Genomic DNA, 57,671 nt, shown 5'->3' on the forward strand with positions numbered 1-57,671 from the left:
CCCCCCGGACGGGCGGCCCGGCGTAGATAGGGAATGGCCGCAGGGGTAATCTCAGACGATGGGCACTTCCCCGGATTCCCGCCAGGAACACCCGGCCGTCGTCGGCGTTGCTCCCGGCCAGGCGCCGCGTGTGGTTTTGCAGGCTGCCCGCTTCGCCGAACGGTTTCAAACCGAGCTGATTTGCGCGCACGTAAACCCTGGTCGCCTCGGCACGGGCGAATCTCCAGACGGCTCCATGGACAGCCCTCCGCTGGATCCTGATTTCGCCGACGAGCGCGAAGTCAAATTCGACTCCGGTCTGGCCTCCGATCCTGCTGGGATTCTCGCTGATTCGAGCGTTCCGTGGCGCAGGCCGGCCATCCCCGGAGACGTCGTTCGGAGAGCACAATGAGCGGCACCCGCGCGGCGTACCTGCGCTGGGGACCGATCGGACTGGTTGCCCTTGGCGGCGCCGCCGGCGCAGCAAGCCGCGAGGGCCTGTCGCTCGTCATCCCGAACCTCGGCGAAGTCCCGATTGCGATCCCGATCATCAACGTGATCGGTGCCTTCCTGCTCGGCTACCTTTACGAGGCCGTCACCCGCCTGGACAAGGCCCGTCCGACCGGCGCGAACCTCAAGCTCCTGCTGGGCACCGGGTTCTGCGGCGGCTTCACCACCTACAGCTCACTGGCTACCGACACCGCCGTGCTTTTCCGCGACGGGCTCCCAGGATCCGCAGTGATTTACGCGCTGGCCACGGTGATTGTGGGCGCCTGCGCCACCTGGGCGGGCATCGCGATCGCGACCGCCGTCAACAACCGTGCCCCTGGCCCGCGCAGGGATGAACAGGAGGATGCGACATGACCCCCGGAATCTTCCTGTTGCTGGCCCTGGCCGGCGGCGTGGGCGCCACTGTTCGGTTTATGCTGGACGGGTTTATCCGTGCCCACTCCAAGACGCAGTTCGCCTGGGCGACGACGATCATCAACGTCTCCGGTTCCCTCGTGCTTGGTTTCCTTACCGGCCTCACCGTCGAGCACTTTGTATCCACCGACGTCAGCATCGTCATCGGTACCGGATTCCTTGGCGGCTATACGACCTTCAGCACGGCGAGCTACGAGACCGTGCAGCTCATTAAAAAGGGCCGCTACGGCGCGTCTTTCATCAGCGGAATCGTCATGCTTCTGCTCTCCGTCGCCGCTGCCGTGGCCGGCCTTTGGATCGGTGTTTCGCTCTAGCTGATTTCCATCTGCGTGGATGCAGCCGGACGACCCGCCGCTAGGGACGCTTAGCCGCGGGAATGTAGTGGGCGATTATCAGGAACACCCAGGTGGTGAGGATGTAAGGCCAGGTGTAGGTGGGCGCGGCTATGTCGTGCATCAGCAGGGTGACCAACGCTGTCACGGCGGTTCCAATGATCGCGAGCACCCATGAGATAGCGCTGCTGCGCAGGAACACGACGGCCAGTGCGATTGCAGTCAGCACGCCGGAGTAGCCGGCCAGGCCGTTGGCCGTTTCGGTAAGGGCTTCACCGAGAGCCAGGGCGCACAGGCTCCCCACCACGCTGCCGAGCAGGCCGGCCAGGCCAACCTTCCAGCTCGCCACGAACAGGCCCAGCAGAATGAGCGCTCCGGACCATTCGTTGTTGATGAGTACTACCTCGGACACGTTCGTCAGCAGCGAGCGGACGAAGGCCAGCGGCGCCGAATCGATGGTGTCCGATGATGCCGCGCTCACATGCAGCGGCTCCGTGCTGAACAGGATGATCGTTGCCACGATGCAGAACGGAGCCGTGGTCGAGGGCAGCCCGTAGATCCTCAGCGGCGTCTTTGTGAACAGTGCGTTCACCAGCCAGATGACCGGGGCACAGAGTATGCCGCCGGCCAGTGCGATTGGATACGCCTCCCATGGGGCGCCGATAGTCGCATAGGTCGCTGCTCCGACCAGGGCGCCGCAGAAACCCTGCATGCCCGCCGTGACTGAGGAGGAATCAGCTCCGATCAGACGGCCGGTCACTGTGTTCCCTGCGGCACCGATGAGGACCAGCAAGGCCATGCGCCAGTCTGCGACGGCAAAAGCGGCCAGTATCAGCAGCGCTGTGAGGACGTTGCTCTGGAAAAAGATCTGCGAGAGCCCCTGGCACCAGCCAGTCAGCCAGCCGGAGCCTGAGATGGCGGGACTTTGCGCCGCCGCACCGGTGTTGCTCATGCTCTTTCCTCCTCTGCCGAGTTCCCCTGGGGCCTGTCAGCCGAGGCTGGACCGGGACTGCCCCGTCCGTTCGGCATGGCCCACCGCTCCTCCACCTTGCCGAACCTCCAGTAGGCAGTGGAGATGAGCCAGACCAGAATGAGCGTGCCCACGATGATGTAGCCCAGGTTCTCCAGGTCAAGGCTCGCTACCCAACCGGTGAGCGGGTCGCGCAGCCCGAGCTTCTCATTCAGCAGGCCGACTAACTCGATTCCCCCGATCATGACGGCGATCATCACCGAGAGTCCGGTGATGGTGAGGTTGTAGTAGACCTTCCTGATGGCATTGATGCTCGCCCAGCCGTAGGCACGTACCATGGCCGCGGAGTCGAGTGTGTCGAAGAGGCTCATGCCGGCGGCGAAAATCAGCGGCAGGCAGAGAATGGCGTACCACGGCAGCCCGGTTGCCGCTCCTGTTCCGGCCAGCACCAGCAGCGCGATTTCGCTGGCGGTGTCGAATCCCAGCCCGAACAGGAACCCGACAAGGTACATCTTTGCCGGCCGGTCGATGGTGCGCATCAGCGGCCGCAGGACTCGGGTAATCATGCCGCGGCCCTGCAGATGGCGCTCCAATTCCAGCTCGTCGAGTTCCCCGTTGCGCGATGCCCGCCAGACCTTGAGGATCCCCATGAACGCGACGGCGTTGATGAGCCCGATCACCAGGAGGAAGACGCCGGAGACAACTGTGCCGAACACGCCGAGGGCGCTGCGTACACCGTTGCCGTCATCGCTCAGTCCCACTGCCCAGCTCACGCCCAGCGCCAGCAGGGCGGCCATCAGGAAGACGATGGTGGAGTGCCCCAGGGAGAAGAACAGGCCGACGCCGGCGGCCGGGCGGCGCAGGTCGACCAGCTTGCGGGTGGTGTTGTCGATGGCCGCGATGTGGTCGGCGTCGAAGGCATGCCGTACGCCGAGCACGTAGGCCACCAGGGCAAGGCCCACCCCAAAGACGGATGAACCCAGCTGCAGGTGCAGCGGCTCCACCAGGAAGAAGAAGAGACCGAAGCCCGCGACGTGAAGTGCGATGACCGGAAGGAAGGCCAGAGTCACCTGCGCCCGGTACGAGCGCTGCTGCGGTGCGGCTTCCGCCAGCACGTTCGAGTGTTTGCGCACGGTCGCAACTTTCCTAGATTTTCCGAATCACAGGTGCCCGGTTCCCGGTCAGCAGCTCATGCACGGCAGCTGCCGCGGCCGTGTTCGCTGCCGCCACAGCCACGGTGTCGTTGCCCACCAGCCGCATCCAGACGCCTGCGTCACCAGGCAGCGTACTGACTCCGAAGATCAGGTCACCGCCGCTTTCACTGACCGCCTGGCCCACAGTCTCGGCCAGCTGCGCCGCCGGAACCAGGGGAGTGAAGACGTAGAGCATTGCCAGCACGTCGTGGCCGGCGAGTACGCCGAGCCCATTGACCCCTCCCGCTTCGCCCGCGCCCGTACCGTCCTTGGGGCAGAGCCGTACCCGGTCCAGGGCCACCAGCCTGCCGTCCGGGCGCCGCACCTCGAGATCGGAGGCGTACACGTCGTAGGCATGACGCTCACCGCGGGCGAGCCGGCCGGCGTACACGGTTTCACCCAGCAGCAGTGTCGCCGACTCATCGAGCACCACCGAAGTCTGCTGGTAGAAGCGTGAATCGGCAAAGGGCACAACGGGGTCGGGCAGATACTCCACATAGGCGTCTTCACCGGCGTCGACGTTCATGAGCGCAGTGGCATAGCCGTGGTCCATGCGGTACACGCGGGTATGCGCCTGGGTGGTGACGTGCGCTGATGTTCCGGGACCGAAACGCAGGTCGGTGCGCTGGCGGTCGCCCTGGAGGATGCCTCCGCCTGACGACATGAGGTAGGTGTAGGGCAGGTCGGGGCGCAGCAGGTTGAAGTACAGCGGCTTCATGATCTGCAGCGGTGACTTCTGGTAATGCTGCACCAGCTCGGTGCGGCCGCGGTTGCGGTCGAAGCCAAGCTGCAGGACGCCCACTTTTCCCGGACTGCCGACGGGCAGGCCGGTCGGCGCGCCGGCATGCCGCAGGACTTCCTCCGGAACCCGGAGCGGCTCGTAGTACGACGGTTCGAGCCGGTAGCCGCCGGTGCTCGGCGACCGCCCTCCGGTCCGTGGTTCGGGCGGCGGGGGATCGGAACTCAGCGGAACCGGTGAAGCGCTTCGCGGATCCGCAGCATTGACCGTCATCCGATGAGCTCGGTCTTGGCGCCGTTCCACTGCGACATGATCTGCTGATGGAGTTCGTCCACCCCATGTCCTGTGAGGGAGTTCGTCAGCACTACCGGTCTGCCTTCACGCACCCGGTGGGCATCGCTTTCCATCACCTCAAGGTTCGTGCGCACGTACTGTGCAATGTCGATCTTGTTGATCACCAGAATGTCACTGTCGGTGATTCCCGGACCCCGCTTGCGGGGCATCTTCTCACCTTCCGCAGTGTCCAGCACAAACACGAAGACGTCCGCCAGGGCCGGTGAAAAGGTGAGGGTCAGATTGTCTCCGCCCGACTCGTAGATGAGGGTGTCGATCTCGGGAAACCGGTCCAGCATCTCCGCACCGGCAGCCAGATTCATGGTCGGGTCATCACGTACTGCCGTATGCGGGCAGGAACCGGTCTCCACCCCGACTACCCGCTCGGGGTCAAGGATGCCGTCCAGTTCCCGGCGGACGTGGTGGGCATCCTCTTGCGTATAGATGTCGTTGGTGATGACGCCGGGGGTCCGTCCGGCCGCGATGAGCCGGGGAACGAGGGCCTCCGTCAGTGCAGTTTTGCCGCTGCCTACGGGTCCGCCGATTCCGATCCTCAGCACGTTCTCGCTCATATCTTCCTCTTTCCAAAAAGTACGTTCCGTCTCTGGTGGCCGCGCATCCGCCCGGTGCGCGCTTCGTGTTGCCGTCCTAGCTGGCGAAGAGCCGTGCCTCCGCTTTCTCATGCCGCGCGGACATAACATCTGCCATCGGTGCGCAGCCGCCGAGGTCGGCCAGGTCCCGTTCCAGGGCGGCGTCGGTCGCCTGCTCGATCACGCCGGCCGTTTCCAGGAGGACAGCCTGGGCATGACGGTGGTCCGTCAGCCGCAGCCGGAGCGCGGCACCGACGAAGCTGGCCGAAAAGGCGAACAGGTCCGATGCCACGGCCTGCCGGGTCTGGACCCCGGCAGCCGCATACATCACTGCCGTCACGACCGGCTGGCAGCCCGGCGTGGCCCGGCTGCGCACCCGTTCGCCGTAGCGGGCCAGCAGCGGCCAGTCCATCAGCTCGGCACCCAGGTCGATCAGCTGGTGCCCGCTGCGCACGGATGCCTTGCGCATTTCCGCGTTCAGCTTGGAAGCGAAGAGGAGCTGGTCGATTTCCTGCACCAGTTCCACGTCGCCGTCGGACGCTGCGCGGTGAGCTGCGGCGAGAGCAGTTGCGTCCCCCGGTCCGACCGAGTGCAGCAGCAGCCCGGCCAGCAGCGGCTGCACGTCGCTGCGCGAGACGAGCCGTGCCTGGCTGTAGCCTTCCAGTCCGTGCGACATCGTGTAGAAGCCGCTGGGGAAGGCAGAATCTGCGAACTGCAGGCTGGTGAGCAGTTGGGGGATATCCGACATGCGCCGCCCCTAAGCCAGGAAGAACAGCTGGGTCAGCGGCAGGGACTGTGCCGGAGATATGGAGGCCAGTGTGCCGTTGTACGTCACGTCGTAGGTCTCCGGGTCCACCGTGATGTCAGGCGTGGCATTGTTGCGGACCATGTGTTCCTTGCCGATGCCGCGGCAGCGGTGTACCGGGAAGACCTGGCTCTCCAGCCCGAGTTGTTCCGGCACCCCCTTGTCGATGGCTGCCTGGGACATGAAGGTGGCCCGGGTGCTCTGCAGAGCCCGGCCCTGCGCGCCGAACATGGGACGGTAGAACACCGGCTGCGGGGTGGGCAGGGATGCGTTCGGATCTCCCATCAGCGCCCAGTTGATCAGCCCGCCCTTGACGATCAGCCGCGGCTTGGCCGCAAAGGACTGGATCGGCCAGAGGACGATGTCCGCCATCTTCCCGGCTTCCAGCGAACCGATGTAGTCAGACACACCCTGGGTAATGGCTGGGTTGATGGTGATCTTCGCCAGGTAGCGCAGCACCCGGAAGTTGTCGTTGTCCGGGCTGTCCTCCGGCAGCTTGCCGCGCTGGTCCTTGCAGTGATGGGCGATCTGGAAGGTCCGCATAAAGGACTCACCGATCCGCCCCATGGCCTGGGAATCGGAGGACACCATCGAGATGATGCCTTCGTCGTGGAAAACGGTCTCGGCCGAGATCGTCTCGGCCCGTACACGGGAGTCGGCGAAGGCCACGTCTTCGGGGATGTCGTGGGAGAGGTGGTGGCAGACCATCACCATGTCGAGGAGCTCGTCCACCGAGTTGGCGGTGTAGGGCAGGGTCGGGTTGGTGGATGAGGGGAGCACGTTGGGGTGGCCTGCCACCTTGATGATGTCCGGTGCGTGCCCGCCGCCGGCGCCCTCGGTGTGGAAGGTGTGGATGGTACGGCCGTCGATCGCGTCGAGCGTGTTTTCCACGTAACCGGCCTCGTTGAGGCTGTCGGTGTGCACCGAGATCTGGATATCGTAATCGTCCGCCACGGTGAGCGCCATGCTCAGGGCAGCGGGCGTTGCACCGAAGTCTTCGTGGACCTTGAGGCCCGCGGCGCCGCCCTCGATCTGCTCGATCAGGGCTTCCGGCAGCGATCCGTTCCCCTTGCCGAGTACGCCCATATTGACCGGCATGCCCTCGATTGACTGGAGCATCCTGCCGAGGTTCCATACACCGGGAGTAGTGGTGACGCCGTTGGTGCCGTCGGTCGGCCCCGTTCCGCCTCCAAAAAGGGTGGTGATGCCGTTGGACAGGGCAGCCAGGGCCTGCTCGGGGGAGATGTAGTGCACGTGGGAGTCGATGCCGCCGGCAGTGGCAATGAAGTGTTCGCCGGCCAGCAGTTCGGTGCCCGGTCCAACGACAAGACGGGGATCGACGCCGCTTTGGGTGTGCGGGTTCCCGGACTTGCCGACCCCGGCGATCTTGCCGTCGCGAATGCCGATGTCGCCTTTAACGACGCCGAGAATGGGGTCCAGGATGATGGCGTTGGTGATGACCAGATCCAGGACTCCTTCAGCGGAAGTCGCCTGGGGGTCGGCGGCCATGCCGTCGCGGGCGGTCTTGCCGCCGCCGTAGACAACTTCGTCACCGTAGTGGCCCTCGTTGAAGTCCTTCTCGATCTCGATCACCAGATTGGTGTCGGCCAGGCGGACCCGGTCGCCGGTGGTTGGACCGAAGAGGTCTGTGTACTGTTTACGCGAAATTTTCGCCATCACTTCTTCCCCTCGTTTGCGGAGCCGGCCTTCGCCGTGCCGCCCTGGTTGTTCGCAGTGGGTTTGGCGCTCGGCTTGCCGTCCTGGAACCCGAGTTCCCTCATCCGTGCCATGGCACGGATCTTGGTGTCAGCGGCGTCGAGCCCTCCGTCGACGAGGTTGTTGAAACCGATTACTCGCCGGCCGCCGGCATAGGCGGTGAGGGTCACCTCCCGGGTGTCGCCGGCCTCAATACGCACTCCGGTGCCTGCAGGCAGGTCCAGGTGCATGCCGTATGCGAGTTCGCGTTCGAACAGCAGGGCCTTGTTGGTTTCGAAAAAGTGGAAGTGGGAGCCGATCTGCACGGCACGGTCTCCCGTATTGCTGACCAGCAGGGTGACGCTTGGCCGGCCTGCGTTGATCTCAATGTCCTCTTGCTTGTGGTCGTAGGTGGGGCTGCCCATCATGATGTGTCCTTCCCTAGCGCGCAGGGCGCTGCAAGTGGTTGTGCGGCGGGGGCCCGGTCAATTCCAACCGACCGGGGCGGGATGGCTGTGCGGATGGCCGGCAGCCATCCCGGAGCCATGCGGATGGGAGTGCCCGCCCGACTCCTCAAAGGCGTGCGAGTGGGCGTAACCGTGGCCGTGGTCGGCCTGGAGGCCCGCTTCCACTCCGGTCCGGCCGTGGCTCAGGGCGTGCAGGGTGTCGCGGACACGCTCACCAATGATTCTGAGCACCGCCTTTTCGCTCATGAGCGGGCCGTAAAACTCGACGCCGGAAAAATCTCCGGTGCCGTAAGGCACCGGATCCGAGTACACGGTTGGCGCCCGGCGGAAACCGGCCGGAACCACGTAGGTGTGGGTGCTGCCGAGCAGCCGGAGCCGCTGAACAGCCTCCTGAAGCGCTTCGACGCTGCCGACCGCCGCCGCCTCAACGGGAATGCCTGCTCCATGCGTGCGGACCAGGTGGGAGATGCGGTAGAGGTCGGCGTCGTCGAAGGGATTGGCGGCATCGGCGGTGATCAGCACTGCGGCGCCCGGGTCCCGCCGCCGCACTTCGGTGGCGGCAGTTCGCAGCCAGGCCGTGAGATGGTCGGGGGTTCCGAACGGATCGGACAGTGCCAGCTGCGGCGCAGGGCCTCCGGTGCCGGCTGCCGCTGCGAGCCAGCGAAGTGTCTTCGCCGTGTCGGCAATGAGAGTGGGGTTGCGGCCAAACGTCATCGGAAGCACTGCTACGGGCTGGGGGCCGGAAGCGGAAACGTCCCTGTCCGGGGCGAGGAGCTGCGTGAGCAGATTGTGGAGGGGCCGGCCGGCCGGGCTGACGAAGACACCTGGCATCAGGTCCGGCACGAAGGAAAGATCCACGCCGTTCCCGCTCTCGTGTCCTCCGACCAGCACCACCGCCGCGCCCGGCTCCGGGCGCTGCGTCAACTCACACCCCGATGGGATCGTGGCAGGAGACGAGCTTGCTGCCGTCGACGAAGGTCGCTTCGATCTGCAGCAGGGGCAGCCGCTCACGGACGCCGTCCATGCATTGGCTCTCAGAGACGATGGTTTTGCCGAGTTCCATCACCTCTGCCACGGTCCGGCCGTCCCGGGCACCTTCAAGGATGGCCTCGCAGATCAGGGCTGTGGCCTCGCTGACGTTGAGTTTGGTTCCCCGGTCGCGTCGTTTGCGGGCCAGATCGGCCACTTGGTACACATAGAGTTTGTCGATTTCTTTGGGCGTGAGGTTCATGTCTTCACCTTCAGAACACAGTTGCGGCTGTCTCGAAACCGCTCCCTTGGCTCGCCGCCAAGCTCGCTTGCTAGCGAGACTACGCGCGCCCGGTGGCCACCAAAACCCTCAAGGACCTCTCCCGGGCGGAAGAGGTCCTTTTCGTCTTGGGCTGCGGCCGGGAGAGTGTTGGACTAGGCCTCCAGCGACGCGTCCATGGTGATGCTGATGCCGGCCAGGGCCTGCGAGACGGGGCACCCGGTCTTGGCAGATTCTGCGATGTCCGTGAATTCCTCCGCTGTCAGGCCGGGGACAGCGGCGGAAACCGTAAGGTGGCTGCCCGTGATCCCGGTTCCGGGAACGAAGGTGACCTCGGCGGAAGCATGGATGCGTTCAGCGGTCTTGCCGGCCTCGGCCAGTGCGTTGCTGAAGGCCATGGAGAAGCAGGCGGAATGGGCCGCGGCAATCAGTTCTTCCGGACTGGTGCGCCCGTCGGCGTCCTCAGCGCGCGCCTTCCAGGTGACATCGAACGTACCGAGATGGGAGGAGTCGAGCGTGACTTCCCCTCTTCCATGGAAGAGGTCCCCGTTCCAGACGGTATGGGCTGAGCGGACAGTAGCCATGAGTGCTCCTTCGAGGGGGTGGGCCGGTGCCGGTGTCCCCGGCTGCGGCCCATCCTTGCAGGTCGGTCGGGCCAGGACCAGACCCCTGGACTGGTCCTGGGCGGGCCTGGAGAGCAGACAAAAAAGTACCTCCCCTCGACAGGTCGAGGAGAGGTACCGGAAAACTGCGGGTTCAAGCAGGGAAACCTGTTGTTACCACATGGTGGCGAGGGCGACGTTCACAACGGTCAGGATGCCGACGCCGTTGGCCAGGCCGCCCGGGACGGGCTGGTCCTTCTTGTACTTGCGCTGGCCAATGAACGCCATGACGGCAATAGCCAGGGTAATGGCAAGCTTGATGCCGACCTTCAGGTGGTTAACGTCGCCGTCGCCCATCTCATTCATGCCGACCAGCAGGAGGCCGGTGACCAGCTGCAGCAGTGCCGCGTGGAACTGGCCGGGCATGACGGTCGGGTTCTTGATCCTGGCGGCCCAGATGCCGACGATCAGGCCTGCGCCAAGGATGTGGAGGAAAACGAGGAAGCTATGAAGGAAGTCCATGCCTTCGATGTTACCGACACTATGTCAGTGGATAACAATTAAACGGTAACTATTCTACAACGAGTAGAAAATCGCAGGCCAGATGGCTTAAACGACGGTGGGCGCCCCCGCGGGGGCGCCCCCCCCGAATCTGGAGCTAGAGGCCCAGATCGGCCTCGAAGTTGCCTTCTTCCAACCGTGCCCGCAGCGTCTGCAGGAATCGGCCGGCGTCGGCGCCGTCCACCAGTCGGTGATCGTAGGTGAGGGAGAGGTACATCATCGAACGGATGGCGATGGTGTCATTGCCGTCCTCATCGGTGCGTACCACTGCGCGCTTCACGATGGCGCCCGTGCCCAGGATTCCGACCTGGGGCTGGTTGATGATCGGCGTGTCGAAGAGCGCTCCGACGCTGCCGATGTTGGTGATCGTGAAGGTACCGCCGGACAGTTCGTCCGGGCCGATCTTCCCGCTGCGGGTCCGGGCACCGACGTCGGCAATGCGCTTGGCCAGGCCGGCGATGTTCAGGTCGCCGGCGTCATTGATGACGGGAACCAGCAGGCCCTTTTCGGTGTCCACCGCGATCGCCAGGTGCTCGGCGTCGTGGTACGTGATTTCCTGGCTCTCGGAGTCGTACGACGCGTTGAGCTTCGGGTGCTGCTTCAACGCCTCGACGACAGCCTTGGCGATGAACGGCAGGAACGTGAGGTTCGCACCGTTCTGCTCCTTGAAGCCTGCCTTGGCCTGCTGGCGGAGGGCTGCGATGCGCGTCATGTCGACTTCGTGGACCTGAGTCAGCTGGGCCGACGATTCCAGGGACTCCACCATGCGGCGTGCAATCGTCTGGCGGATCCGCGGTGCCTTGACCGTGGTGCCCCGCAGCTTGGCGCTTTCCTCGCTGATCTTGGCCGGTGCGGCCTTCTCGGAGGAAGCAGCCGGGGCTGCAGGAGTCTCGGCTTTCTTGGACTCAGCCGCGGCGAGCACATCCTGCTTGCGGATGCGGCCTGCTACGCCGGTGCCCTTCACCGTGGAGAGGTCAACGCCGTGTTCGTTAGCCAGCTTGCGGACCAGCGGCGTGACGTAGGTTCCCTCGGAGGCAGGCTCCTCAGCCTTGGGAGCTTCCTGCTTGGGAGCTTCCTGCTTCGGAGCTTCCTGCTTCGGAGCCTCCTGCTTGGGAGCTTCTTCCTTCTTCGGTTCGGCGACGGGCGCGTCGCGCTCAGTCGAAGGAGCAGCTGCAACCGGTTCCGCTTCCTTGGGCTCGGCCTTGGCCGGAGCGGCGGACCCCGAGCCGATGACGGCCAGGACGGAGCCGACCTCGGCCGTCTCGTCCTCGTTGACCTTGATCTCGAGCAGCTTGCCTGCAACCGGGGACGGGATCTCAGTGTCGACCTTGTCGGTGGAGACCTCCAGCAGGGGTTCGTCCACGGCAACCTCGTCGCCTACCGACTTCAGCCAGCGGGTCACGGTGCCTTCCGTGACGCTTTCGCCCAGGGCGGGCAGCGTGACGTCGGTGCTGTCACCGGAGCCGGAATCAGCCGAGCCGGAATCCTGTGCAGGTGCAGCTTCCTCGGCAGGTGCCTCTTCAGCCGGGGCTTCCTGCGCAGGTTCTTCTTCCTGAGCAGGGGCTTCCTCCGCGGCAGCCGGTGCGTCGGAAGAGCCGGAAGATGCGCCGGAGCCGTCACCGATGCGGACGAGGGCTTCCCCGACCTCCGCGGTCTCGTCTTCGGCGACGAGGATTTCCTCGATCACGCCGGCCACGGGAGACGGGATTTCAGTGTCGACCTTGTCGGTGGACACCTCCAGCAGGGGTTCGTCGACGGCGACGGTATCGCCCACCTGCTTCAGCCAGCGGGTAACGGTGCCTTCGGTGACGCTCTCACCAAGGGCCGGTAAGTTCACGGTTTCAGACATATTGTCCCCGTTTCTCCTTGTTAGTTCTTTGACCAGCCGTACCGCTGGTGCTGGTTGGTTTGAAGCCTAGTGCACCCGGCGGCCAGGCTGCCGGGTGCACCAGGAAAATTCACCGGGATGTGCCTTAGCCGTGCAGCGGCTTGCCGGCGAGGGCCATAGCGGCCTCACCGATGGCTTCGTTCTGTGTGGGGTGTGCGTGGAGCAGGCCCGCGAGGTCCTCCGGGTAGGCTTCCCAGTTCACGATCAGCTGTGCTTCGCCGATCTGCTCGCCGATGCGGCCGCCGATCATGTGGACACCGATGATGGGGCCGTCCTTCTCGCGCACCATCTTGATCAGCCCGGAGCTGCCCAGGATGGAGGTCTTGCCGTTGCCGGCCAGGTTGTATTCCTGGACCTGGACATTCTCGGCACCGAGCTTTTCCTTGGCCTTGGCTTCGGTCAGGCCCACAGAGGCGATTTCCGGTTCGCAGTAGGTGACCTTCGGGATGTTGACGTCCTCGACGACTACCGGCTTCAGGCCGGCGATTTCCTCGGCGACGAAGATGCCCTGCTGGAAGCCCCGGTGGGCCAGCTGCAGGCCGGGGACGATGTCGCCCACGGCGTAGACGTTGCCAACACCGGTGTGCAGGCGCTCGTTGGTGATAACGAAGCCGCGGTCCATGGTCAGGCCCGCTTCTTCGTAGCCGAGGTTGGCCGTGACCGGACCGCGGCCGACGGCGACGAGCAGCAGCTCGGCCTCGAAGGTCTTGCCGTCCGCCAGGGTGACGACGACGCCGTCGTCATTCTGCTCTACCTTCTCGAAGAAGATGCCGGTGCTGAACTTGATGCCGCGCTTCTTGTAAGCGCGCTCAAGGTTCTTGATGATGGCCGCATCTTCGTTGGGAACCAGCGAAGGCAGGCCCTCAACGATCGTGACGTCCACGCCGAAGGAGTTCCAGACCGAAGCGAACTCGACGCCGATGACGCCGCCGCCGAGGATGACCGCGCTCTTGGGAACGTAGTCCAGGGTCAGCGCCTGGTCCGAGGTGATGACGCGTCCGCCGATTTCCAGTCCGGGAAGGGAGCGGGAGTAGGAGCCGGTAGCCAGGATGATGTTGGAACCGGTGTAGGTCTCGCCGTTGACCTCGATGGTCTTCTCACTGGTGAGACGGCCCTCACCCTCGATGACGGTGATGCCCTTGGACTTGATCAGGCCCTGCAGGCCGCGGAACTTGCCCGCAATGATGTTGTCCTTGTAGGAGTTGACGGCGTCCATGTCGACCGAGTCGAACGTGGCGTTGATGCCGTACTTCGCTGCCGTCTTGGCGTTTTCTGCGATTTCGGCCGAGTGCAGGAGCGCTTTGGTGGGGATGCAGCCGTTGTGCAGGCAGGTGCCGCCCAGCTTCGCCTTCTCAATCAGGCCAACGGAAAAACCCAGTTCCACGGAACGAAGGGCGGCGGCGTACCCGCCGCTGCCTCCGCCGAGAATCAGGATGTCGAACTCTTGCGCAGTTGCCGTATCGGCCACGTGGACGCTCCCTCGCGTAATCGGTGTATGACGCGCAGGACGCGTCGGTTGAGTGATTTGGGCGGTAGTGATCAGGTCTCACACTATCGTCAGCGTTTGCCTGCATCCACTCGGAGCAGGATGGCGCCGGACGAATGTAATGAGAAACACGTGCAAAAACTGCCCCCGAAGTTGCACGCAGAATATGGGGCAGTGCTATGCCGTGCGGGCAAGTACGTCCTCGGCGTAGGAAACGAGGGTGCGTACTGCCACGCCCGTTCCTTCCTTTGGCGTGTAACCGTACGGCTTGCCCTCGTTGAACGCGGGGCCGGCAATGTCCAGGTGTGCCCACGGAATCTTGACGCCGTCGACTTCCCCGACGAATTCGCGAAGAAAGACTGCCGCCGTCATCATGCCGCCGAAGCGTTCGCCGATGTTTGCGATGTCGGCGGTAGCCGAGTCCAGGCTGGCCCGCAGTTCCTCAGGCAGCGGCATGGGCCAGAAGAGTTCGCCGGCGCGGTCTGCGGCAGCCTTGACGGCATCGCGGACGCCGTCCTCTCCCATCACCGCGGAAACCCTGTTGCCCAGGGCGACCATCTGGGCCCCGGTCAGCGTGGCGACGTCGATGAGCACGTCCGGGGACTCCTCGCTGGCCACGGCCAGGCCGTCCGCCATGACGAGCCGGCCTTCAGCATCGGTGTTCAGGACTTCAACCGTGCGGCCGCCGTAGGTGGTCATCACGTCGGACGGGCGCTGGGCAGTGCCGGAGGGCATGTTTTCGGCGAGGCAGAGCCATGAGGTCACCTTCACCGGAAGGCCGAGTTCGGCAATGGCCAGGAGGGCGTTAAGCACGACGGCGGCACCGCCCATGTCCGATTTCATGGCCTGCATGCCAGCAGCGGGCTTCAGTGACAGTCCACCGGAATCAAAGGTGATGCCCTTGCCGACCAGGGCCAGCTTCGCCTTGGCCCGGGCGGGGGAGTATTCGAGCTTGACCAGGCGGGGCGGGCGGGAAGAGCCCTTTCCGACGCCGAGGATGCCGCCGAAACCTTCGCGTTCAAGCTTCTTTTCGTCCCATACCGTGACCTTGACCGGAAGGGTGCGCGCGGCCTCACGGGCGGCGGCGGCGAAGGTTTCCGGGTACAGGTGGCTGGGTGGCTGGTTGACCAGTGAACGCGTGCTGTTGACGGCGCGGCCCAGGACACGGGCGCGTTCCAGGGCCGGCTTCAGTGCGGGCTCAGCCGCAGCGGCGGTTACGACAGTAATCGAGGAGACCGGCGCGGGCGTTTTGGATGCGTGGGAGCTGCGGTGTTCCGTGAAGCTGTAGGCGCCCAGCAGGGCGCCTTCCGCAACGGCCGCTGCGTCGGCCACGGTGGCCGCGGGCAGTGCCAGGGCAACAGTGGCCGTGCCGGCGAGCTGGCGCACAGCGGAACCTGCCGTTCGCCGCAGAGCCTCGGTGCTCAGCGGTTCACCGGCGGACACCTGTCCCAGTCCTGCCAGGACCAGCATCTCGGCGTCGAGTTCAGGCAGGCCGGGCAGCCGCACCACCTGGTCGGCGGCGCCGGTCACGCCCAGCAGCCCGAAGGAGCCGGCAACCGCCGAGGAAGTCTTTGGTGAGAAGGGGCTGTCAACGAGCACAGGGCCGTCCGGAGTCTGCCCGACTCCAACGACCAGGGCCTGTGCCGCAACTTTGCGCACATCCCGGGAAAGTACCTGCAGGTCCGGCTCACTGGCTTTGCTCACGAAGCTTCATCCTCTTCTGTGGTGTGTTTGCTGCTGCGTTGCTTTACCGATCGTAGTCTCTTAGCCCCGCTGCCCGCCGCCACCCTCCGTGTCTGCGGAATGAAATGGGTCCGTGCCTGCGTTTACGCTTGAGTAAGGATTGACAACACAGCGCTGTCCCGGCAGTGCACCCCGCCGACCAACGGGACGAGTTGCAGGAAGGTAAGAACATGCTTGATCCACTGACCCTGTTTAACCTGAACCCGGAACTGGCGGCCTCCGATGACGTGCGCGGGCTGAAGATGATTGCGGGGTTCACCGGCTTCGGGGAAGCCGGGCACGTCGTCTCCCAGGTGCGCGACGAACTGTTTGAAAGCCTGGACCATGACCTCGTGGCCACGTTCGACGCTGACCAGCTCATTGATTACCGGTCGCGCCGGCCGTCGCTGACGTTCGTCGAAGACCACTTCAGCGGCTACGAGGCACCCCGGATTGAACTGCACCGTTTCCATGACGGGCTGGGCGAGCCGTTCCTCTTCCTGACCGGCTTTGAGCCCGATTTCCAGTGGGAACGTTTCACAGCGGCCGTGCTTTCCCTCGTGAAGTCCCTCGACGTATCGCTCGTGGCTTGGATGCACTCCATTCCCATGCCTGTTCCGCACACGCGCCCGGTTGGCGTCACGGCCCACGGAAACCGGCCGGACCTGATTGAGGGAATCAGCTCCTGGAAGCCGACGGCGCAGATCCAGGCTGCCGTGGGGCATCTTCTGGAACTGCGGCTGACGGAGGCCGGAGTCGACGTCGTAGGCCACGTGGTGCACGTTCCCCACTATCTTTCCGACGCGGAGTTCCCGCCCGCCGCTGTAGCGGCACTGGAATACCTCGGTGCGGCGGCTAATCTGGTGCTGCCCACCGACCGGCTGCGCGAGGCCGGCCGTGAAGTGGAGAAGCAAATCGCCGAACAGATCGAAGCATCGGCCGAGGTCCGGGGTGTTGTTGCCACACTGGAGAGCCGCTACGACGAGTACACCGGCAGCACGTCCCGCCGGTCGCTTCTGGTGAAGGACAACGATGAGCTGCCCGACGCCGAGGAGCTCGGGGCAGCAGTCGAGGCCTATCTTGCCAGCCCACGGGCAGAAGATGAGACGGAGGCCCTGCTTGAAGGACTCGGCAGCCAGGATGCCGCGGGGACAGAAAAACTGCAGCCGGAGGACGAGGACACTGTTGAACCGAATGGCCCCACACCGCTTCCCGGCTCCGGTGACGAGTCCGGACCGGATACCGGCAGGCGCGGTCCCGCCGCAGAGTAGCGGGACCGGTACCGCTGACCGGTGCCGGGCATGAAGCACCGCGGGGCGTGGCTTGTCTGGGGTGCCGGTGTCTTCGCCTACATGGTGGCCGTCACCCAGCGGACTGCTTTCGGCGTTGCCGGCGTCGAAGCGACTGACCGTTTCGAGGCAACGGCTTCGGTCCTCTCCGTCTTTACCGTCGTCCAGCTGCTGGTCTACGCCGGTCTGCAGATCCCGGTGGGCATGCTGGTGGACCGCTTCGGGCCACGCCTGCTGATTACCGGCGGTGCAGCCCTGATGTGCGCCGGCCAGTTCCAGCTGGCGGTTGCCGACTCCGTCGGGGCAGGAATCGCCGGACGCTCCCTGGTGGGTGCGGGCGACGCCCTGACCTTCATTTCCGTACTCAGGCTGCTTCCCGCCTGGTTCCCGCCGGCACGGGTCCCCGTGCTGACCCAGTGGACGGGCATTATTGGACAGCTTGGCCAGATTGCCAGCGCCATCCCGTTCGCCTTCCTGCTCCGAAACCTCGGCTGGAACACCGCTTTTACCGGTGCAGCGGCCCTTTCCGTGCTGGCGCTGGTCCTCGCTTTTGCCCTGATCCGCAACCAGCCCAGTGGCTACCGCCCCTCCACAGCCGCAGAGCGGGGCCCGGAGTCCAGCCTCGCCGCGGCCTGGCGGCAGCCTGGAACGCGTCTGGGACTGTGGACGCACTTCACCATCCAGTTCCCCGGCACCGTGTTCGTGCTGATGTGGGGTTACCCCTACCTCGTCAGCGGTGAACAGGTCTCCGCGCCTACGGCGTCCTTCCTGATGACGTTCTTCGTGACGGTGGCAATCCTGTGCGGTCCCTGGCTGGGCGCATGGGTCGGCAGGCATCCGCTGCGCCGGTCCACCATGGTGCTGCTGATCGCCGGCGCCATGGCAACGGCCTGGCTGACAGTGATGCTCTGGCCCGGTCCGGCACCCATCTGGCTGCTGCTGCTCCTGGTTTCAGTGCTGGCCATCGGCGGGCCGGGATCCATGATCGGGTTCGACTTCGCCCGGACCTTCAATCCGGCCAGCCGGCTGGGAACGGCAACGGGGATCGTCAACATCGGCGGATTCGCTGCCTCCCTGGTCTCGATGTACCTGATAGGCCTGGTCCTGGACCTGCTCTACGCCGGGGGATTCTCCAACGGCAACCTATACGAGCTGGGGTCCTTCCGCATCGCGCTGGCCGTCCAGTTCGCCGTCATGCTGGTCGGAATTGCCGGAATCTTCCGGACCCGCCGCATCATCCGATCCCGTATGGCCAGCGAGGGACTGGATCTTCCGCCCTTGCGGGAAGCCTTGGCGCGTGAACGGCAGCGCCGCCGCAGCCAGCGCCGGAGCGGACAGGAAGGCACACCGGGGGAGGCGGAGGAATAGGGACCGGCCCTCCACAGGTGGCTGCCGGAGCTGTGCCAAGCACGCGCTCGTCCCCACGCCCAGGGCTTCGCGGGACGCCACTCAGCGGTGCAGCAACAGTACTCCCATGAATGAATTCGCCGAGCAACGGCCCTCACGCAACGGAACATCGGCCGAGGCCGAAAACGCCGTGCTGAAAGTTGGGTCGCCGGCAGACATACTCGCATTTGTCCCGCACTGTCTGGGTTTTGTCCCGCAGGAATCGCTGGTCCTCCTTGCGCTGAGAGGCCCAAGGCTGGGAGCCACGCTGAGGCTCGACCTGCCCAGTGCCGGAACAATGCGCGGCATGGAGGCGTCTGCCGGGACGGCAGGGCACGGATTTGCTGCCGGTTACAGTGCCCGTGTCTGCTCGCTTCTTGCCGGGGATGCAGAGGCAGACGGTGTCCTCGTCCTCGTCTACACCGACATTCCCTGGGAGCCGGAGGAAGAAGCGCCGTACGCAGCGTTGATTGCGAGGCTGAGTAAGGATCTGGCTGGCGCCGGGTTGGAAGTCCGTGACGGTTGGCTGGCCGGCAACGGGCACTGGCGCGACTATTTCTGCAGCTCGGCCCAGTGCTGTCCGTGGCCGGGTCATCCCCTGGACCAGGTCCATGGCAGTGCGCTGAACGCGGAACTCGTCTACCGGGGGAGCGCCTACTCGCCGTCCCTGGAGGCTGCCGTAGGGCTTGCCGGTGCGGGCGTGAGGAACCCCGAAACCGCCCGCAGCGAAGAGGCCAGCCGGCTGCGCTTCACCGGGTCATGGACCCAGGCCGCCACCTTCCGCGCAACACTGGCCCACTGGGAAGAACGGCTCTACGTCCCGGGCGGTCCCGCCCGGGACGGACTGCTGCTCGCAAGCCTTGAAGCAAAGCCGGTCCGGGACGCCGTCCTCGTTCTGGCTGCCCTGGGGCTCAACGCGGCGGTTGACGGAGCCCGCCACTGGCTTGCGCCGGCCGGGGCCGGACCGGATAGTCCGGATCCGAACGGGCTGAGCGGCACTCCGGACGCGGGGCACGTTTTTCGGTCTGTGCTCATTGGGCGCAGCCGGGAAGCTCCTGACTGGGATCGGCTTGACCGCGCTTACCTGCTGTTCCATTCCCTCCTGGCTGATGCAGATGGGGAACCAGCTGCGGCCCTGCTGACACTTTTGGGATGGCTCGAATGGGCGCGGGGGAGGAGCTCACGCGCAGACGTCTGCCTTTCCGCAGCCCTGCGGGCACAGCCGGGGTACCGCCTGGCGCAGTTGCTTCGGGCGCTGCTTATCCGCGGAGACCTGCCGGTCTGGACGCAGTCCCCGAAGACAGCCTGGCGGGGGCCTTCCTCCGGCTAGCCCAAAGCCGGCCGGCCTGCCGGCCCTGCGCGTTCGGTGCTGGCCGCGGCGTGAAAACATGCGACAATGGGAACCGAGACCCGGTTGGGTTCGTGTATCAAGTGTCGTTCCACACTTTCCGTTCACAGCGGAGGGAATAGGAACCGTATGCGGTGCGTTTCGAAAAGAAGCACGCCGCGTGCCGGCCATTTGGTTTAGCACGGACTTGACAGGGTCATAGTGGTGTTGCCCCGATGGTGGCGCCGCAGCCCGCCGTATTGAAAGGTTTTCTGTGTCCGCGAGAAAGACAACTGCTGTCAAAGAGACTGACACCGTGACTGCCGCCCCCGAAGTTACTGAGGCGGCCGCGGCCGCAGCGACCAAGACGGCCGCTAAACCCGCGCGCAAGCCGGCCGCACGCAAGGCCCCGGCCAAGGCCAAGGCGAAGAAGGAAGCTCCGGCTGAAGAAGCTGAAGTAACCAGCGAAGACTCGGACGCAGAGCCCACCGATGTTGACGTCGAAGTTGTCGAAGCCGATGCCCCGGACGCCGCGCCCACCGGATCCGGATTCGTCTACTCGGACGCCGACGACGATGACGCCCCCGCTCAGCAGGTCGTGTCGGCAGGTGCGACTGCCGACCCCGTCAAGGATTACCTGAAGCAGATTGGCAAGGTTGCCCTGCTGAACGCTGAGCAGGAAGTCGATCTGGCCCTGCGCATCGAAGCGGGACTCTACGCCGAAGAGAAGATCGCGGCCGATCCTGACATGGATCCCAAGCTCAAGCGCGACCTGCAGCAGATCATCCACGACGGCAAGCGGGCCAAGAACCACCTGCTGGAGGCCAACCTCCGCCTGGTGGTCTCCCTGGCCAAGCGCTACACCGGCCGCGGCATGCTCTTCCTGGACCTGATCCAGGAAGGCAACCTGGGCCTGATCCGGGCTGTGGAGAAGTTCGACTACACCAAGGGCTTCAAGTTCTCCACCTACGCCACCTGGTGGATCCGCCAGGCAATTACCCGTGCCATGGCGGACCAGGCGCGCACCATCCGTATTCCTGTGCACATGGTCGAAGTCATCAACAAGCTGGCCCGTGTCCAGCGCCAGATGCTGCAGGACCTGGGCCGTGAACCGGCTCCGGAAGAACTGGCACTTGAACTCGATATGACGCCGGAGAAGGTCGTCGAGGTCCAGAAGTACGGCCGCGAACCCATTTCGCTGCACACCCCGCTGGGTGAGGACGGCGATTCGGAGTTCGGCGACCTGATCGAAGACTCCGAAGCCGTGGTCCCCGCCGATGCTGTGAGCTTCACGCTCCTGCAGGAGCAGCTGCACTCGGTTTTGGACACCCTTTCCGAGCGTGAAGCCGGCGTCGTCGCCATGCGGTTCGGCCTCACCGACGGACAGCCCAAGACCCTGGACGAAATCGGCAAGGTCTACGGCGTGACCCGCGAGCGGATCCGCCAGATCGAGTCAAAGACCATGTCCAAGCTGCGCCACCCGTCGCGGTCGCAGGTCCTGCGGGATTACCTGGACTAAGACCTCAGAAGCACAGCGTGCAAAAAGAAGGAGTGCCCCGCCATGCGGGGCACTCCTTCTTTGGTCCGTCTACCGTCCGCGTTCCCAGCTGGCCGGTCCGGGCCAGGCGGATGCAGAAGCCGTGCGGGTGAAGAATGGGCGAAACCGGCCGAATACAGAAAGAGGGCCCTTCCCGCCGGGACGGGCCCTCTTTGCGTCCTATGGACAGCTGGTCCGAAAGATCAGTCCTCGGGAGAACCGGCCTTCTGGTGCAGACGTGCACTCTCGTCCTGCCACTCGGAAGTCAGGGGCCGGAGATTGGCCTCTACCGCCCGGGCGTGATGAGCGCAGAAAAGCAATTCCCCACCGGAGGTTTCGAGTACGGCCCGGACGTACGCCTGGGCACCGCAGCGGTCACAGCGGTCCAGTGTGTTGAGATGACGGGTAGCAACTGCTGCTGTCATGAGTGCCTCCTAAGGGGTGTTGATATCCCATATAACCACTTTTGTGCTGCGGACCTTTCCAACTGGGCGTGTCTTTCGCTCTGCGCGTACCAATGAGCTGGGACTGCCCGGAGCGCCGTGGAGCGGACGGCAGAGGAACGGCGCTGCTGAGTCGCTGACCGTTCCGGGGGTGCGGGGGCATTAACCTAGTAGGAGGCCGGTTTCTTGCCGGCTGCCCGGCCATCTGGCCGGCCAACGCAAAACAGGCCCTTCCCCGGCCCTAGGAGTTCAGCAAACGTGGTCCCCCTGGATACTGAGTACAACGCCCGCCATCTCTCCGTGCTGGAGGGACTCGAGGCGGTCCGCAAGCGTCCCGGCATGTACATCGGCTCCACCGACTCCCGTGGCCTGATGCACTGCCTGTGGGAGATCATCGACAACTCCGTCGACGAAGCCCTCGCCGGATACGGCCAGAGCATCCGGATCATCCTGCACGCAGACAACTCCGTGGAGATCCATGACGACGGCCGCGGCATTCCGGTCGACATCGAACCCAAGACCGGTCTCTCCGGCGTCGAGGTTGTCTTCACCAAGCTGCACGCAGGCGGTAAATTCGGCGGCGGTTCCTATGCAGCCTCGGGCGGCCTGCACGGTGTCGGTGCCTCTGTCGTCAACGCTCTCTCCTCACGCCTGGACGTCCAGGTGGACCGCGCGGGCAAGACCTACCAGATGACCTTCCGGCGCGGTGAACCCGGAATCTTCGCCGACACCGGTTCCAAGCCTTCGCCCGATGCAAAGTTCACTCCGTTCCTGGACAGCTCAAAGCTTGAGGTAGTGGGCAAGGCCAAGCGCGGCGTGACAGGAACCCGGATCCGCTACTGGGCTGACCGGCAGATCTTCACGCCGGACGCGAAGTTCTCCTACACCGAGCTGGAGGCCCGTGCCCGCCAGACGTCCTTCCTGGTGCCGGGGCTGAGGATCACCCTGCGGGATGAACGCCGACTTCCCGGCACCCCCGGCGAAAACGGCCCGGTCGAAGAGGTTTTCCACCACGACGGCGGCATCTCCGAGTTCGTGGAGTTCCTCGCCGCTGATGCGCCGGTGACTGACATCTGGCGGCTGCACGGTTCCGGGAAGTTCAAGGAGTCCGTCCCTGTCCTGGACGAACGCGGCCACAGCCAGATTGCAGAGGTCGAGCGCGAGTGTGAAGTGGACATCGCGGTGCGGTGGGGAATCGGCTACGAGACCACCACCCGCAGCTTCGTGAACATCATCGCCACGCCCAAGGGCGGAACGCACCAGGCCGGCTTCGAGCAGGCGCTGCTGAAGACCTTCCGCAAGGTCATAGAAGCCAACGCCCGCAAGCTCAAGGCCGGCAACGACAAAATCGAGAAGGACGACGTCTTCGCCGGCCTGACCGCCGTGCTGACGGTGCGGCTGGCCGAGCCCCAGTTCGAGGGCCAGACCAAGGAAATCCTCGGCACGTCCGCTGTGCGCGCCATCGTGGCAAAGGTCGTCGAGAAGGAAATCTCTGCCCGGCTGAATTCCACCGCCCGGGCAGACAAGGCCCAGACCGCGCTGCTGCTGGAAAAGGTCGTTTCCGAGATGAAGTCGCGGATCTCCGCGCGGGTGCACAAGGAGACCCAGCGCCGGAAGAACGCACTCGAGACGTCATCGATGCCCGTGAAGCTGGCCGACTGCCGCATTGACGATGCCGAGCGTTCCGAACTGTTTATCGTCGAGGGCGATTCAGCCCTTGGCACGGCCAAGATGGCCAGGTCCTCGGATTACCAGGCGCTGCTGCCCATCCGCGGCAAGATCCTGAACGTGCAGAAGGCCTCGGTGTCCGACATGCTCTCCAACGCCGAGTGTGCTGCGCTGATCCAGGTAGTTGGGGCAGGGTCCGGACGCAGCTTCCAGCTGGAGGCGGCCCGCTACGGCAAGGTCATTTTCATGACCGATGCCGACGTCGACGGCGCCCACATCCGGACACTGCTGCTCACCCTCTTCTTCCGCTACATGCGTCCCCTGGTCGAGGCGGGACGCGTTTATGCGGCTGTTCCTCCACTGCATCGGGTCGAGGTCATTAACCACGGCTCAAAGGCCAATGAGATGGTCTACACGTACAGCGAGAAGGAGCTGCACCAGCTGCTGGCCCGGCTGGAGAAGGAAGGCAAGCGCTATAAGGAGCCGATCCAGCGCTATAAGGGCCTGGGTGAGATGGATGCGGACCAGCTGGCTGAGACCACCATGGATCCCCGGCACCGGACGCTGCGCCGGATCCGCCTCAGCGAGGCTGCCGAAGCAGACCGCACCATGGACCACGTCGACGAAGCGACGTTCGAGCTGCTGATGGGCAGTGACGTAGCGCCCCGCAAGGACTTCATCATTGCCGGTGCCGCGATGCTGGACCGGGACCGTATCGACGCCTAGCCCGGAGCGTGCCCGGCAGCTGCCGCCTAATGGATGAGGCCGGGCGCGAAGAGGAGCACTGTGGGTACGGCCAGCAGCAGGACAGCGCTGGCCTGGATCACCGCCCGCATCCAGCGGGGGAGCGGAGGCTGCGGAGTCAGCAGCCGGGAGAGCCGTCCGGCGATGACGTCTTCCTGGCCGTCCACCCCGCCGGTCACCGCCGCGGTGCCGGTGGGACCGGGCAGGCTGGCCGCAGTTTCTGCCCCTGACCCTGAGGCGACGATCGCGACGGCGCGGACCAGGGTCTGGCGGTCCACCTTCTTCAGCGCTTCGTCGTCGGCCAGCATTTCGATCAGTTCGTTCACCGACCGCTGGGCCAGCTGTGACGTGGGAAGCCAGGGGAGAGCTGAACGCCAGGCAGCAAAAGCCCACAGGAGCAGATGGTGATGCTGGCTGAGGTGCGCCTTCTCATGCGTCATCACCGCAGTGAGTTCAGCTTCGGACAGAATGTCCATCAGGCCGTCAGAGAGCACGGTTACGGACTGTCCTCCACCCGGGAGGCAGTAGGCGACCGGTGAGGGATAGGGGATCACCAGGGTGGCCGGGGCGTCGAGCGACGGCGAACTGAGCAGGTTCAGCATGTCCCGGTGCCGGCGGCGGCCGCTGAGGATCCGGTAATAGGTCAGCAACAGGGTGAAAACCAGGTGGACGGAAAGCAGGATGGCTGCACTAATCGCGAAGACGTGGACCAGTCCCAGGGTTTCCGCAGGGCGTCTCTGAATGAGGATGCCCCAGAGCGATTGAAGCCCCTGGGCCAGGTTTTCCCCGATGGGCTCAAGGCCCCAGGTAAGCATTGCACCGATCATGGACAGTCCGCCGGCAAGGGCGATGGCCTGCCACAGCACCATGGCTGAAAACGGCGAACGCGAGGGCCATTTGGCCCGGGAAAGGATCACGGGAACCGGCCAGGCCAGGACGAAGGCCAGCGCCGCCAGCAAATAGGACGCCCAGAACATGGAGCGCCTGCCCGCGGACTAGGCGCCTTCCAGCAGCCGGCGCAGGGTCTGTGCTTCCGTAGCCGAGACGGAGCCGACGAATCGGGCCAGGACGGCTTCGCGGTCATTGGCGGAACCGAGGACCTCGTGCATGAGTTCGGCTGTGTGTTCGGCACGGGTCGTGACCGCCCGGTAGCGGTGCGGGCGGATGTCGCGTTCGCGGGCGACCAGGGCCTTCTTCTCCAGGCGTGAGAGGACGGTCAGCACGGTGGTTACCGCAAGCCCCTTCGCCTGGGCGCGTCCTGCGTCGTTCTGGGCCAGCCGCTCGCGCAGCTCATTGGCGGTCAGGGCTTCGCTGGATTCCCAGAGGAGATCCATCATCGCCCGCTCAAGTTCTCCGAGAGTCGCCATGTCAGTCTTCTTTCGTTCTTCGGTCCAGGGCCGGGGGATCACTCCGGGCAGGTCGTTCTGCGAGGCCAAACCAAGGATGGCCAAGCGACGGAGCTTAACAGTACCGGTTTTTCCGCTGCGTCTCTACGACTTGTAGAAAAAAGATTCTACGAGCTGTAGAAAAGTCCACCGGCGTTGTTCTACGATCGGTAGAAGAAGGGGGTTCTACGTTCTGTAGAACAAGTCGCAACTGAAGGATTGTTTTCGTGGAAGCATTGGATATTGCCCGCTGGCAATTCGGGATTACAACGGTTTACCACTTCCTGATGGTTCCACTCACGATCGGCTTGGGCCTCGTAGTTGCTGCCCTGCAGACCGCCTGGGTGCGTACCGGAAAGGAAGAGTATCTTCGGCTCACCAAGTTCTGGGGCAAGCTCTTCCTGATCAACTTCATCATGGGCGTTGCCACCGGCTTGGTCCAGGAGTTCCAGTTCGGTATGGCGTGGAGCGAATACAGCCGCTTCGTCGGGGATGTGTTCGGTGCTCCGCTGGCGCTGGAATCCCTGCTGGCCTTCTTCACCGAGTCCGTGTTCCTGGGACTCTGGATCTTTGGCTGGAAACGGCTCCCGCAGAAGCTGCACCTTGCCACCATCTGGCTGGCCACCGGTGCTTCTGCGCTGTCTGCCTACTTCATCCTGGCCGCGAACTCCTGGATGCAGCACCCCGTCGGCGTTGAGATGGTCGACGGGCGTGCCGTCATGACGGACATCTGGGCCATCCTGACCAACAACACACTGCTGGTCGCTTTCCCGCACACCATTACCGGTGCGTTCGCAGTCGCCGGCGGCTTCCTGCTGGGTATCTCCTGGTACCAGCTGTGGAAGCGGCGCCGGGACGGAATCGACACCGTGGATGCGGACGGCCGTGTGGTGGTGGGAGAGAATGCGGCCATCGGCCGTGACAAGACCGACCACGCCGTCTGGATCAAGGCGCTGCGCATCGGAGCCGCCGTCGCCGTCGTCGCTTTTGCCGGCACGGCCATCACAGGCGACCTGCAGGGCAAGCTGATGTTCGAACAGCAGCCGATGAAGATGGCCGCTGCCGAGGCTGCCTGCCACAACGGCACCGCTTTCTCCGTGCTCTCCGTTGGCGACGTGGGTGCCAAGGACTGTGAAGATGTCCAGACCCTGATCGAGGTCCCCGGCGTGCTGTCCTTCCTGGCCAACGGTGACTTCAACACCCCTGTCGACGGTGTCAACACGCTGATTCCGGAATACCAGGAGAAGTACGGAACCCACCTGCCTGATGACCCGATGTACGGCGAGCAGGCCGGACAGGAAATTGACTACCTCCCCGTGATGTCAGTGACCTACTGGGGCTTCCGGATCATGATCGGATTCGGCGGCGTCGCTGCCGCTGCGGCCGCAGTTGCGCTGTGGGTAACCCGCAAGGGCACCGTTCCGGAGTCCAAGTGGCTCATGCGGCTTGCGGTCTTCGGGATCCTCGCCCCGTTCGGTGCCAACAGCGCCGGCTGGATCTTCACGGAAATGGGCCGCCAGCCCTTCGTTGTCGTGCCTAACCCAAGCTTCACCGGCATAGACAACGTGTTCATGTTTACTGCGGCGGCTGTATCGCCGGGGGTCAGCATGGCGGAACTGCTGTTCTCCGTCATCTCCTTCACGGTGATCTACCTGGCCCTGCTCGTGGTCGAAGTACGGCTGCTGTTCAAATACGTACGCGGCGGTGTTCCGTCCGCAATGCCTGAACTGCTCCACGCGTCGGATTCAAACGACGGTGACGGCGACGGCGACGGCACTCCGGGCACATCCGGCACGCCCGGTGGACGGAAGTCCGACGACGTCCTAGATTTCGCCTACTAGCGCCGGAGACCAAAAATGACGCTTCCAACTTTCTGGTTCATCGTTATCGCCTTCCTGTGGGTCGGCTACCTCTTCCTGGAGGGATTCGACCTCGGCGTGGGCATGCTCATGAAGCTCTTTGCCCGCAGCGAACGCGACCGCCGCGTGCTGCTCAACACCATCGGACCGGTGTGGGACGGCAATGAGGTCTGGCTGATCACTGCGGGCGCCATGACCTTTGCCGCATTCCCCATGTGGTACGCCTCGCTGTTCTCGGCGCTGTATATCCCGCTGACGCTGGTCCTCCTGGGGCTGATCTTCCGGGCAGTGTCCATCGAGTACAGGGGCAAGCACGACTCCGATTCCTGGCGGAACCGCTGGGACTGGGCCATGGCCCTGGGCTCCTTCGTGAGCGCCTTCGGTGTGGGGGCCGCCCTGGCCCTGACTTCGACCGGCCTGCCGCTGAATGAGAACGGCGACCGTGTGGGTGGTGCCTTTGCCTGGCTGACGCCATGGGCAGTGCTGGGCGGCCTGGCAGTGGTCGGCTTCGCCCTGGTGCATGCCTGCGCCTTCCTGATGCTGAAGACCGACGGCGAGATCCGGGCCCGTGCCCGTCGTGCCCTGGTCCGCTGGCTGCCCGTGGGGATCCTGCCGCTGGCCGCCTGGGCAGTCGGCGTGCAGTTCCTCAGCGGGGACCTGATGTCCCTGATCCCGCTGGCCGTGGCGGTAGTCGCCGTTGCCGTCGCCTGGCTGATGGCATCCCGCGGAAAGGAAGCCCTGGCCTTCGGCTCCCTGGCAGCGTTCCTGCTTTTCGGCGCGGTCTCCATCTTCGCCGCCATGTACCCCGTGGTGCTCCCCTCCACACTGGACGCAGCCTGGAACCTGACGGTAGACAACGCCTCCTCCGGGCCGTACACCTTGAAGGTGATCACTTGGGTTTCCGTCTTTGGCCTCCCGATTGTCCTCCTCTACCAGGGCTGGACTTACTGGGTGTTCCGCAAGCGCATTAGCGCAGACTCCATCCCGGCCGTCCACAGGATCACGGCCCAGTGAAACCGGTCCTTCCTGTCAGCGCCACCAGCCGCCGGGCCCTGTACCTGCTCGGCCTGCTGGCGGCGCTGAAGGCCGTCGGGCTGGTGCTGCTGGCCACCGGCATTGCCGCGGGCATTGCCGGACTGGCCGCGGGCGGCCCGGACTGGGGCTACGTGGCAGCCACTGGTCTTTCCGGTGCGCTGCTGCGGTCCCTGGCCATGTGGGCGCAGGAAACCGTCGCCCAGCGGGCAGCCGCCGGTGTCAAGGACGAGCTGCGCGCCCAGCTGACCGACCGGGTATTGGAGGAGGGCGGGAGTGTTCCCGGCATGGGAACGGGTGCACTCAGCGTGCTTTTGACCCGCGGGCTGGACGGACTGGACAACTACTATGCCAAGTACCTGCCTGCCCTGGTGACCTGTGCCGTGCTGCCCCTGCTTGTTGGCATCCGGATCCTCGCCGCTGACTGGGTCAGTGCCGTCGTCATCGTCCTGACGGTGCCGCTGGTTCCGGTGTTCATGATCCTGATCGGCCTGCACACCGGGGACAAGACAGCCAAGGCTATCGACGCGCTCAACCGGCTCTCGGACAACATGCTTGAGCTGGCCAAGGGCCTGCCCGTGCTCGTGGGGCTGGGCCGGGCCAAGGCACAGACCCGCGCCCTGCGCGACGTTGCCGACCGTTACCGGACCACCACGCTGGAAACCCTGCGCGTGGCCTTCCTTTCCTCCCTGGCACTGGAACTGATCGCGACGATCTCCGTGGCCGTAGTGGCCGTGTTCATCGGTGTCCGCCTGATCCATGGCGACATGAGCCTGGAAATGGGACTGCTGGCCCTGATCCTGGCACCCGAGTGCTACCAGCCCCTGCGCGACCTTGGTACCGCCCACCACTCCAGTGAGGACGGACTCGAGGCGCTGAAGCGCACGAACGCGGTCCTTGACGCACCCGTGTCCACGCCGCTTGTCCCGGCAGCCGGCGCCGCCGGCGCCGTGGCAGTCCACGGGCTCACCGTCCGCTACCCGGGACGTCCCGGTGCCGTCCTCGATGGGCTCAGCTTCACTGTGCCCCGAGGCAGCATCGCCGCGCTCAGCGGCCCCAGCGGATCCGGCAAGACCAGTGTCCTGGAAATCCTTGCCGGACTGCGCCGCGACGGGGCAGGAGCAACCATCACAGGGACGGTCCAGGGTGTGGACAGTGCTTCGGTGGCCTGGATTCCGCAGCATCCGGTTCTCATGGAAGAGACCGTACGGGAGGAAATCGGGCTGTACTCCGGACTTAGCGGGGGGAGCGAACAGCGCCGTGCCGCAGCGCGGGCCCTGGCGGAAATCGATGCGCCCCAACTGCTGGAGAAAATGACGGCGGAACTCAGCCCGGGCGAACAACGCCGCGTCGCCGTCGCCCGTGCGATAGCCCGGGTCCAGAACGTTTCCGGCGTGTGTGTCCTGCTGGCGGATGAACCGACCGCGCACCTTGATAACCACAGCGCCGCCGCAGTCCGAGCCGCCCTCTCCAGGCTCCGCCTGCAGTGCACCGTCCTGCTGGTGGCCCATGACCCCGAAACGGCAGCGATTGCCGACGTCGTCATCCCGGTCTCCGGCGCGGCCCCGTCGGAGGGACTGCAGCCCCAGGGCGCCTGGGCAGACGCCGTGAGCGCTCCCCTGGACGAACCCGCGGACAGGCCAGCGGACGCCGAAGAGGGGCACGAGCCGGCCGTCCGCCAGCCGCTCTGGAGAAACCTGCTGGTGCTGCGGCCGTGGAGCCCGCAGTTCCTGAAGGCCCTGGCCTACGGCACCGGTGCCACCATCTTTGCCGTGGCGCTCAGTGCGCTCTCGGGCTGGCTGATCGTCCGGGCCTCCGAACAGCCGCCGATCCTGTACCTGCTGACGGCAATCGTCGGAGTGCGGTTCTTCGGCATCGGACGTGCCGTTCTGCGCTACCGCGACCGGCTTCACCTGCATGACGCGGTTTTCCGCGCCACGAATTCCATCCGGATCCGTCTCTGGAACGGACTGCTGAACCGGCCCGAAGGCTGGCGGAGGCTGGCACGCGGCGGTGGAGCGCTCGAACGCCTGGTGGGCGACGTCGATGAACTTCGGGACATCGCGCCCCGGGTCGTCTTCGCCCCGGTAACGGCTTTTATGACATCAGTGGCAGCATGTGTCGTCACCTGGCTTCTGGTACCGGAAGCGATCCTGGTGCAAATTGGACTTTGCGTCGTCGGGCTTGCGGGTGCCCCGTTGCTCGCCCTCTGGGCCGATTCCGCCGCTCGGGGCAGGACGGTTGCCCTGCAGTCGCGGGCCATGGCTGCCATGGCGAAACTGCTGTCGGCAGCCAGGGACCTGGAAGCGAACAGCAGCTCCGGACCGGTCCTTGCCCGGCAGCGCGCACTGGATGCTGCTGCCGCGCAGGCTGCCCGTCGCACCGCCTGGGCGCAGGGACTGGCCAACGCCGTGACGGCGCTGGCCTGTGCCGGATCCGCGCTGTGGATCCTGAGCCTGGCTCAGGGCGTCCCGGTCACGGTGGCGTCGTTGATCGTGCTCATGCAGCTCGCCCTGCTGGAGTGCTTCGCAGCCGTGAACGGTTCGATCCAGCAGTTCCAGGCCTGGCGCATCCTGGGCGACAAGGTGCTTCCCGACCTTGGTTCCAGCTCCGTTGTTCCGGCGGATGATGCCGGGTCCGGCGCCCTGGCCGGACCGGCCGCAGCAGGAACTGTTTCTGTCCCCGGCCATGCGGGTCCCGGCGCGATCGACCTTATCGGGATCCGTTACCGCTACCCGGGAGCCTCTGCCGATGTGCTGGACGGTGTTGACCTGCACCTTGAGCCGGGCGGCTGGCTGGCCGTCACTGGACCGTCCGGAAGCGGAAAGTCCACGCTGCTGGGGGTGCTCCTGGGTTTCCTCAAGCCCCAGGACGGCATCTTCCTGAAGGACGGGCAGCCCGCCGAGAACATGGACCGGGAAAAGCGGGGAATGGCCTGGTGCCCGCAGGAAGCGCATCTCTTCAACTCCACCGTCCGGGGCAACCTGCTCCTGGCACGCGACCGCGAACATGCTCCGTCCACGGACGAAATGCTCGACGTCCTCACCGCGGTCGGCCTTGAAGACCTGATTGCGGAACTCCAGGACGGCATCGACACCAGGATCGGCAACGGCGGCCATTTCCTTTCGGGCGGCCAGCGGCAGCGGCTCGCCGTGGCCCGTGCCCTGCTGACCGAGGCGGACATTGTGCTCCTGGACGAACCTACTGCCCACTTGGATCCTCCCGCAGGCCGCCGCCTCATGGCGGACCTCAGGAAGGGGCTGGCCGGCAAGTCTGTGGTGGTGGTGACCCACAATCCGGCGGATGCTGCGTGGTGCGACCATGAACTGGTGCTGGGTGCGGAGGATCGGAGTCTTGCCCTACGCTAGGGGCCATGACTTTTCCCGACGCTCTGCAGCTGCCCGGAAACGAGACGGGATTGTCCTGGCGGCCCATCACCCCGGCCGATCTTGAGGACTGGTATGCGCTGACCCGGCGGATCGTGGAAGAAGACAAACCGGGATGGGCTGAAGAACGTGCCGATCTGGAACACATCCTGTCCCGGTCCAGTGATGATCCGGCCCGGGACACCATCCTGGGCCTGGACCCGGATGGCGTGCCCCGGGCCTTCGGCGGCGTGAGCGTCAATCCGGATTCAGTGCGGGTATCGGGGTTCGGCGGCGTCGACCCGCAGTGGCGGCGGCGCGGAATCGGCACCGCCGTCTTCCGGTGGCAGGAGGCACGCGCGAAGCAGCGCGTCCAGGACCGCCGCGGCGGCGAGGCCGTGCTTCGAAGCTATGCAGAAGCAGACAACCCCTCCGCTGTCGCCCTGCTGGAATCAGTCGGAGCCCGGATCGTTCGGTACTTCACGGAGATGACCCGCCCGCTGGCGGGTGAACTTCCAGAGGCTCCGCTGCCGGATGGGCTCTCCTTCGTGACTTTCTCCGACGAGCTGTCCGAACGCTTCCGGCTGGCCCACAATGAGGCTTTCCAGGACCACTGGGGCAGCGAGCCGCGGGACCAGGACAGCTGGAAGTTCACGGTCAGCCACCCGCAGTTCCGGGCCGACTGGAGCTTCGCCGTGGTGGAAGAGTCCTCCGGCGGCATAGCGGCCTACCAGCTCGCGAGCTTCGATCCCGAATCCAAGGAGATCTTCGGCTACACCGAGGGGTACACGGAGCTGCTGGGTGTGCTGCGCGACTGGCGCGGCATGCGGATCGCCCCGGCGATGCTGTCGGAGGCGATGCGCCGGTTCCGGGACTCAGGCATGGAGAACGCCGGACTTGGGGTGGATACCGAAAACCCCTCCGGAGCCCTGAGGATCTATGAACAGCTCGGCTATCGGCCGGTCAGCCGCCAGATTGTGTTCGACCTGCCGCTGGCTCCCGGTTCCGTCGCTTAGGCCGGAACCACCCAGATAGCTTCCGCTGCCGGCAGTCCGAGCTCCACCCGGCCGCCGCTGCGCTCAAGCGTCAGGGTACCCGCATAGAGTTGCCGTTCGATGATGCTCAGTTCTGCATCGAGGCCCAGCCCCATGCCGCTCAGGTAGCGCAGCAGGTCCGGGCTCGTGTCCGACACCCTGGCAATACGCAGACGCCTGCCGGGCTCGCTCTGGCTGAGCCGCGAAGCGTCCAGCGGCGGCAGGCTGCCGTCACGGGCGGGAATCGGGTCTCCATGGGGATCGCGGACCGGGTTGCCGAGGCGGACCGCCAGCGCCTCCACCATCTTGTCCGAGACAGCGTGCTCCAGGTTCTCGGCTTCGTCGTGGACCTCGTCCCAGCCGTAACCGAGGTACTCGACGAGGAAGGTCTCAATCAGCCGGTGGCGGCGGACCATGGTTACCGCAGCCTGCTCACCCTCCGGCGTCAACGCCACTGAGCCGTAACGTGCGTGCGTCAGGAAACCCTGGGCAGCCAGCTTCTTCACTGCCTCTGACACTGACGATGGAGAGAACCCAAGATGGGCGGAGAGGGCTGAGACCGTGACCGGTTTGTCCGTCCATTCCTGGGCTGTCCAGATGACTTTGAGGTAGTCCTCTGCAGCGCTGGTCAGTGCTTTGTTTTCCACGCGTACCACCTTACGCCAGCGGTGGCCTGAGCCCTTGAGGCCGGGAAGCCGCGTCCCTGCCGGGAGGTCCAAGAAGTTTCCGTGTCAACCGGGAATATACCGGTGGGGGGTATATGTTGTGGACGTAGGAAGGGACCGGAAGGAAGGCGGAGGCCATGGATACAGTGGTGGAGCACGCGGCTGAACCCCGTGGGTACGCGGGCGACAAGGAAGCCTATCTGCGGCGCCTGAAGCGGATCGAAGGCCAGGTGCGGGGGATTGCCCGCATGGTGGACGAGGACCAGTACTGCATCGATGTCCTGACCCAGGTTTCGGCGGTCACCAAGGCGCTGCACGCCGTCAGCCTCGGCCTCGTTCAGGACCACATCTCGCACTGCGTTGTCTCGGCTGCACGGGAAGCCGACGCAGCGGGGGATCCGCGCATTGTCGACGCAAAAGTACAGGAAGCAACCGATGCCATTGGGCGCCTCATCCGCTAAGGGCTGCGGCAGACCCGCCAGGCAACAGATATGGGCAACGTCCCGGAAGGACCACCATGAAAACGGAACTGAACATCTCGGGCATGACGTGCGGCCACTGCGTAGCGTCCGTTACTGAAGAACTCACCGCCATCGGCGGAGTGCAGGACGTCAAGGTCGACCTGCAGCCGGAAGGCGTTTCCACCGCAGTCATCACCTCCAGCGAACCCATCGCCCCCGAAATCCTGAGCGAAGCAGTGGCTGAAGCCGGCTACACAGTCGTCGGCTAGGCAGAGAGGACACCCATGGCAACCCGAGAACGGCAGCACGTCGCCGCAGAGCGCGAGGTGTCGCTGGATATCCAGGGAATGACCTGTGCTTCCTGCGTCAACCGTGTGGAGCGCAAGCTGGGGAAGATCGACGGCGTTACCGCCAGCGTCAACCTCCCGCTGCACTCGGCCCACGTGAGGGTGCCTGCCGGGGTGAGCGATAAGGACCTGCTGGATACCGTCGCGGCCGCCGGCTATTCGGCCACCGTGGCCAGGCCCGAAGGCAGGGACCCTGAAGACCATATGGCGCACGGCGGCACTGCCGCGCAGTTGCGTCCACGGCTCATCACCGCCGCGGCACTCACCGCCCCGGTGCTCCTGGTCTCCATGGTCCAGGCGTTCCAGTTCCCTCACTGGGGCTGGGCGGTTGCCGCCCTGGCCTTGCCGGTCGTTGTGTGGGCGGCATGGCCTTTCCACCGCGCCGCGGCCGTCAACGCACGCCATCTGGCTTCCACGATGGACACACTGGTTTCCCTCGGCGTCAGCGCTGCGTACCTGTTCTCGCTCGGCCAGCTCATCGCGGACCCGGCACTGACGGCCGATCCGGGGATGGCGGAGGGCGGGAACCTCTACTTCGAAGTCGCCGCCGTCGTCACCACGTTCCTGCTGTTGGGCCGGTTCCTGGAAGCGCGCGCCAAGACCAGCGCCGCTGACGCCCTGACCTCCCTGCTGAGCCTCGGAGCAAAGGATGCCGTGGTGCTGCGGGACGGACGCGAGGAACGCATTCCGGCCGATGAGCTCATTCCCGGAGACGTCTTCGTGGTCCGGCCGGGCGAAAAAGTAGCCACCGACGGGATCGTCGTGGACGGCGAATCCGCGATCGACGCGGCCCTGATCACCGGAGAATCCCTCCCGGTGGAAGTTCATCCCGGAGACCCGGTCACCGGAGCGACCGTGAACTCCTCGGGGCGGCTCCTGGTCCGGGCCACCCGGGTCGGCAGCGAAACCACCCTCGCTCAGATGGGCCGGCTGGTCAGCGCCGCGCAATCCGGCAAAGCACCCATTGCGCGGCTGGCGGACAGGATCAGCTCGGTCTTCGTGCCTGTGGTGCTTGGCATCGCCGTCGTAACGTTCCTGCTGTGGCTGGTGCTGACCGGGGACCTCCAAAGCGCATTCGTCTCGGCCGTGGCCGTCCTGGTCATCGCCTGCCCGTGTGCCCTGGGGCTGGCGACCCCTGTCGGGCTCCTGACGGGTACGGGCAGGGGAGCCCAGCTGGGCATCCTGATCAAGGGCCCGCAGGTCCTGGAAGACACACGAACTGTGGACACGATCCTGCTGGACAAGACCGGGACGGTGACTACCGGGAAGCTTTCGGTGGCACGGACAGCACCGCTTCCCCGCACCGGTGCCCCCGGCAGCCCCGACGCGCTGCTCCGTCTTGCCGGATCGGTGGAAAATGCCGGAGAACATCCGATTGCCCTTGCGATTGCCGCGGCTGCGGAAGCGGGCCCGGGTCTTGTCCCGGTGACTGGCTTCGTCTCCTCACCCGGAGGCGGCGTCCGCGGAACGGTCGACGGACACCGGGTGATCGCCGGGCGCCCGGGCTGGTTGGAGGAGAACGGCATCCCGGTCGACGGCGCGGCACTGGCACTGCTGGAGGCTGAACAGGTTTCCGGTGCCACTGCGGTGCTGGTGGCGGTCGACGGCACTGCCGCCGGAGTGATCAGCCTGCAGGACTCCATCAAGGAGGGTTCCGCTGCCGCCGTCGCCCGACTGGCTGCGCTGGGGCTGCGCCCCGTCCTGCTGACCGGGGATAACGCCGTCGTCGCGGCGACCGTCGCACAGGAGGTGGGAATCCGCCCCGAAGACGTGCTCGCTGACGTCCGTCCGGAGGGCAAGGTGGAAGCGGTCCGCCGCTTCCAGGCGCAGGGAGCCACCGTGGCGATGGCCGGTGACGGCGTGAACGACGCCGCGGCGCTGGCCCAGGCCGACCTCGGCATCGCCATGGGATCGGGCACCGACGCAGCAATGGCGGCCGCCGACCTGACAGTGATGGGAAGTTCCCTCGGCCAGGTAGCCACCGCGATCGAACTTTCGCGCCGGACCCTGCGCACCATCAAGGTCAATCTTTTCTGGGCGTTCTTCTACAACGCCGTCGGAATCCCGGTCGCGGCCTTCGGGCTGCTGAACCCCATGATTGCCGGTGCAGCCATGGCCGCCAGCTCGGTCCTGGTCGTGGCGAACTCCCTGCGGCTGCGCAGCTTCGCCCGATAGCGCAGCACAGCCGAACGGCCGGGCCTGGAGATTCCAGGCCCGGCCGTTCGCGTTGCGGCTGCTTAGCTGAAGCTGGGTCCGATGTGTTCCACCGGACTTGCCAGCGGTACACCGGAACCGTCGCGCCGGCCGTGTTCGGTGGGCAGGGCCCGGGCGGTGCCGTTGGCTGCCGCGGCCTTCGCTGGACCATGCCCGGCCCACGCCACCACCAGGGCGTCTTCGCCCTTGAGGAAACGGTGCGCACGGACGCCCGCTGTTGCACGGCCCTTCGCCGGATACTCAGCGAAATCGGTCACCTTCACCGAGCCGCCGGGGGTGCCCGGCAGGGTCTCGGTGCCGGAAGCGACAGTCACCACGACGGCGGCCGGGTCCCCGGCGGACACGACGCCGAAGAAGATGGCTTCGTCTCCCTCACTGATCTTCATGCCGGCAACACCGCCTGCTGTCCGTCCCTGCGGACGCACGGCCGAGGCGCTGAAGCGCAGCAGCTGGGCGCCCTTGGTGGCAAAGACCAGCTCGTCGTCGTCGTTCGCTGCGACGGCGGCGCCGATGACCTCGTCGCCGGGCTTGAGCGTGATGGCTTCCCAATCATCGCGATTCAGCGGGTAGTCGGGGTTGAGGCGCTTTGCCGTGCCCTTCCGGGTGCCCAGTGCCAGCACTGCGTTGAGGGGCACCAGCCCAATGAGCTTCTCGCCCTTGGCCAGTGTCATGAATTCCTTGGCCGGAACACCGCCGGCCATGTTCGGCAGGCCTGCGGTAGGCGGCAGGGCCGGCATATCCATCACCTGGACGCGGATCATCCGGCCGGAGGATGTCACCGCTCCGATTTCGCCGCGGGCCGTAGTGGCCACGACGGAACGGAAGACATCGTGGCGGGACCGCTGCCCGCCTTCGGCCAGGGGTTCCTGGTTGGACGTGCGGGCCAGCTGGCCGGAGGCCGAAAGGATGACCCAGCAGGGTTCGTCAGCGATCTGAAGCGGCAGGACAGCCTTGGTGCCCTTGCCGGACTTCGCCGCCAGGGCATCGGAGGCCACGGGACCAACGGCCTCGGACTCCAGCAGGACCGTCCGCCGGGGCGTGGCGTACTTGGCGGCCACTTCACCGAGCTCGTCCGAAACCAGTTCACGCAGGCGTTCCTCGGAATCCAGGATGGCCTGGAGTTCCTCGATCGCCGCGCGCAGCTCCTCCTGCTCCTTCTCCAGCTCCAGTCGGGAGTACTTGGTCAGCTGGCGCAGGCGCAGCTCGAGGATGTGGTTGGCCTGGATCTCGGTCAGGTCGTAGATGGACATGAGGCGGGTGCGGGCCTCTGCCGTCTCCTCGGAGGACCGGATGACCTGGATGACCTCGTCAATGTCGACGATGGCGATCAGCAGGCCCTCGACCAGGTGCAGTCTGTCCTTCTTGCGGCCCAGCCGGTAGGCGGTGCGGCGGCGGACGACGCCGAGCCGGTGGGACACGTAGACCTGGAGCAGTTCCACCAGGCCCAGCGTGCGGGGCTGTCCGTCCACGAGCGAAACATTGTTGATGCCGAAGGAATCCTCCATCGGCGTGTAGCGGTAGAGCTGGGCCAGCACGGCCTTGGGGTTGAACCCGTTTTTCAGTTCGATGACCAGGCGCAGGCCGTTGACGCGGTCCGTGAGGTCCACGACGTCGGAGATGCCCTGGAGCTTCTTGGAGGTGACCGCGTCCTTGATTTTCTCGATGACCTTTTCGGCACCAACCATGTACGGCAGTTCGGTGACCACCAGCCCGGTGCGGCGGGCAGTGAGCTGTTCGATCTCCACCTTTGCGCGGGTCTTGAAGGAGCCGCGTCCGGTCGCGTAGGCGTCGCGGATACCGTCCAGGCCCACGATCCGTCCACCGGACGGCAAATCCGGTCCCGGCACGAAGCGCATGATGTCCTCGAGGGTCGCCTCGGGGTGGCGGATCAGGTGCTGGGCGGCCGCTATGACTTCGCCCAGGTTGTGCGGAGCCATGTTGGTTGCCATGCCCACGGCGATGCCGCTGGCGCCGTTGACCAGCAGGTTCGGGAACGCTGCCGGGAGAACCTCCGGCTGGGTGAGCTGGTTGTCGTAGTTCGGGACGAAGTCCACGACGTCTTCGTCGAGGTGGTCCGTCAGGGTCAGGGCGGCTGCCGCGAGGCGGGCTTCGGTGTAGCGCGAAGCGGCAGGACCGTCATCGAGTGAGCCGAAGTTTCCGTGACCGTCGATCAGCGGCAGGCGCAGGGCCCAGTCCTGGGCCATGCGCACCATGGCGTCGTAGATCGCCGAGTCACCGTGCGGGTGCAGCTTGCCCATGACCTCGCCGACCACGCGGGCGCTCTTCACGTGCCCCCGGTCCGGGCGCAGCCCCATTTCCGCCATCATGTAGAGAATCCGCCGCTGGACCGGCTTCAGTCCGTCGCGGGCGTCGGGCAGGGCACGGGAATAGATCACCGAGTACGCGTACTCGAGGAACGATCCCTCCATCTCGGTGGTGACATCAATGTCAATAATGTTCTCGGCGATGGGTTCACCGGGACTGGGTACGGAGGCGGAGCGCCGGGCCATTGGGTTGTTGCGTCCTTGCGGTTGTCGGTATCTGTCGGGCGTTTGTCAGGAGCAGTCAGGAACCAGCCGGAAGCCAGGTTGTGATTCGCATCAGTGTCCCATCAGTGTCGGTGGCGGGTTTCCGGAGATTCCCACTAGGGTGAGTCTATGGCGGAGCAGGGACAATACCCCGAATATTGGGAAGCAGATGTCGTGTTGCGGGACGGCGGTACAGGACACCTCCGTCCGGTTTCGCCGGCCGATACCGAGGCGTTGCAGGCCTTCCACATGCGTCAGTCCCAAAGCTCCATCTATCTTCGCTTCTTCACTTACAAGGCTAAACTGAGCAGCCGCGAGCTTAAGCGCTTTACCAACGTCGATTACCGGGACCGGGTTGCGTTTGTGATCACACTCGGTTCCGAAATCGTGGGAATCGGCCGCTACGACAGGCTCGACGACCCCACCGAGGCCGAAGTCGCGTTCAACATTTCGGATGACCACCAGGGCCGCGGGATCGGATCCATCCTTCTTGAACATCTTGCCGCTGCCGCCCGCGAGAACGGCATCCGCCGCTTCAGCGCCGAGGTGCTGCCCGAAAACCGCAAGATGCTCAGTGTCTTCGCTGACGCCGGCTACGAGGTCCGCCGTGCCTTTGACGACGGCGTCATCGCCCTGGACTTCGATATCGATCCCACGGACAAGTCCCGGGCCGTGATGGAATCCCGGGAACACCGTGCCGAGGCGCGCAGCGTTGCCGACCTGCTCGCGCCGTCGTCCATTGCCGTCATCGGCGCGAGCCGTGAGTGGGGTTCGATCGGCTACCAACTGATGGAGCACATTGTTGAGGGCGGATTCACGGGATCCGTGTACGCAGTGAACCCCGAAGCATTCGAACTTGCCGGGATGGTGTCCTACGGCAAGATTTCGGAGGTTCCGAAGCCCGTTTCCCTGGCCGTGATTGCCGTGCCCTACGAGCAGGTGCTTGACGTCGCGGCTGAATGTGCCGCTGCGGGTGTAAAGCACCTCCTGGTGGTCAGCGCCGGGTTCGCCGACGGCGAGGCGGGCCTGGCCCGCCAGCGCACGCTGGTGCGCCAGGCCCGCGCCAACGGCATGCGCGTGCTGGGCCCTGCGTCCCTGGGCCTGATCAACACCCGTCCGGACATTTCCCTGAATGCCTCCATGGCCCCGGTGATGCCGCGGCGCGGCGGACTGGGCCTGTTCAGCCAGTCGGCTGCCATCGGGGTGCTGCTGTACGCCGCAGCGCAGCGCCGGCAACTGGGGCTGTCCTCCACCATCTCGGCCGGTAACCGGGCGGACGTGTCCGGCAACGACGCCATGCAGTACTGGGAGGACGACGCCGACACCCGCGTTGTGGGCCTGTACCTGGAATCCGTGGGCAATCCCCGAAAATTCTCCCGGATTGCCCGGCGCCTGGCGACCATCAAACCGGTGATCGTCGCCAAGTCCGATGTCACCGGACTCCAGCTGCCGCCGGGCCACTCCGTGCGGATTACCCAGGCGCCGAAGGGCGCCCTCGATGCCATGCTGCGCCAGTCCGGGGTGATCCGAGTGGACACCAACGAGCAGCTCATGGACGTTGCGCAGATTGCCTGCAGCCAGCCCCTTCCGCGCGGCAAGGGCCTGGCCATCCTCAGCAATTCTGCGGCCCTGGGGCGGGTCCTGGCCGATGCTGCGGGATCCCTGGACCTTGAAATCGTCCACCTGCGGACCGACCTCACCCTCGACAGCGGCATGAGCGTGGCCCTGCCGGTGCTGCGGGAAGCGGTCGCCAAGGCGCTGGCCGATGTTGCGGTGCACTCCGCCGTCGTCACGCTGCTGCCCTCTCCGGGCCTGACCAATGACCACATAGCCGAGGGCCTGCTCCAGGCTGCCGATGAGGCGGGCAAACCGGTCGTCGCGGTCTTCACCGGGATCATGGACCCGGCGCAGCAGGCTGAGGGGGTCCTGGCGGTCCGCCGGCCTGAAGCCTCGGAGGCCTCGCAGGCACAGGCGGATGCGGCCGGGGTCCAGCAGGCCGAGGGGGAGGGCGCAGCGCGGCAGCCGTCCGGACTGCCGTGCTTTTCGAGTCCGGGAGCTGCCGTGAGCGCGCTGGCCTCGGTGGTGCGCTACACCGAGTGGGCGGGCCGGGAGCACGGCCATTTCACGATGCCTGCCGGAGTGGACACGGACGCCGCGCATGCCTTCGTCAGTGCCCAGATGGCACGGGTGGTGAACACTGAACTGCTGCGCCTTGGGCCCGGCGAAACTGCTGAGCTGCTGGGCTATTACGGCGTCAAGCTGCTCCCGTCCCTTCCCTTCCGGACCGAAGACGAGGCCGTTGAAGCCGCTGACCAGCTGGGCTGGCCGGTGGTGGTAAAGACCATGGATGAGACTCTGCGCCACCGGCTGGACCTGGGCGGGGTCCGGCTGAACATCGCCTCGGAGCAGTCGCTGCGCAGCAATATTTCCGAGATGCGTTCTGCACTGGAGCCCTATGGCCGGTTCGAGCTCGAAGTGCAGTCCATGGCGCCCTCCGGGCAGGGCTGTGTCCTGCGCGCCATCGAAGACCCGCTGCTGGGCCCCGTCCTGTCCTTCGGCATCGCCGGAGACGCCGTGAACCTGCTCGATGACTGGGCGCACGGCATTCCGCCGCTCACCGACGTCGACATTGCCGACCTGGTCCGGGCGCCCCGCGCCTCCCGCCGGCTGTTTGGCTACCAGGGACTGCCCCGGGTGGACGTCGCAGCCCTGGAGGACGTGGTCGCCAGGCTGGCGCTGCTCAAGGACGAACACCCCGAGATTGCGCTGGTCGACATCAACCCGGTGCTGGTCTCCGTGCAGGGCGTCACGGTCCTTAGCGCGGACATCCGGCTGGGCAATCCGCAGCAGCGCACGGACAGCGCCCGCCGGGCGCTCCGGGACTAACACCGCCACACCACTTGCCCGGGTCCGTTCCGCGCGCCTTTTTAGGTGGTCGGGGCCGGTCTGGGGGAAACTGGAACCATGTCGCCGCTACTCTCAGCCGAACGCCGCAGCCTTGACGCCTCAATCGAACGTGCCGGCTTCTACCCCACGCTCCTCGCCGATGTGGTGCACGATGCCCTCGACGGCCGCGAACCCCTGTCCCACCTCATCCATCTTGAAACCCACTTCGACCGCACCGAGGTCCACCGGCACATCACCGTGCTGGTGCTCACCGACGACATGCTGGTGATCACCCACGTGGACGACCAGCAGCTGGATGAAGAGGGCGAGCAGATGATGGCCCAGGTCTCCACGGAGTCCGTTCCGGTAACCCAGATCCGCTCTGTCGTGCTGGGGTACATGTACTCCCAGCCGCAGAACTACAAGCCGTCCGACCAGGCCCGCGAACTGACCCTGGCCATCGCATGGTCCGGCGGCCAGCGGCTGGACATGGGTCCGGCCGGCTGTGCGGATCCCCAGTGCGAGGCTGACCACGGGTACACCGGCACCATCGCCCAGGAAGACATCGTCCTGCGGGTCAGCGCCGAAGCCGACGGAATCCAGGCCGTGCAGAACGCCAAGGCCTTTGCCCGCGCGCTGCGCAAGGTCAACACCGACACCATCAACATGCGCACGCTGGACACGGCAGTCGACCGGCAGCGCATGCCCGGCATCGGCAGCCGGTTCAACCGCGGACACCACCAGCGGTAAGGGGCATGGAGTCCGCATCCGTGCCCGCTGAACCGCTTCCCAAAGCCCCCGGCTACGGGCAAAGTTCCGTTGCTGAGGTCCTCACCAGCGCCGCGGCCGCCCTGCAGGTTCCCGGGTTCACCAACACCTTGGAGCTTCCCCCGGCCCGCCGCGTCTGCGTGGTCATGGTGGACGGTCTCGGCCGCAGCCTGCTCAAACAGCGGGCCGGCCATGCACCGTTCCTGCGCTCCCTGCTGGACTCCGGCCGGACCCTGACGGCTGCCTTTCCGACCACCACGGCGGCCTCCCTGGCGTCCTTCGGTACGGGACTAGCCCCGGGCCAGCACGGCATGGTGGGTTACGACGTCTTCGATCCTGGCCAGGACAAAGTAGTGAACATGCTCGGCAACTGGGATGCCGGTGTAGATCCAGTGCGGTGGCAGCCCTTTCCCACGGTGCTGGAGCGAGCGGCCGAACACCTTCCGGTGACCACTGTCAGCCTGCCGCGCTTCGCTGATTCGGCCATGACCAGGGCTGCCCTGCGCGGCGGCTCCTACGTTTCCGGAACCGGGATCCACGCGCGGGTCCAGGCTGCGGCGGAAGAGCTCGGCTCCGCGAAGCGCATGCTGATGTACTTCTACTTCAATGAGCTGGACAAGACCGGCCACCGCCACGGGGCCCAGTCCTCCGAGTGGGGCGGCACGCTGGAAGAAATCGACTCCGCACTCAAACGCTTCACGTCCAAGGTGCCTTCGGACACGCTGGTGCTGCTGACGGCCGACCACGGCATGGTGGACGCCGCGCCGCAGGACCGGATCGACTTCGCAGCTGACCCCGCGCTCGTGGACGGCGTGCGCCACACTGCGGGCGATCCGCGGATGGTGCAGCTGCACCTGGAACCGGACGCCCCGGCGGGGACGGTGGACCGGCTTGCTGCTGCATGGCAGAAGTCCTTTGGAAGCCGCGCCTGGATCCTGACCCGGGCGCAGGCCGTGGAAGCCGGGCTGTTCGGTCCGGTGCGCCCGGAGGTCCTGCCGCGGATCGGCGACCTGCTGATAGCCGCGCGCGAACCGATTGCCCTATACGACACCCGGCGGGCCAGCCCGTCAGCCCTGCAAATGGTGGGCCAGCACGGCTCCCTGACACGTGCCGAGCGCGAAGTCCCGCTCCTGACGCTGGCGCGGCCGGCTAAGGGCGGGCGGAAATAGGTTATGGCTGAGCTCGTTTTCTTCTCCGGGACCATGGACTGCGGCAAGTCCACGCTGGCCCTGCAGATGGACTACAACCACAGTGCCCGCGGCCGCGGAGGAATCCTTTTCAGCCGCAACGACCGTGCCGGCAACTCCATGATCTCAAGCCGGCTGGGCCTGAAGACCCGCGCCGTCGAGGTGCGGGACAGCACGGACTTCTGGGACGAAGTCAGCGGCCGCCTCGGCACGGGGGAGCGGGTTGACTACCTGATTTGCGACGAAGCCCAGTTCTACAGCGAAGAGCAGGTGGAGCAGCTGGCCCGGATCGTCGACGAAATGGGGATTGATGTCTTCGCGTTCGGCATCGCCACGGATTTCCGTACGCGGCTCTTTCCCGGGTCCCGGCGGCTGATCGAGCTCGCCGACCGGATCGAGGTGCTGCAGGTACGTGCACTCTGCTGGTGCGGCCGGCGTGCCACGCACAATGCCCGCACGGTAGACGGCGTGATGGTCGTGACCGGTGACCAGGTCGTTGTCGGCGATGTCGACAAGCGCTCAGCGGAGCCGGGCCCAGAAGCACTGTTTGCTCCGGAGGAAGCCGGAGCGCCGCCGGTTGTTGGATATGAGACGCTCTGCCGCCGCCACTACATGCGCAGGATGGGCGCCCAGCAGGCCGCACGCGCCGCCGGCATGGGTGAGGATCCCGACATTTGCGCCGTGGAGGTTCCCCGCAGCTAGCGGGGACGGGTGCTAGTCGCCCTTGGTGCCGAAGACGATTTCGTCCCAGCTGGGCACCGAAGAGCGCTTGGGCTTGATCCGGCGTTCGGTGATGGGTTCCTTGGCTTCGGGCGCCGTGTCCGGTTCTTTCTCCGCCGGGACCTCGCGGGGCGGATCCGACTTTTCGGAGGTGTCACGGCGTGCGCCGCGGAGCGGCCGGGCCAGGATGCTGATCTCACGGGTGGAAGTGCTGATGCCCTGATCCAGGTGCAGGGGATCAGCGGCTTCCGCCGGTGTTTCGTCCGCAGAAGCGTCGTCGTCCCCTGCAGCTTCGACTGCTGCCGGAGCCAGGCTCAGGCGCCCGGTGCGCGGACGCGAGAGCGCCTCGTCTTCGAGTTCTGCCTGTCCATCCCGCGGATGGGCTGCGGGAATGCTCCCCTTGGCCAGGAGTGCTGCCAGCGCGTCGTCGCCGTCTTCATCCGTGCCGAGCCGCTGGCCGCGCCGTGAGCGCAGCACGTTCAACAGCTCATCGGTCTCTTCTTCAGAGACGTTTTCCGGCTCCTCTGGCGCCGTATCAATCTCGAAGTCGAAGACACGGTCCGCGACGGCGGAGAGCCGGCGTGCGGGGACAGGGGAGTCCACAGGGGCAAGTTCGCTGAGGAGTTGAGCCCAGCGGTTGGCGTTCGTCACTTGCCGGCGCAGGGGGTTGTAGGACCAGCGCGCGGGCGGTTCCTCGCCGACCGAGACGCGGGACTGCTCACCGAGGCTGAACCGGGCCACAACATCCCAGGTACCTTCGGGGCGGCGCCAGGAGTCCCACTCTACGGTGTCAGGATCCACGCCGAAGGCACGGAGCCGGTGGATAACCATGTCGCCGAGGTTTACGGGGGAGTCGCCGAAAGCGGAGCGGTGGCTGTCCTGGGCTGCCGACATGGGCGCGGCAACTTCCACGGCCTGGGCCTGGCGGGCAATGTACTCGCGTTCAGCCAGTACCGGCCCTTCATAGCGGCGGATGTGCGCAAGGTCGTGTCCGGAGAGCTCCGCGACCTCTTCCGCGCTTGCTCCGGCGCGGATGCGGGCCTGGATGTCGCGCGGAGTCATGGTCGGACCCGTCTCGGGTTCGGCCGGCTGCCCTGCCCGGCGTGCGGGCTTGGAAGCAGCAACACGCAGGGCTTCGTCAATGCGAAGACGGAAGGTTTCTCCGCCCCGTCCGCTCAACAGCAGATGTTCGCCGCCCTCATGGATACCCACGAGCCGTAGATCCTGCATGAAAAAATCCTCGCTATCGATAGCAACTCCTTGTTGAAACAATGCCATCCTGGCCCCTGAAATCCTATCGTTTGGCCCGGTGTGGCGCGGATCCGGGACCCTCGGGGGCGTGATTCTTGGCCCGCCGGCAGTGCCGCGGAACCTGCGCTGTGGCTAATTCGCTGAAAGTGGACAAAAATCTTTCCTCGGCGGGCACAAACCGGGCGTCCGCGGCGTTGATTACTCCGAGCCGCACTCCTGCTGCCCGGACCATGAATCCGCACAGCCCGGCGGCCGGCATTACCCGTGCAACACCGACACCGATGGTGAGAGATGACGATTATGGCGACAGATTATGACGCGCCGCGCAAGGCCGACGAGGAAGCCAGCGAAGAATCGATCGATGAGCTGAAGACCCGCCGGACCAACACCCAGTCCGCCGTCGTGGATGAGGATGAAGCAGAAGCGGCGGACAGCTTCGAACTCCCTGGGGCGGATCTCTCAGGGGAGGAGCTGATGGTGCGGGTGCTCCCCGCGCAGTCAGACGAATTTACCTGTGCGTCCTGCTTCCTGGTGCGCCACAGGTCGCAGATCGCCAAGGAAAAGGACGGCCTCTCCTACTGCGTGGACTGCGAAGGCTGAGCGCCCCGGGGTCAGCGGGAGGTCTGCTGCAGTGCCTCGACGAGTTTCTCGGGGTGGCGTGTGGACGTGAGCCAGTACGGCGTCCGGTCTGCCGGATCGGTGATCTCGATTCTCACGACCGGGCTGATCCAGCCGCGGATGCACAGGTACGCCGTGGCGTTCATCGCCGGTCCGCGCTGCTGGGTGGCGTCCTCCCCGCGGAAGCCGGCCACCTCGCCGATCCAGCGGCGTTCAATCTCCGCACGCCCCACCTGCAGGGTCTCGGGCGTGACACGGATTCGCGGCGTCGACATCAGCAGCAGGGCAGCCAGTACCAGCGCGGCCACCACGGCAACCACAATCCCGACGGTCAGGCTGATGGGGATGAAGGCCAGGACAAACGTTCCGGAGATGCCTGCCACCACCAGCCAGATCCACAGTGCCGGAAGCAGCCGCTCCGAATACAGGACAGTTTGGGACGGGGTCTGGGAAACGGGGCTCGACATACCTTCAGCTTCCCATCTTTGGGGTGCGTTTTCATCTTGGCGTCCCGGCTGCCGGAGCCTGTGCGCGCCGGGACAATACCCAACCGGCCACGCGCTAAAGTGGGGTTGGCGCCGCACCAGGTGCCGTCTTTTTGCCATACCCCACCAAACGAAACCGCGGAGACCGTTGTGCAGGATGCAGTACCCAGCGTGAAAGTCCAGCTGAAAATGCTCGACGACGGGCTCGAAGCGCCGTCGTATGCACACCCCGGCGACGCCGGAGCGGACCTGCGTGCCCGGGAGGATGTCGAACTGGCGCCGGGAGAGAGGCGGCTGGTGCCCACGGGGGTTGCCATCGCACTTCCGTTCGGCTTCGTTGCCCTGATCCATCCCCGGTCCGGACTGGCCACCAAGCACGGCCTGACCATCGTCAACGCGCCGGGAACCGTGGACGCAGGCTACCGGGGGGAAATTTCCGTCACACTGTTAAATACCGATGTGTCGGAGCCGATCAAGCTCAAGCGCGGCGACCGGATTGCGCAGATGGTCATCCAGCGGGTGGAGACGGCTGAATTCGAGACCGTGTCCGAGCTCTCCGATTCCGTCCGCGGAGCGGGCGGTTTCGGTTCCACCGGCGGATTCGGCACGGCACCGGCCTAGGCCGCACTATCCCGGGCGTACCGTCCGGCACCAGATCAGGAAAGAGGACCAGGCGATGGTATTTGGACGCCGCAGGAAAGACAGGGCGGAATCCGAATTCGTGCCCGAAGCAGAGAGCACGGACAACGGCGCCGAAGAGACAGCCGGAGCCCCGGAGCACGGGCCGTTCGACGTGGCAGACCGTCCCTCGGAAGAGGGCTACGTCGACCTGGGCGCACTCCGGATCGCTGCCACGCAGGGCCTTGCGCTCCGCCTGGAAGTCGAAGAGAAGACTAAACGCGTGGTCGCCGTGACCCTTGACCTCGACGGCTCCAGCCTTCAGCTCCAGGCCTTTGCCGCTCCGAAGTCCGAAGGACTCTGGGATGAGATCCGGAGCCAGATTGTGCAGTCCGTGTCCTCCCAGGGCGGCACCGCGGACGAACTTACCGGACGGCTGGGAAACGAACTGCTCGCCCGGGTCCCGGCCCAGGCCAAGGACGGTTCCAAGGGCTACCGGGTTGCACGGTTTGTGGGCGTGGACGGGCCGCGGTGGTTCCTGCGCGGAGTCTTCGGCGGTCCGGCTGCCATGAACCCCGACGCCGCCGCGCCGCTGGAAGACGTCTTCCGCAACGTCGTCGTGGTCCGCGGAGATGCACCGCTGCCGCCGCGGGACCTGCTGCAGCTGACCCTGCCGCGCGATGCTTCTCCGCTGCCCGCACGCGGTGAGGACGCAGCCAAACCCGGTCCGCCGGAGCGCGGACCGGAAATCACGACCATTGGCTAAGCGCATGCCTGCCGTTGCCGGTGCCTCCCCGAGGAGGAGGATCAGCGGTCTTCCGGACCGCGGGCGGGTGCACAGCAGCGGCTACGTCGAATCGGTGACCCTGGCTCCGGCGGACGATCCGCCCCGGTTCACGGCTGTGCTTGGTGAACTCCAGGGCGCCTACCGGGACCCCTCGGCCTCCGTGGCGCGAAGGCGTGTCCGGCTCATTTGGGTCGGCCAGCGGCGGATCCCCGGGATTGTTGCCGGAACGCAGGTTGCCTTCGAGGGCATGGTGAGCCCCGTCAACGGGATCCCCACCGTCTTCAACCCCCGCTACGAAATCATCGGACGTCCGGAAGGTGCGCAATGAACACGAGCCGCGATTCTGCAGGCGAGGGCCGCGAGGCGCCCGAGCCTTCGATGAGTGAGCTGGCCGGTGCGTATGCTGCCCGCTCCGGCGTCGAACGGGGCGAAGACGGCCAGATCGACGTCTTGAAGTCTGTCGGCGGTTTCCGCGGACTGGCTGAGGCCATCCTTCCGGGGCTCCTCTTCACGCTGCTGTACACCGTCACGCAGGGGCTTTATCTGTCCCTCGGGGCTGCGGTAGCCGCCGCCGGCGCGTTCGCCGTTGCCAACCTGATCCAGAAGCGTCCGCTGGTGCAGTCGCTGACCGGCGTCATCGGCGTCGCCATCTGTGCCGTCTTCGCCCTACGGAGCGGGAGCGGCACCACCTACTTCCTTCCCGGCTTTTACCTGAACGGCGCCTACATCCTGGCATTCGTGGTCTCGGTTTTGGTGAAGTGGCCAGTGGCCGGACTGTTGTTCGGCTTCATCAGGGGCGAGAATCTGTCCTGGCGCAGCGAGAAGAAGCGGCTGCGTGCCTATTCCCTGGCCACCTGGATCATCATCTCGGTGTTCGCCCTGCGCCTGGCCGTGCAGCTGCCCCTCTACCTGGCGGACAACGTCGCGGCGCTGGGCACGATGCGCCTGGCGATGGGCGTACCGCTGTACGCGCTGGGCCTGTGGCTGGCGTGGATGGTCTCCCGTCCGCTGCCTGCCGGGAGCGGGGAACCCGCAGCCTAGGACGACGGCGCCAGCAGGGCCCGCAGTTCGTCTTCCGCGGCGATGGTGGTGACGAAGAAGAGTTCGTCTCCGTCCTCGATCACGTCGTCGCTGCTGGGGGTGATCGGCGCGTCGTCGCGCAGGATCGCCACCAGGGTCGAATCCTGGGGCCAGGGCACCGATCCGACCCGCGCGCCCGCCATGGGAGACGCCGCAGGAACCGTGAACTCGACCATCGAGGAAACTCCGGTCTGCAGGGTCAGCAGCCGCACCAGGTCGCCGACCTCTACTGCTTCCTCCACCAGGGCGGTCATCAGGCGCGGCGTATTCACGGCGACATCCACACCCCAGGAGTCGTCGAACATCCAGTCGTTCTTCGGGTTGTTGACCCGCCCCACCGTCCGCGCCACACCGAATTCGGTCTTGGCGAGCAGGGAGACGACCAGGTTCACCTTGTCATCACCGGTAGCGGAGACCATCACGTCGGCCTCGTCGAGCTTGGCGTCCTTCAGGGTAGTGAGCTCACAGGCATCACCGATCAGCCACCGGGCACCGCCGAGTCCGCTGCGGCCCTCAGTCTCGGGTTTCTCGTCGATGAGGAGCACATCGTGCCCGTGTGAAAGCAGTTCCTTGGCAATCGAGGAGCCCACGGACCCTGCACCGGCAATGACGACTTTCACTGGTTCTCCTTTTCGGGCGGCTGGGACAGCACCCGGCTGATTTCAGCGGTGCGCTCGACGTTCATCATGGCGTGCAGGACGTCACCCTGCTGGTAACTCGTGTCCGGCCGGGGAAGGATGCCTTCGCCGAAGCGGGTCAAATACGCGATCCGGACACCGGCCGCAGTCTCCACGGCGTGCAGGGGACGGCCCAGCCAGGAAGGGTCCAGTGCCAGTTCACCGAGAATGAGCCGGCCCGAGGATTCGCGGAAATCCCCGTTAATGCTTTGCTCGGGCAGGATCCGCCGGAGGACCTGGTCCGCACTCCAGCGGACGGCCGCAACCGTGGGGATTCCCAGGCGCTGGTAGATTTCGGCACGCCCCGGGTCATAGATGCGTGCGACGACGTGGGGCACGTGGAAGGTCTCCCTCGCAACGCGGGTGGAGAGGATGTTGGAGTTGTCTCCGCTGGAAACCGCCGCGAAGGCGTAGGCCTCTTCGATGCCGGCCTGGGCCAGGGTGGTGCGGTCGAATCCGACTCCCGTGACCTGCCGGCCCGAGAACGTGGGCCGCAGCCGCCGGAACGCGCGCGGGTCCTGGTCGATGACGGCCACTGAATGGCCTGCGTTGTCCAGGGTGTGTGCCAGCATGGCACCGACCCTGCCGCATCCCATGATCACGTAATGGGCCACCTTGTTCCTACCTCTGTTCCCGGCGGGATCCGCCCGTCGCTGCCGTCCCGTTTTGGGCCAAGGGACAGCTTAGTCCTGCCCGGTCCTTAAAACGTGGTGTGATGGTGTTTTAGCACCAACACGGAAGTCCGAACGCATCATGTCCCAAAACACCCTCCCCCCTGAAGACTCCCAGTCCGCGGACCTTGAACTGCGCATCGGTCCCGCCGCCCACGGCGGGCACTTTGTTGCCCGGCATGAGGGACGCGTTGTTTTTGTCCGCCATGCCCTGCCCGGGGAGCTGGTGCGGGCCCGCCTGACAGAGGCGGGGGACAAGGCGAAGTTCTGGCGGGCGGACACCGTCGAGGTCCTTGAAGCGTCCCCGCACCGGGTGGAGCACTTCTGGGCTCCTGCCGATGCGCTGCGGGCAGGGGCGCGCGGCCGCCTCCCCGTCGGCGGAGCAGAGTTCGGCCACATTGCCCTCGAAGAGCAGCGCCGGATCAAGGCGGCGATCTTTGCCGAGCAGCTTCAGCGCCTGGGCGGGCTCCAGCGCGAGGTCACCGTCGAAGCCGCACCGGGGGAGGACGACGGCGGACTGGGCTGGCGCACGCGTGCCAGCTTTTCGGTCGCTCCGGGCGGCAAGCTGGCGATGCACCCGCACCGCTCCGATGAACTGATCCCCGTCCAGGAAATGCCGCTGGCCACCGGCGCCATCAATTCCCTGAAGCTGTGGGACGTCGACTTTACCGGCACCGATCGCGTCGAGGTCGCGGCGCCGGCCGTTGGCGGGGCACCGCTGGTACTCCTCATTCCTTCACCTGGTACGCATCCAAGGACGCTGGCCCGCATCGCGTCCGAGATTGGAACGGCAGCCGATCCGGGCGCCGGAGAAACAGTTTCCGTTGCCTCCTGGGATCCCGAATCCCACGACCTCACCCGGCTTCGCGGCCGGACCTGGGTCCGGGAGAACGCCGCGGGGCACGACTTCCGCGTCACCGGTGCCGGTTTCTGGCAGATCCACCGCAGTGCGCCCCTCGCCCTGACCTCCGCAATCCGTGACGGACTGCAGATCCAGCCCGGGGAACGGATAGCGGACCTGTTCGCTGGTGCCGGGCTCTTTACCGCACCCCTGGCCGACGCTGCCGGGGAAACCGGGCATGTGCTCTCCGTGGAGGGCTCTCCGGGGGCAAGCAGGGATGCACGCAAGAACCTGTTCTCCTCTCCCCAGGTGGAGGTGGCCCAGGGCCGCGTGGACAAGGTGCTCCGTACCCGCGAAGGCGGCTTCGACGTCGTGCTCCTGGACCCGCCGCGCGCCGGAGCCGGCCGCACCGTCGTCGAGCAGATCGATGCGGCATCGCCGCGGGCGGTCGGCTACATTTCCTGTGACCCCGCGTCGTTCGCACGCGACCTGGCCTGGTTCCGCGAGGCAGGGTGGGAACTGGACGCACTGCGCGTTTTCGACCTCTACCCGCACACCCACCACATGGAGTCCTTCGCAGTGCTGCGCAAGCCGTAGGTGCGTCCGGGCCGGGATGTGGCGAGCGTAATGTTCCATCCCGGCGCGGTGCACAGGCCCACGGAACCGGCATCCGGCTAGGATGGGGAGTAGTTGTCCGGCTCCGGGCCGCAGGGATCCCGATGAGGAGTATTTCCGCGGCAAGGGACCGTCCGCCCGGGGAATCACCCACCATTCTCCGGCCGGCCCTCTTCAGCCCTGTCAGTTAGGAAAACCTAACTAGCGTGCGGCGGATCACTGGACAAAGATAAAACGGTGGCGAGAGGAGTCCTGTTATGAGTAATGTGGACAGCTTCGGATCCAAAGGCGTCCTTGACGTCAACGGAAACGAATATGAAATTTTCCGGCTGAATTCCGTCGAAGGCGCCCAGAGCCTTCCGTTCAGCCTCAAGGTCCTGCTGGAGAACCTGCTGCGTACCGAAGACGGTGCCAACATCACCGCGGACCACGTCCGTGCCCTGGCCCAGTGGGATGCCAATGCAGAGCCCAGCACCGAAATCCAGTTCACGCCTGCCCGCGTGATCATGCAGGACTTCACCGGTGTTCCCTGCATCGTTGACCTTGCGACCATGCGTGAAGCTGTTGCCGATCTCGGCGGCGATCCCAAGCGCGTCAACCCGCTGGCTCCGGCGGAAATGGTCATCGACCACTCCGTGCAGATCGATGCCTTTGGCAACGCCGGCGCACTCGAGCGCAACATGGAAATCGAATACCAGCGCAACGGCGAGCGTTACCAGTTCCTGCGCTGGGGCCAGACCGCATTCGACGACTTCAAGGTTGTCCCCCCGGGAATGGGCATTGTCCACCAGGTCAACATCGAGTACCTGGCCCGCACGGTTATGACCCGCGAAGTTGACGGCGTCCTGCGCGCTTACCCGGACACCTGCGTCGGCACCGACTCCCACACCACCATGGTCAACGGCCTGGGCGTGCTCGGCTGGGGCGTTGGCGGCATCGAAGCCGAAGCAGCAATGCTCGGCCAGCCCGTCTCCATGCTGATCCCGCGCGTTGTCGGCTTCAAGCTCACCGGTGAGATCCCGGCCGGCGCCACCGCCACCGACGTCGTCCTGACCATCACCGAGATGCTGCGCAAGCACGGCGTCGTCGGCAAGTTCGTGGAGTTCTACGGCGAGGGCGTTGCCTCCGTGCCGCTGGCCAACCGCGCCACCATCGGCAACATGAGCCCCGAGTTCGGTTCCACCGCCGCGATCTTCCCGATCGACGACGTGACCCTGGACTACCTCCGCCTCACTGGCCGCTCCGAGGAGAACGTAGCCCTCGTAGAGGCCTACGCCAAGGAACAGGGCCTCTGGCACGATCCTTCCAACGAGGTCAAGTACTCCGAGTACCTCGAGCTGGACCTGTCCACCGTGGTTCCCTCGATCGCCGGCCCGAAGCGTCCGCAGGACCGCGTGGAGCTCACGAACGCCAAGCAGCAGTTCCGTGCCGACCTGAAGAACTACGTCCACGAGACCGTAGAGGCCCAGAACGGCACCGTCGATGAAGCACTGGAAGAAACCTTCCCCGCTTCGGACGCTCCGTCCTTCGCCGAAGGCAGCACCAAGATCAAGGACGTCCAGCACGACCTGGTCAAGGAATCCGATGCTCCCGCTGAGCGCTCGGTCAACAAGGTGCCCGTCACCATGCCGGACGGCCGCAGCTTCGAGCTGGACCACGGTGCCGTGACGATCGCCTCGATCACCTCCTGCACCAACACGTCCAACCCGTCGGTCATGATGGCCGCTGCCGTGCTGGCCCGCAACGCCGTCGAAAAGGGCCTCGTTGCCCAGCCGTGGGTCAAGACATCGATCGCACCGGGTTCCAAGGTAGTTACCGACTACTACGAGAAGTCCGGCCTGATCCCGTATCTGGAGAAGCTCGGCTTCTTCGTTGTCGGTTACGGCTGCGCCACCTGCATCGGCAACTCCGGTCCGCTGGAAGACGAGATCTCCACGGCGATCAACGAAGCCGACCTCGCGGTTACCGCAGTGCTCTCCGGCAACCGCAACTTCGAAGGCCGCATCAACCCGGACGTGAAGATGAACTACCTGGCTTCCCCGCCGCTGGTAGTGGCCTACGCACTGGCCGGTTCCATGGACTTCGACTTCGAGAACGACGCCCTGGGCCAGGACGCTGAAGGCAACGACATCTTCCTGAAGGACATCTGGCCGAACCCGGTCGAGGTCCAGGAAATCATCGATGCCTCCATCGACAAGAAGATGTTCACTGACAGCTACGGCACCATCTTCGAAGGCGACGACCGCTGGAAGTCCCTGCCCACCCCCGAAGGTGCAACCTTCGAATGGGATTCGGAGTCCACGTACGTCCGGAAGCCCCCGTACTTCGAGGGCATGAAGGCGCAGCCCGAGCCCGTCACCAACATCGAAGGTGCCCGCGTGCTGCTGAAGCTGGGCGATTCGGTCACCACCGACCACATTTCCCCGGCCGGATCCTTCAAGTCCGACACCCCTGCAGGCAAGTACCTGCTGGAGCACGGTGTGGCCCGCAAGGACTTCAACTCCTACGGTTCACGCCGTGGAAACCACGAAGTCATGATCCGCGGCACGTTCGCCAACATCCGCATCAAGAACCAGCTGCTCGACGGCGTTGAAGGCGGCTTCACCCGCGACTTCACCCAGGCCGACGCACCGCAGGCTGCTGTTTACGATGCCGCGATGAACTACCAGGCTGCCGGCACTCCGCTGGTTGTCCTGGCCGGCAAGGAATACGGTTCGGGCTCCTCGCGTGACTGGGCTGCCAAGGGCACCGCACTGCTGGGCGTCAAGGCAGTCATCGCCGAGAGCTACGAGCGCATCCACCGCTCCAACCTCATTGGCATGGGCGTCCTTCCGCTGCAGTACCCGGCCGGCGTGAACGCCGAGTCCCTGGGCCTGACCGGTACCGAGACCTTCTCGGTTGAAGGTGTCACCGAACTGAACAACGGCACTACCCCGAAGACCGTCAAGGTCACCGCGGTGCCGGAGAACGGTGAGGCCATCACCTTCGATGCGGTCCTGCGCATCGATACCCCGGGTGAGGCTGACTACTACCGCAACGGCGGCATCCTGCAGTACGTACTTCGCCAGATTTCGGCGAAGTAGGCACAGCAGCCCGCTGAGGCGCAACGCCCCGTTTGCCCGCGTTCCGAGAAATCGGACCGGGGAAACGGGGCGTTTTGCCTTCCGGAGGAATCATCCGGCCCTGCGCAGGCGTTAGAGTTAAACGTTGTAACGGTGCGTTTGCCCGTTGCCTATGACGCAAGGGAGGCGCCCTTTTGGGACTTCTGGAAACCATCCGTGATCCGCAGGACCTCAGCAAGCTGAGTGACGCGCAGCTCTCGGCACTGGCAGGGGAGATTCGTTCCTTCCTGATCACCAATGTTGCCCAGACCGGAGGGCATCTTGGGCCCAACCTCGGCGTTGTGGAACTGACCATGGGCATCCACCGGGTCTTCGACTCGCCCCGGGACAGCATCGTGTTTGACACGGGCCACCAGTCCTATGTCCACAAGATCCTCACCGGCCGGCAGGATTTCTCCACGCTGCGCCAGCAGGGCGGCCTGTCCGGTTACCCATCGCGTGCCGAATCCGTGCACGACATCGTGGAAAGCTCCCACGCCTCCTCCTCGCTGTCCTGGGCGGACGGGATCTCCCGTGCCCGGCAGCTCACCGGCGAAGGCGACCGGTACACCGTTGTCATGGTGGGCGACGGCGCCCTGACCGGCGGCATGGCGTGGGAAGCACTGAACAACATTGCTGCTGACCAGCGCAGGCGCGTGGTGATCGTCGTCAATGACAACGGCCGGTCCTACGCTCCGACGATCGGCGGTGTTGCGGATTACCTCGCATCGCTGCGCCCGACCATCGACGCCGTACGCACGCACCAGATGTATGAAAACACCATGGACTGGTGGAAGGGGCGGCTGCAGAGCGGGGGACCGGTCGGCCGGTTTGCCTACCACAGCCTCCATGCGGCCAAGAAGGGCGTCAAGGACTGGTGGGCTCCGCAGGGCCTCTTCGAAGACCTCGGCATGAAGTACGTCGGACCGATCGACGGCCATGATCTTGCAGCGGTGGAGCAGGCGCTGGTCAAGGCCAAGAACTTTGGCGGACCGGTGATCGTGCATGCCATCACCGAGAAGGGCCACGGTTACGCTCCTGCCCGCGCCCACGTGGAGGACCAGTTCCACGCCGTCGGCGTCATTGATCCGGAGACGGGTGCGCCGGTTTCCGCCGGCGGAAAACAGTCCTGGACCTCCGTCTTCGCCACCGAAATCGCCGACATTGCCGATGAGCGCAAGGACATTGTCGGCATCACCGGCGCCATGCTGATCCCGGTGGGACTGCACCGCATGGCGGAGAAGCATCCGGAACGGGTGTTCGACGTCGGCATTGCCGAGCAGCACGCCCTTACCTCTGCTGCCGGCATGGCCTACGGCGGCCTGCATCCCGTCGTGGCGCTCTACGCGACGTTCCTGAACCGTGCCTTTGACCAGTTGCTGATGGACGTCGCGCTGCACAAGGCCGGCGTCACCATCGTCCTGGACCGTGCCGGTGTGACCGGACCCGACGGTGCCAGCCACCACGGCATGTGGGACATGTCCATGCTGCAGATCGTCCCCGGCCTGCACCTTGCCGCTCCGCGAGACGCCACGAGGCTGAAGGAAGAGCTGCGCGAGGCAGTCGCCATCTCCGATGCTCCCAGCGTGGTGCGTTTCTCCAAGGGAACGGTCGGACCCGATGTCGATGCCGAGGACCGGACCGAAGACGGCGTGGACATCCTGGCACGGCGGCCATCCGGCGACAGCCGCAACGACGTCCTGATCGTCAGCGTTGGCGCCATGGCAGAGATGGCACTTGACGTGGCCGACCGCCTGGGTGCGCAGGGCATCAGCTCCACCGTGGTTGACCCGCGCTGGGTACTGCCCGTCCCGCGTTCGATCATCCGGCTGGCCGCAGAGCACCGGATCGTCATTGTGATCGAGGACGGTGTGCGTGCCGGCGGAGTGGGTTCACGAATCCGCCAGGAAATGCGCGCTGCCGGAGTGGACACCGCCCTGAACGAGGTGGGCCTGCCTGCCGAATTCCTGGACCACGGCACCCGTGCAGAGGTCCTGGAAAGGGTGGGACTGACTGCCCGCCAGGTGGCAAGTGACGTCGTCGGACAGGTGCTGGGCACCAAGGTTCCGTTTGCCCGACCGCTTCCAGGTCAGCCGGCACCAACAGGACAGATTCCAAAGATCAAGTAAGCCCCGCACGGCCCGGCGGGCAAGGAAAGAAGGTGGCGTCCATGCCAAACGACCTCCCTGAACTCGCCGTCACCGGAGCCACCGGTGCGCTCGGCGGCATGGTGGCGCGCCTGCTGGCTGAAGCGGGCGTTCCGCAGCGGCTCCTGGGGCGCCACACAGCCAGGATGCCGCATCTGCCCGGCACTCCGGTTTTCGCCACCTCCTACGCGGACAGGGAGCATGCCGAGCGCGCGCTCCAAGGCGTGAAGACACTCTTCATGGTTTCCGCCGCGGAGAACCCGTACCGCGCCCAGGACCAGCGGACTTTTCTTGATGCGGCGAAGGAGGCGGGCGTCCAGCACGTGGTCTACACGTCCTTCATGGGCGCGGCACCCCATGACGTGTTCACCCTGGGACGGGACCATTGGGACACCGAGGA

The 57,671-nt window shown here is 65.6% G+C and carries 49 protein-coding genes and 2 pseudogenes (1 of these 51 running past the window's edge); 28 read left to right on the top strand and 23 right to left on the bottom strand.

Going from position 1 to position 57,671, the window contains the following annotated elements; genetic code table 11:
- Positions 1-58 precede the first annotated feature (58 nt).
- The 3 genes from TVB01_RS03840 to crcB are packed head-to-tail and all read left to right on the top strand — an operon-like array spanning position 59 to position 1,217.
- Positions 59-391, top strand: a complete 333-nt coding sequence (locus TVB01_RS03840) for a hypothetical protein (protein WP_422454257.1) — start codon at positions 59-61, stop codon at positions 389-391.
- Positions 388-843: a fluoride efflux transporter FluC gene (locus tag TVB01_RS03845; protein ID WP_152229148.1), complete on the top strand. Its 456-nt coding sequence runs from the start codon at positions 388-390 to the stop codon at positions 841-843. The genes TVB01_RS03840 and TVB01_RS03845 overlap by 4 nt, the downstream gene beginning before the upstream one ends.
- On the top strand, positions 840-1,217 hold the full coding sequence (crcB, locus tag TVB01_RS03850) for a fluoride efflux transporter CrcB (protein ID WP_422454260.1): 378 nt from the start codon (positions 840-842) through the stop codon (positions 1,215-1,217). Before TVB01_RS03845 ends, crcB begins: the two co-directional genes overlap by 4 nt.
- A 40-nt stretch (positions 1,218-1,257) precedes the next feature.
- On the opposite strand, the gene TVB01_RS03855 is transcribed toward crcB, so the two are convergent.
- From TVB01_RS03855 to TVB01_RS03920, 14 genes and pseudogenes are all read right to left on the bottom strand, one after another.
- Positions 1,258-2,187, bottom strand: coding sequence for an urea transporter (locus TVB01_RS03855; RefSeq protein ID WP_422454261.1), 930 nt, complete (start codon positions 2,185-2,187; stop codon positions 1,258-1,260).
- Positions 2,184-3,338, bottom strand: a complete 1,155-nt coding sequence (locus TVB01_RS03860; protein WP_422454263.1) for a HoxN/HupN/NixA family nickel/cobalt transporter — start codon at positions 3,336-3,338, stop codon at positions 2,184-2,186. Before TVB01_RS03860 ends, TVB01_RS03855 begins: the two co-directional genes overlap by 4 nt.
- Before the next feature lie 13 nt (positions 3,339-3,351).
- Entirely contained in the window at positions 3,352-4,410 is a 1,059-nt protein-coding gene (locus TVB01_RS03865; RefSeq protein WP_422454265.1) for an urease accessory protein UreD, read from the bottom strand.
- The gene (gene ureG / locus TVB01_RS03870; RefSeq protein WP_422454266.1) at positions 4,407-5,042 is read right to left on the bottom strand and encodes an urease accessory protein UreG; all 636 of its coding nucleotides are present in this window, start codon (positions 5,040-5,042) and stop codon (positions 4,407-4,409) included. The genes TVB01_RS03865 and ureG overlap by 4 nt, the downstream gene beginning before the upstream one ends.
- Before the next feature lie 76 nt (positions 5,043-5,118).
- On the bottom strand, positions 5,119-5,808 hold the full coding sequence (locus tag TVB01_RS03875; RefSeq protein WP_422454268.1) for an urease accessory protein UreF: 690 nt from the start codon (positions 5,806-5,808) through the stop codon (positions 5,119-5,121).
- A 9-nt stretch (positions 5,809-5,817) separates the two neighbouring features.
- Positions 5,818-7,542: an urease subunit alpha gene (gene ureC / locus TVB01_RS03880; RefSeq protein ID WP_422454270.1), complete on the bottom strand. Its 1,725-nt coding sequence runs from the start codon at positions 7,540-7,542 to the stop codon at positions 5,818-5,820.
- A 137-nt stretch (positions 7,543-7,679) separates the two neighbouring features.
- Positions 7,680-7,985 (bottom strand): annotated as a pseudogene (locus tag TVB01_RS03885) (urease subunit beta); the annotation flags it as partial.
- A gap of 60 nt (positions 7,986-8,045) precedes the next feature.
- Positions 8,046-8,951 (bottom strand): hypothetical protein, encoded by a 906-nt coding sequence (locus tag TVB01_RS03890; RefSeq protein WP_422454272.1) that lies wholly within the window; start codon positions 8,949-8,951, stop codon positions 8,046-8,048.
- A gap of 1 nt (position 8,952) precedes the next feature.
- The gene (locus TVB01_RS03895; protein ID WP_227897094.1) at positions 8,953-9,258 is read right to left on the bottom strand and encodes an urease subunit gamma; all 306 of its coding nucleotides are present in this window, start codon (positions 9,256-9,258) and stop codon (positions 8,953-8,955) included.
- Between the two features lie 173 nt (positions 9,259-9,431).
- Positions 9,432-9,860: an OsmC family protein gene (locus TVB01_RS03900; protein ID WP_422454274.1), complete on the bottom strand. Its 429-nt coding sequence runs from the start codon at positions 9,858-9,860 to the stop codon at positions 9,432-9,434.
- A 192-nt stretch (positions 9,861-10,052) separates the two neighbouring features.
- The gene (locus tag TVB01_RS03905; RefSeq protein ID WP_422454276.1) at positions 10,053-10,400 is read right to left on the bottom strand and encodes a hypothetical protein; all 348 of its coding nucleotides are present in this window, start codon (positions 10,398-10,400) and stop codon (positions 10,053-10,055) included.
- Between the two features lie 136 nt (positions 10,401-10,536).
- Positions 10,537-12,288 (bottom strand): 2-oxoglutarate dehydrogenase, E2 component, dihydrolipoamide succinyltransferase, encoded by a 1,752-nt coding sequence (gene sucB, locus TVB01_RS03910; protein ID WP_422454278.1) that lies wholly within the window; start codon positions 12,286-12,288, stop codon positions 10,537-10,539.
- Positions 12,289-12,412: 124 nt separating this feature from the next.
- Positions 12,413-13,795 carry a dihydrolipoyl dehydrogenase gene (gene lpdA / locus TVB01_RS03915; RefSeq protein WP_227897087.1) on the bottom strand — a complete coding sequence of 461 codons (1,383 nt, stop codon included), beginning with the start codon at positions 13,793-13,795 and terminating at the stop codon, positions 12,413-12,415.
- 195 nt (positions 13,796-13,990) lie between these two features.
- Complete coding sequence (locus tag TVB01_RS03920; protein ID WP_422454279.1) at positions 13,991-15,517, bottom strand: leucyl aminopeptidase; 1,527 nt, start codon at positions 15,515-15,517, stop codon at positions 13,991-13,993.
- Between the two features lie 209 nt (positions 15,518-15,726).
- Between TVB01_RS03920 and TVB01_RS03925 the strand changes: the two are divergent.
- The 4 genes and pseudogenes from TVB01_RS03925 to TVB01_RS03940 form a co-directional block, all read left to right on the top strand.
- A pseudogene (locus TVB01_RS03925) lies at positions 15,727-16,620 on the top strand (proteasome assembly chaperone family protein); the annotation flags it as partial.
- A 216-nt stretch (positions 16,621-16,836) separates the two neighbouring features.
- A complete protein-coding gene (locus tag TVB01_RS03930; protein WP_422454281.1) occupies positions 16,837-18,192 on the top strand; it encodes an MFS transporter in 1,356 nt (451 codons plus the stop codon).
- A gap of 106 nt (positions 18,193-18,298) precedes the next feature.
- Positions 18,299-19,540 carry a DUF4192 domain-containing protein gene (locus TVB01_RS03935; protein WP_422454282.1) on the top strand — a complete coding sequence of 414 codons (1,242 nt, stop codon included), beginning with the start codon at positions 18,299-18,301 and terminating at the stop codon, positions 19,538-19,540.
- Positions 19,541-19,811: 271 nt separating this feature from the next.
- Positions 19,812-21,056 carry an RNA polymerase sigma factor gene (locus TVB01_RS03940; protein ID WP_422454283.1) on the top strand — a complete coding sequence of 415 codons (1,245 nt, stop codon included), beginning with the start codon at positions 19,812-19,814 and terminating at the stop codon, positions 21,054-21,056.
- Positions 21,057-21,277: 221 nt separating this feature from the next.
- Here the strand turns inward: TVB01_RS03940 and TVB01_RS03945 are convergent, their stop codons facing one another.
- The gene (locus TVB01_RS03945; protein ID WP_422454285.1) at positions 21,278-21,499 is read right to left on the bottom strand and encodes a DUF7455 domain-containing protein; all 222 of its coding nucleotides are present in this window, start codon (positions 21,497-21,499) and stop codon (positions 21,278-21,280) included.
- Between the two features lie 276 nt (positions 21,500-21,775).
- Between TVB01_RS03945 and TVB01_RS03950 the strand changes: the two genes are divergently transcribed.
- Positions 21,776-23,911 carry a DNA gyrase/topoisomerase IV subunit B gene (locus tag TVB01_RS03950; RefSeq protein ID WP_422454287.1) on the top strand — a complete coding sequence of 712 codons (2,136 nt, stop codon included), beginning with the start codon at positions 21,776-21,778 and terminating at the stop codon, positions 23,909-23,911.
- 26 nt (positions 23,912-23,937) lie between these two features.
- Here the strand turns inward: TVB01_RS03950 and TVB01_RS03955 are convergent, their stop codons facing one another.
- Both TVB01_RS03955 and TVB01_RS03960 read right to left on the bottom strand, forming a co-directional pair.
- On the bottom strand, positions 23,938-24,906 hold the full coding sequence (locus TVB01_RS03955; protein ID WP_422454288.1) for a M56 family metallopeptidase: 969 nt from the start codon (positions 24,904-24,906) through the stop codon (positions 23,938-23,940).
- Positions 24,907-24,924: 18 nt separating this feature from the next.
- Complete coding sequence (locus TVB01_RS03960; RefSeq protein ID WP_227897188.1) at positions 24,925-25,296, bottom strand: BlaI/MecI/CopY family transcriptional regulator; 372 nt, start codon at positions 25,294-25,296, stop codon at positions 24,925-24,927.
- A 245-nt stretch (positions 25,297-25,541) separates the two neighbouring features.
- Here TVB01_RS03960 and TVB01_RS03965 point away from each other — a divergent pair, with 245 nt between their 5' ends.
- From TVB01_RS03965 to TVB01_RS03980, 4 genes are read left to right on the top strand one after another with little or no spacing between them, the layout of a single operon-like run.
- The gene (locus tag TVB01_RS03965) at positions 25,542-27,155 is read left to right on the top strand and encodes a cytochrome ubiquinol oxidase subunit I (protein ID WP_422454290.1); all 1,614 of its coding nucleotides are present in this window, start codon (positions 25,542-25,544) and stop codon (positions 27,153-27,155) included.
- A 15-nt stretch (positions 27,156-27,170) separates the two neighbouring features.
- The gene (gene cydB, locus TVB01_RS03970) at positions 27,171-28,187 is read left to right on the top strand and encodes a cytochrome d ubiquinol oxidase subunit II (RefSeq protein ID WP_422454292.1); all 1,017 of its coding nucleotides are present in this window, start codon (positions 27,171-27,173) and stop codon (positions 28,185-28,187) included.
- Complete coding sequence (cydD, locus tag TVB01_RS03975) at positions 28,184-31,573, top strand: thiol reductant ABC exporter subunit CydD (protein WP_422454293.1); 3,390 nt, start codon at positions 28,184-28,186, stop codon at positions 31,571-31,573. The genes cydB and cydD overlap by 4 nt, the downstream gene beginning before the upstream one ends.
- 5 nt (positions 31,574-31,578) lie before the next feature.
- On the top strand, positions 31,579-32,586 hold the full coding sequence (locus TVB01_RS03980; RefSeq protein ID WP_422454295.1) for a GNAT family N-acetyltransferase: 1,008 nt from the start codon (positions 31,579-31,581) through the stop codon (positions 32,584-32,586).
- Here TVB01_RS03980 and TVB01_RS03985 read toward each other — a convergent pair.
- Complete coding sequence (locus TVB01_RS03985; RefSeq protein ID WP_422454297.1) at positions 32,583-33,251, bottom strand: metal-dependent transcriptional regulator; 669 nt, start codon at positions 33,249-33,251, stop codon at positions 32,583-32,585. The two genes, TVB01_RS03980 and TVB01_RS03985, sit on opposite strands and share 4 nt — an antisense overlap.
- Before the next feature lie 155 nt (positions 33,252-33,406).
- On the opposite strand from TVB01_RS03985, the gene TVB01_RS03990 reads away from it, so the two are divergent.
- Genes TVB01_RS03990 through TVB01_RS04000 form a run of 3 tightly spaced genes read left to right on the top strand, consistent with a single transcriptional unit; the run spans position 33,407 to position 36,252 of the window.
- Positions 33,407-33,730, top strand: a complete 324-nt coding sequence (locus tag TVB01_RS03990) for a metal-sensitive transcriptional regulator (protein ID WP_422454299.1) — start codon at positions 33,407-33,409, stop codon at positions 33,728-33,730.
- 56 nt (positions 33,731-33,786) lie between these two features.
- Positions 33,787-33,999, top strand: coding sequence for a heavy-metal-associated domain-containing protein (locus TVB01_RS03995; RefSeq protein WP_422454301.1), 213 nt, complete (start codon positions 33,787-33,789; stop codon positions 33,997-33,999).
- A 15-nt stretch (positions 34,000-34,014) separates the two neighbouring features.
- Positions 34,015-36,252 carry a heavy metal translocating P-type ATPase gene (locus tag TVB01_RS04000; RefSeq protein WP_422454303.1) on the top strand — a complete coding sequence of 746 codons (2,238 nt, stop codon included), beginning with the start codon at positions 34,015-34,017 and terminating at the stop codon, positions 36,250-36,252.
- A gap of 62 nt (positions 36,253-36,314) precedes the next feature.
- On the opposite strand, the gene TVB01_RS04005 is transcribed toward TVB01_RS04000, so the two are convergent.
- Complete coding sequence (locus TVB01_RS04005) at positions 36,315-38,801, bottom strand: DNA gyrase/topoisomerase IV subunit A (protein ID WP_422454304.1); 2,487 nt, start codon at positions 38,799-38,801, stop codon at positions 36,315-36,317.
- Between the two features lie 147 nt (positions 38,802-38,948).
- Here TVB01_RS04005 and TVB01_RS04010 point away from each other — a divergent pair, with 147 nt between their 5' ends.
- The 4 genes from TVB01_RS04010 (at position 38,949) to TVB01_RS04025 (ending at position 44,362) form a co-directional block, all read left to right on the top strand.
- On the top strand, positions 38,949-41,705 hold the full coding sequence (locus tag TVB01_RS04010) for a GNAT family N-acetyltransferase (RefSeq protein ID WP_422454306.1): 2,757 nt from the start codon (positions 38,949-38,951) through the stop codon (positions 41,703-41,705).
- Between the two features lie 78 nt (positions 41,706-41,783).
- Positions 41,784-42,455 carry a DUF5998 family protein gene (locus tag TVB01_RS04015; RefSeq protein ID WP_227897059.1) on the top strand — a complete coding sequence of 224 codons (672 nt, stop codon included), beginning with the start codon at positions 41,784-41,786 and terminating at the stop codon, positions 42,453-42,455.
- 5 nt (positions 42,456-42,460) lie between these two features.
- Positions 42,461-43,642, top strand: coding sequence for an alkaline phosphatase family protein (locus tag TVB01_RS04020; protein WP_422454308.1), 1,182 nt, complete (start codon positions 42,461-42,463; stop codon positions 43,640-43,642).
- 3 nt (positions 43,643-43,645) lie between these two features.
- A complete protein-coding gene (locus TVB01_RS04025) occupies positions 43,646-44,362 on the top strand; it encodes a thymidine kinase (RefSeq protein ID WP_422454309.1) in 717 nt (238 codons plus the stop codon).
- Between the two features lie 12 nt (positions 44,363-44,374).
- Here TVB01_RS04025 and sepH read toward each other — a convergent pair whose 3' ends face one another.
- Entirely contained in the window at positions 44,375-45,610 is a 1,236-nt protein-coding gene (sepH, locus tag TVB01_RS04030) for a septation protein SepH (protein WP_422454311.1), read from the bottom strand.
- Between the two features lie 321 nt (positions 45,611-45,931).
- Between sepH and TVB01_RS04035 the strand changes: the two genes are divergently transcribed.
- Complete coding sequence (locus tag TVB01_RS04035; RefSeq protein ID WP_422454313.1) at positions 45,932-46,231, top strand: DUF4193 domain-containing protein; 300 nt, start codon at positions 45,932-45,934, stop codon at positions 46,229-46,231.
- A gap of 11 nt (positions 46,232-46,242) precedes the next feature.
- Here the strand turns inward: TVB01_RS04035 and TVB01_RS04040 are convergent, their stop codons facing one another.
- Positions 46,243-46,716, bottom strand: coding sequence for a DUF3093 domain-containing protein (locus TVB01_RS04040; RefSeq protein WP_422454315.1), 474 nt, complete (start codon positions 46,714-46,716; stop codon positions 46,243-46,245).
- A 168-nt stretch (positions 46,717-46,884) separates the two neighbouring features.
- Between TVB01_RS04040 and dut the strand changes: the two genes are divergently transcribed.
- Genes dut through TVB01_RS04060 form a run of 4 tightly spaced genes read left to right on the top strand, consistent with a single transcriptional unit; the run spans position 46,885 to position 49,180 of the window.
- Positions 46,885-47,355 carry a dUTP diphosphatase gene (gene dut, locus TVB01_RS04045; RefSeq protein ID WP_422454317.1) on the top strand — a complete coding sequence of 157 codons (471 nt, stop codon included), beginning with the start codon at positions 46,885-46,887 and terminating at the stop codon, positions 47,353-47,355.
- Positions 47,356-47,410: 55 nt separating this feature from the next.
- Positions 47,411-48,118, top strand: a complete 708-nt coding sequence (locus TVB01_RS04050) for a DUF3710 domain-containing protein (RefSeq protein WP_422454319.1) — start codon at positions 47,411-47,413, stop codon at positions 48,116-48,118.
- Between the two features lie 4 nt (positions 48,119-48,122).
- On the top strand, positions 48,123-48,467 hold the full coding sequence (locus TVB01_RS04055) for a hypothetical protein (protein WP_422454320.1): 345 nt from the start codon (positions 48,123-48,125) through the stop codon (positions 48,465-48,467).
- The gene (locus TVB01_RS04060; protein WP_422454322.1) at positions 48,464-49,180 is read left to right on the top strand and encodes a DUF3159 domain-containing protein; all 717 of its coding nucleotides are present in this window, start codon (positions 48,464-48,466) and stop codon (positions 49,178-49,180) included. The genes TVB01_RS04055 and TVB01_RS04060 overlap by 4 nt, the downstream gene beginning before the upstream one ends.
- On the opposite strand, the gene TVB01_RS04065 is transcribed toward TVB01_RS04060, so the two are convergent.
- Together TVB01_RS04065 and TVB01_RS04070 are read right to left on the bottom strand one after the other, a co-directional pair.
- Complete coding sequence (locus TVB01_RS04065) at positions 49,177-49,839, bottom strand: potassium channel family protein (RefSeq protein ID WP_422454323.1); 663 nt, start codon at positions 49,837-49,839, stop codon at positions 49,177-49,179. The genes TVB01_RS04060 and TVB01_RS04065 overlap by 4 nt on opposite strands.
- A complete protein-coding gene (locus TVB01_RS04070) occupies positions 49,836-50,510 on the bottom strand; it encodes a potassium channel family protein (RefSeq protein WP_422454325.1) in 675 nt (224 codons plus the stop codon). Before TVB01_RS04070 ends, TVB01_RS04065 begins: the two co-directional genes overlap by 4 nt.
- 139 nt (positions 50,511-50,649) lie before the next feature.
- On the opposite strand from TVB01_RS04070, the gene TVB01_RS04075 reads away from it, so the two are divergent.
- The 4 genes from TVB01_RS04075 to TVB01_RS04090 form a co-directional block, all read left to right on the top strand.
- Entirely contained in the window at positions 50,650-52,005 is a 1,356-nt protein-coding gene (locus tag TVB01_RS04075; protein ID WP_422454327.1) for a class I SAM-dependent RNA methyltransferase, read from the top strand.
- Positions 52,006-52,280: 275 nt separating this feature from the next.
- Positions 52,281-55,106, top strand: a complete 2,826-nt coding sequence (locus TVB01_RS04080; RefSeq protein WP_422454329.1) for an aconitate hydratase — start codon at positions 52,281-52,283, stop codon at positions 55,104-55,106.
- A 173-nt stretch (positions 55,107-55,279) separates the two neighbouring features.
- Complete coding sequence (dxs, locus tag TVB01_RS04085; protein WP_422454330.1) at positions 55,280-57,253, top strand: 1-deoxy-D-xylulose-5-phosphate synthase; 1,974 nt, start codon at positions 55,280-55,282, stop codon at positions 57,251-57,253.
- 41 nt (positions 57,254-57,294) lie between these two features.
- Positions 57,295-57,671, top strand: partial view of an SDR family oxidoreductase gene (locus TVB01_RS04090; protein ID WP_422454332.1) — the beginning only. The gene runs 475 nt beyond the window's last position; 377 of the gene's 852 nt are visible here — the first part of the coding sequence; the start codon lies at positions 57,295-57,297; its stop codon lies beyond the right edge, outside the window.

The organism is Arthrobacter sp. 7Tela_A1, assembly GCF_049311065.1.
Taxonomy (GTDB): domain Bacteria; phylum Actinomycetota; class Actinomycetes; order Actinomycetales; family Micrococcaceae; genus Arthrobacter_B.

Bases quoted from the DNA above. Each gene is read 5' to 3' on its own strand.
- TVB01_RS03955 (WP_422454288.1), bottom strand. From the start codon at position 24,906: ATGTTCTGGGCGTCCTATTTGCTGGCGGCGCTGGCCTTCGTCCTGGCC.
- TVB01_RS03895 (WP_227897094.1), bottom strand. From the start codon at position 9,258: ATGAACCTCACGCCCAAAGAAATCGACAAACTCTATGTGTACCAAGTG.
- crcB (WP_422454260.1), top strand. From the start codon at position 840: ATGACCCCCGGAATCTTCCTGTTGCTGGCCCTGGCCGGCGGCGTGGGC.
- TVB01_RS03930 (WP_422454281.1), top strand. From the start codon at position 16,837: ATGAAGCACCGCGGGGCGTGGCTTGTCTGGGGTGCCGGTGTCTTCGCC.
- TVB01_RS04060 (WP_422454322.1), top strand. From the start codon at position 48,464: ATGAACACGAGCCGCGATTCTGCAGGCGAGGGCCGCGAGGCGCCCGAG.
- TVB01_RS03900 (WP_422454274.1), bottom strand. From the start codon at position 9,860: ATGGCTACTGTCCGCTCAGCCCATACCGTCTGGAACGGGGACCTCTTC.
- TVB01_RS03865 (WP_422454265.1), bottom strand. From the start codon at position 4,410: ATGACGGTCAATGCTGCGGATCCGCGAAGCGCTTCACCGGTTCCGCTG.
- TVB01_RS04080 (WP_422454329.1), top strand. From the start codon at position 52,281: ATGAGTAATGTGGACAGCTTCGGATCCAAAGGCGTCCTTGACGTCAAC.
- sucB (WP_422454278.1), bottom strand. From the start codon at position 12,288: ATGTCTGAAACCGTGAACTTACCGGCCCTTGGTGAGAGCGTCACCGAA.
- TVB01_RS03945 (WP_422454285.1), bottom strand. From the start codon at position 21,499: ATGACAGCAGCAGTTGCTACCCGTCATCTCAACACACTGGACCGCTGT.
- TVB01_RS04055 (WP_422454320.1), top strand. From the start codon at position 48,123: ATGCCTGCCGTTGCCGGTGCCTCCCCGAGGAGGAGGATCAGCGGTCTT.
- cydB (WP_422454292.1), top strand. From the start codon at position 27,171: ATGACGCTTCCAACTTTCTGGTTCATCGTTATCGCCTTCCTGTGGGTC.
- TVB01_RS03935 (WP_422454282.1), top strand. From the start codon at position 18,299: ATGAATGAATTCGCCGAGCAACGGCCCTCACGCAACGGAACATCGGCC.
- ureG (WP_422454266.1), bottom strand. From the start codon at position 5,042: ATGAGCGAGAACGTGCTGAGGATCGGAATCGGCGGACCCGTAGGCAGC.
- TVB01_RS04025 (WP_422454309.1), top strand. From the start codon at position 43,646: ATGGCTGAGCTCGTTTTCTTCTCCGGGACCATGGACTGCGGCAAGTCC.
- TVB01_RS03995 (WP_422454301.1), top strand. From the start codon at position 33,787: ATGAAAACGGAACTGAACATCTCGGGCATGACGTGCGGCCACTGCGTA.
- TVB01_RS04035 (WP_422454313.1), top strand. From the start codon at position 45,932: ATGGCGACAGATTATGACGCGCCGCGCAAGGCCGACGAGGAAGCCAGC.
- TVB01_RS03990 (WP_422454299.1), top strand. From the start codon at position 33,407: ATGGATACAGTGGTGGAGCACGCGGCTGAACCCCGTGGGTACGCGGGC.
- TVB01_RS04020 (WP_422454308.1), top strand. From the start codon at position 42,461: ATGGAGTCCGCATCCGTGCCCGCTGAACCGCTTCCCAAAGCCCCCGGC.
- TVB01_RS03855 (WP_422454261.1), bottom strand. From the start codon at position 2,187: ATGAGCAACACCGGTGCGGCGGCGCAAAGTCCCGCCATCTCAGGCTCC.
- TVB01_RS04040 (WP_422454315.1), bottom strand. From the start codon at position 46,716: ATGTCGAGCCCCGTTTCCCAGACCCCGTCCCAAACTGTCCTGTATTCG.
- TVB01_RS03875 (WP_422454268.1), bottom strand. From the start codon at position 5,808: ATGTCGGATATCCCCCAACTGCTCACCAGCCTGCAGTTCGCAGATTCT.
- TVB01_RS03845 (WP_152229148.1), top strand. From the start codon at position 388: ATGAGCGGCACCCGCGCGGCGTACCTGCGCTGGGGACCGATCGGACTG.
- ureC (WP_422454270.1), bottom strand. From the start codon at position 7,542: ATGGCGAAAATTTCGCGTAAACAGTACACAGACCTCTTCGGTCCAACC.
- sepH (WP_422454311.1), bottom strand. From the start codon at position 45,610: ATGCAGGATCTACGGCTCGTGGGTATCCATGAGGGCGGCGAACATCTG.
- TVB01_RS04005 (WP_422454304.1), bottom strand. From the start codon at position 38,801: ATGGCCCGGCGCTCCGCCTCCGTACCCAGTCCCGGTGAACCCATCGCC.
- TVB01_RS04000 (WP_422454303.1), top strand. From the start codon at position 34,015: ATGGCAACCCGAGAACGGCAGCACGTCGCCGCAGAGCGCGAGGTGTCG.
- TVB01_RS03980 (WP_422454295.1), top strand. From the start codon at position 31,579: ATGACTTTTCCCGACGCTCTGCAGCTGCCCGGAAACGAGACGGGATTG.
- TVB01_RS04015 (WP_227897059.1), top strand. From the start codon at position 41,784: ATGTCGCCGCTACTCTCAGCCGAACGCCGCAGCCTTGACGCCTCAATC.
- TVB01_RS04075 (WP_422454327.1), top strand. From the start codon at position 50,650: ATGTCCCAAAACACCCTCCCCCCTGAAGACTCCCAGTCCGCGGACCTT.
- TVB01_RS04010 (WP_422454306.1), top strand. From the start codon at position 38,949: ATGGCGGAGCAGGGACAATACCCCGAATATTGGGAAGCAGATGTCGTG.
- TVB01_RS03840 (WP_422454257.1), top strand. From the start codon at position 59: ATGGGCACTTCCCCGGATTCCCGCCAGGAACACCCGGCCGTCGTCGGC.
- TVB01_RS04050 (WP_422454319.1), top strand. From the start codon at position 47,411: ATGGTATTTGGACGCCGCAGGAAAGACAGGGCGGAATCCGAATTCGTG.
- TVB01_RS03905 (WP_422454276.1), bottom strand. From the start codon at position 10,400: ATGGACTTCCTTCATAGCTTCCTCGTTTTCCTCCACATCCTTGGCGCA.
- TVB01_RS03960 (WP_227897188.1), bottom strand. From the start codon at position 25,296: ATGGCGACTCTCGGAGAACTTGAGCGGGCGATGATGGATCTCCTCTGG.